Origin of the sequence: Salmonella sp. 741265073_HBA (genome assembly GCF_046569105.1) — a bacterium.
GTDB lineage: Bacteria > Pseudomonadota > Gammaproteobacteria > Enterobacterales > Enterobacteriaceae > Salmonella > Salmonella enterica.
On the sequence record NZ_JBKFRY010000021.1, the window covers coordinates 1 to 45,329 of the forward strand.

The following is a 45,329-nucleotide window of genomic DNA, read 5'->3' on the forward strand; positions in this document are numbered from 1 at the left end:
GTGGCCGTAGGTGGCGCTCATGGAGGAAATCGCCGTGTCCACGCCGTCAACGCCCGCCTCGATAGCCTTCAGCAGGGCCATCTCCGCCATCCCGGTGGTGGCATGACAGTGCAGGTGCAGGCGCACGTCATAGCGTTTTTTGATTTCGCTGACCAGCTCATACGCCGCCATCGGCGTCAGGATGCCGGACATATCCTTGATGGCAATCGAGTCGACGCCGGTCTCTAACAACTGTTCGGTCAGGTCCAGCCAGGTCTGCAGGGTGTGGGCCGGGCTGGTGGTGTAGGAGAGTGTGCCCTGGGCGTGCGCGCCGTGGCTGCGTACCGCCTGTAATGCCGCCTTCATATTGCGCGGGTCGTTCATGGCGTCGAAGACGCGGAACACGTCCATACCGTTTTTGACGGCGCGTTCGACGAAGCGTTCCACCACGTCATCGGCGTAGTGGCGATAACCGAGCAGGTTCTGGCCGCGCAGCAGCATCTGCAGCGGGGTTTTGGGCATGGCTTTTTTGAGTTCGCGCAGGCGAACCCACGGGTCTTCGCCGAGAAAGCGGATACAGGCGTCAAAGGTGGCGCCGCCCCAGCATTCGAGGGAGCCGTAGCCCACGTCGTCGAGCTGAGCGGCAATCGGCAGCATATCATCAAGGCGCAGGCGGGTGGCGAACAGAGACTGGTGGGCGTCGCGCAGGACGACATCGGTAATGGCAACGGTCATGGATTCCTCCGTGAATTAAGGGTTAAGGCGGCGATGGTGGTGGATAGCGGCGGCAATCACCGGCTTTAAGCGGGCGAAGTCGTCCACGACGGGAACGGCGCGCGGTGCGGGCGCGGCGACGGGTTCCGGGAAGAAGCGAGTAATCACGGCGGACATGCCGCGGATGGCGAAAATCAGCAGGAACAGAAACGCCAGCACGAACCCCATACCGAGGAACATCAGGGTGAAGCCTTCACCTAATAGCAGAGCTGCATTAGTCATAAAATAGCCTTCAGGCAGGAGGCACGATAATGGGGCTATTTATGACGATGAAATAATAAGGGTGGATTTCCCTGAGCCGCCCCGGCCAGAGCCCTTGGTTATTATTATCGTCATAACGTATTACCACCATTATCGTGCAATTTACGTAATCAGGTTTATTTAATGAAACTTACGTTCTGGCATATTTCATTAGCGACGATCTCTTTACGCTGATTAAAAATAATTTTGTTCTGTTCAAACAGATTATTTCCATGGGTATCAATAGAAACAATCAGCGGGCCAAACTCTTTAACCCGACAGACCCACAGCGTTTCCGGCATCCCCAGATCGCGCCATTGGGCATCTTCAATTTCTTCCACGCACACGGCGGCTACAACCGCACAACCGGCAGGGAATACGCAGTGCAGCGCTTTGTGTTCAGCACAGCCCTCTTCGGTACCTTTACCCATACCGCCTTTACCAACAATTAATTTGACGCCGGTTTGCGCAATAAACTCTTTTTCGAATTTCTCCATACGCATACTGGTGGTTGGTCCAACGGAGACCATTTCAAACTTATCGTCTTCGCCTTTAATTGGGCGGACAATTGGGCCAGCGTGTAAAATAGCGCCGCCGCGAACATCTACCGGAAGCTCGCGACCACCTTCAATTAAACGGCGATGGGCTACGTCACGGCAGGTAACAATATGACCGTTGAGATAAATAATATCGCCAGCCTTAATATCCGCTAAATCTTCATCTTTAATTGGCGTAGTCAGGATTTTTTTAGTCATCAGAAATTCACTCCGCTGTGAGACGTAATGGTGTAATTCAAATCTTTATCGAAAACGATGTGCCCTTTACGGTGCGACCAGCAGCCGACGTTTACCGCCACGCCGATGGTAGAAGGATGACGCGCGGTGTTTTCAATGTTCACGCCCATAACGGAGGTATTACCGGACATCCCCTGCGGCCCCAGGCCAATTTTGTTAATGCCGTCTTCCAGCATTTTTTCCAGCGAGGCTGCACGCTCATTCTCGTTATGCGAACCGATCGGACGCATCAGCGCTTTTTTCGATAGCAGTGCCGCTGTTTCAACAGAGGTCGCTACGCCCACGCCAACCAGTAGCGGCGGACACGCGTTGAGGCCGTAGCTGGTCATCACATCCAGTACAAAGCGGGTCACACCTTCATAGCCTGCACCCGGCATCAGCACCATCGCTTTCCCCGGCAGAGAACAACCGCCGCCCGCCATATAGGTATAAATGCTGCACTGATCGGAATTGGGAACGATCTCCCAGAAGACCGTCGGCGTACCTTTACCCACGTTTTTACCGGTGTTGTATTCATCAAAAGTTTCTACGCTGTTGTGGCGCAGCGGAGAATCTACAGTTGCTTTGATCACCGCCTCACGCAACAACGCTTCCAGCTCGCCAATCAGCGGAAAGTTCGTCCCGCACTCCACCAGAAACTGAATGACACCGGTGTCCTGGCAGGAAGGACGATCCAGCTCTTTCGCCAGACGCTGGTTCTCAATCATGGTAGTAAAGATGACGTCGGCCAGTTTACTGGTCTCTTTCTTATGCAAATCTTCCAGTTTTGCAGTGACATCATCAGGCAAAACTTTGCCGGTATATCCCACAAACTTGGCCATAACGTCGGTCATATGGGATATCTGTTCACTTTTGCTCATAAATGCTCCTTAGTCAGAACAGCTTCCGTTAATTACGGATGAAAAGGGAAAAGGATTGGCAGCAGGATCAAGCTGACAATGGTTGAAACGATAATCAGGGGGATACCGGCCTTAGCGTAGTCGACAAATTTATAGCCACCCGCGGAGAGCACCATCATGTTGGCAGGCATACCGATAGGGGTTGCGTAGGCGCAGGAACCGCCAATGACCGTCGCCATCAGAACCGCACGTGGGTCGGCCCCCATACCTGCGGCAATGGACAAACTCACCGGCACCAACAGCGCTGTCGTTGCGGTATTGGACATAAAGTTGGTCATCACAACGGATAAGGCGAAAACGGCGATCAGCAACATGAACGGTGAGGAGTTTTGCCCCAGCATGCCGATTACATAGTCCGCAACCAGCTTGCCTGCCCCGGTCATTTCCAGCGCTTTTGCCAGCGCCAGGGTGCCGCCAAAGATAAAAATAGTCTGTGAATCAATGGCTTTATAGGCCTGTTTTTCCGTGAGTACGCCGCTTACGACCAGCACAAGAGCGCCAATACAACCGGTCACGGCCAGGCTGACACCGATCTTCTTCTCAAAGATCATGCCGAGGATCGTTGCGATCAACACCACGAGTGAGAGCCGTTGTTTCCACTGTGGAACATGGCTGTAGTCACGTTGCTCCCCGACGCTCCCCACCTCACCGCCGGTCGCATTATTCGGCAGAAAGCGATAGCCAATAGTCAGGAAGTAGAGAATGCCGCAGATGAGCATCGGGAGACCGATTTTTGCGTATTCAAAAAAGCCAAAGCCGCCGCCAATATTCTGTAGCGCAGACTGTGCGATAAGATTTCCCGGCGCGCCAATTAACGACAGGTTACCGCCCAACGCAGCGGCGAAAACCAGCGGCATCAGTAGACGAGAACGCGAGAAGCCCGATTTTGCCGCCACGCCGATCACCACCGGAATCAAAACCGCAGCGGTACCGGTGTTAGAGAGGACGCCAGACATCAAACCCACCACCACCATAATGGTGAAGATCAGCTGTTTTTCTGTTTTCGCGAAGCGCGTGATGACGCCGCCCACTTTGTTTGCCATACCGGTCTCGAACAACGCACCGCCCACGATAAACATCGCGACAAAGAGGATGACGTTAGTGTCGATAAAGCCAGCAAAGGCCTGTTTGATATTCAGAACGCCGGTGATAACTAAGGCCACGCAGACAATCATGGAAGTGACGGCCAGTGGCACTTTTTCCCATACAAACATGACGATAGCGAACACCAATAAACATAAGGTAAGGGTAATGGGTTCCATATTTATAATTATCCAATCAATGATATATGATATTGTATCCAATGTTGACAGAGAGAAATTATTCCCATACAAAAACTAAGTCAAATCGTTTCTCAGGAAAGATGCAGGAGTGGGATCTACATCAAGATCGTGGTTAGATCGTTACTGGACGTGATTAATAGAATTGAAGAATTGGTTGAAGCGCCTGCGATGCTCACGCAGGCGAAAAGATCAGGCAGAAGGGTCACCAACATAGCGGGTCAGCATATTCTCCATCGAGCGAATAATGTGTTCGCGCATGCGCTGGCGTGCCAATGTTTCATCATGAAGTTCAAGAGCTTGCAGAATACTTTTATGTTCCTGAATGGAAATCACGGCATACTCTTCTTCGGTGACCTTATGGCCCATCGACAGGCCGTTCCACATATTACAGAGCAACATTTTCATTTTTTCGTTGCCAGCAACATTCCAGATTTCCATATGAAATGCCTGATTCAGGTCGGAGTATTCCGCCGAGTTATTTTCCGCGAGAGCCTTTTCAGCGGCATAATGCACCTGGGCTATCCGCGAGATATCGGTGCCGGGACGAGAAGCTTTAGCCACCGCCTCACTTTCTAACAGCGCGCGAATTTCATAGTGTTCACGGATCGTTTGTTCATTGATGCCCAACACCACCGCCCCTTTATTAGGGCGCACTTTTATCAGCCCATCCGCCGCCAGAATCTGAAACGCCTCGCGCACTGGCATACTGGACACGCCGACCATTCCGGCAATGCCTTCTAACGTAATCTCCTGCCCTTCCACTAACTCCCTCGAAAGAATCGCTTTACGCAGCACCGCCGCGACCTGTTCTTTCGCTGAAAGAAGCTTAATCTTCCCTAACTTAGGCTTCTGCACTTTCCCAATCCTTCATATGTTGACGCATTATTTCTGCTAAAGAGAGGAAATAACGCTGCATAACTTGCCCAATCTCATCACGCCGCCCCTGGCGTATGACGTCAGCCAGTTCAGCGAAAAGCTGCGCCGACTCCTGATTATCTTTTTTCAGATGCAAAATAACATAAGAGACATAACCGTCCAGGAACTGCTGATACACCTTTTCCAGATAGCGGTTATTCACATAAGAAATCAGCATCGCATGACACTCCAGTTCGCAGGATTTGTCTTCTGCGACAGCCAGCGCTTGCGCACGTATCAGGAGGGCATCGCCTACTTCGCTGGGTATCAGCGAAAACATTTCGGCGGCCATCGCGGCAATCACGCGAAAAATATGACTCACGCGATCGGCCTCAAGATGCGCGACCTGCATGTGCCTGTTGGGCAGTCGGATTAAAAAACCTTCCTGTTCGAGTGACTGTAGCGCTTCTCGAACCGGCATTCGTGAAAGACCAAGCTGCTCCGCAATACTTTCCTGCGCGAGTTCTTCTCCCGCTTTTATATTGCCGGAAAGAATTTCATAGCGAAGCATTTGCGTAATGTGATCGCGGGTTTGCGTTCTTTGGATCTTTTTCACGACGTTCTCGTTAATAACCGATAAGACGTGAGGAGTTTAGCAGATTTAGTACTTGATTTCGTGGCTTGTTTACAGTCAAAGAAGCCGGAGCAAAAGCCCCGGCATCGGGCAGGAACAGCTTATTTATTAATAAAATCTTCACCCAACTGAATATCTTTTTTCAGCGTATCCAGCATAGCGTCCAGCGAATGTTGCTCAAAAGCGCTCAGTGTGCCGATGGATTTACGCTCTTCTACACCGTTTTTACCCAGCAGCAGCGGCTGAGAGAAGAAACGGGCATACTGACCGTCGCCTTCCACATAGGCGCATTCCACCACGCCTTTTTCGCCCTGCAGAGCGCGAACCAGAGAAAGACCGAAACGTGCGGCAGCCTGACCCATAGAGAGGGTTGCCGATCCGCCGCCGGCTTTCGCCTCGACGACTTCAGTACCGGCGTTCTGAATACGTTTAGTCAGCTCGGCCGCTTCTTGTTCGGTAAAACTTACGCCTGGAATCTGCGACAGCAGCGGCAGAATCGTCACGCCGGAGTGCCCGCCAATCACCGGGACTTCAACTTCCGTTGGCAGCTTACCTTTCAGCTCTGCAACAAAGGTATTAGAGCGGATGATATCCAGCGTGGTGACGCCAAACAGTTTGTTTTTGTCGTATACGCCTGCTTTTTTCAGCACTTCCGCCGCAATCGCAACGGTGGTGTTCACTGGGTTGGTGATAATACCCACGCACGCTTTCGGGCAGGTTTTAGCGATCTGCTGCACCAGGTTTTTCACGATGCCGGCGTTAACGTTAAACAGGTCGGAACGGTCCATACCCGGCTTACGCGCCACACCCGCAGAAATCAGTACTACGTCAGCGCCTTCAAGCGCCGGGGTTGCGTCTTCACCGGAGAAACCTTTGATTTTTACAGCGGTGGGGATGTGGCTCAAATCAACGGCCACACCGGGAGTCACTGGAGCGATGTCGTACAGGGAGAGTTCTGAACCTGAAGGCAGTTGGTTTTTTAAAAGTAATGCCAGCGCCTGACCGATACCACCAGCAGCGCCGAGGACTGCGACTTTCATCCTAAACTCCTTATTATATGATTAGCTAAGTGTCTATTGCTCCGCGGCGGCGACCTTAATTCACAAATTCAATGATTACAATCCTCACTCATCAAGAATGCGGAGTCGCGCAATTTTGGCTTTTATGCATTTAATTTGCGTAATCCGGATCGGCTGCAACCAGAGAGCAACGTTCCTACAGGTGGTGACAATATACCCTACTATCCTCTCAAAACAACATCATTTTGATAACAATTAATTTACTTTTAATCTTATTTGCGAGGCGTGACACAGGCATGTTTCTTGATAACGAAATTTGATAAAATTCCGCTCTTTCATAACATTATTTCAGCCTTAAACAAGGCAGACTGTTTGCATAAAAATTCATCTGTATGCACAATAATGTTGTTTCTACCGCCATATTACGGGTGACTTATGCGAAGCTCGGCTAAACAAGAAGAACTAGTAAGAGCGTTTAAAGCGCTCCTCAAAGAAGAAAAATTCAGCTCACAGGGCGAAATCGTCCTCGCGTTGCAGGATCAGGGCTTTGAAAATATCAATCAGTCCAAGGTCTCGCGCATGTTGACTAAGTTCGGCGCAGTGCGTACACGTAACGCAAAAATGGAAATGGTGTACTGTCTTCCGGCTGAACTGGGCGTCCCAACAACATCCAGTCCGTTGAAAAATCTGGTGCTGGATATCGACTATAACGACGCTGTCGTGGTGATTCATACCAGCCCCGGCGCGGCACAACTCATTGCGCGCCTGCTGGATTCACTGGGGAAAGCAGAAGGTATTCTCGGCACGATTGCCGGCGACGATACTATCTTCACTACGCCTGCCAGCGGATTTTCCGTAAGAGATCTGTACGAAGCCATTCTGGAACTTTTTGAACAAGAGCTTTAGTTCCACTTCCTCCGTCGTCGTACGGCGGAGGCACCTTTTTGTCCTCTCCCCTCGCCGCTTTCCTGTACGGCTATCATTTGGCAAATCATGCCCTTAAACATTCACCACATGAATGACAAATCAAAAAAACGCACAAAATGTCAAATTTTTTAACCAATTGATTTTCTTTTATTTTTCAAACGACAGCGGCGAAAAACAGCAATTTTAATTCCATAACGTTATAAAAAATAAAATTTTTAATGTCTTTAAAAAGCAGAAACAATTAGCGTGGTATTAATTAATCGCGTGATTAGTGTATACTTAATTTTGTGATGAGGGTCACGAAACAAAGACCCCAGTAAAGGAATTCGACGAGGTAAAAATCATGAAAATCAAAACCACTGTTGCAACATTAAGTGTTCTGTCCGTTCTCTCTTTTGGCGCTTTCGCCGCAGAACCTATCAGCGCAGAGCAAGCGCAAAATCGTGAAGCAATCGGATCGGTTTCAGTCAGCGCTATCGGTTCATCGCCTATGGATATGAATGCCATGCTGAGCAAAAAAGCGGATGAACAAGGCGCTACGGCCTACCACATTACCGAAGCGCGTAGCGGCAGCAACTGGCATGCCACTGCCGAACTGTACAAATAAAATTCACCTGCCATCGCATATAACGTGTCGTTACTTCGCGGAGATATCGCATAAGAAAAGCCCATTAATCCGCGAGGTTGACCCTATAAAGGAATAAAAGACCATGAAAACGAAATACATTATCGCATCACTCGGCCTGGCCACTCTGCTCTCTTTCGGCGCAAATGCCGCAGTACACCAGGTCAACACGGAACAGGCGCAGAATCTGCAACCGATGGGCACCATTTCCGTCTCGCAGATTGGCAGTACGCCAATGGATATGCGCCAGGAGATCGTCGCTAAAGCTGAAAAAGCAGGCGCTAATAGCTATCGCATCATCGAATTAAAAGAAGGTGATAACTGGCACGCCACCGCCGAGTTGTATAAGTAAACCCTCGTCGTCTAACCCGACGACTTGCCCCCGCCTGTCGGGGGCTTTTTTATGCTTTTTCAATGCCGGACATTAAATCGTAGCCGTCCCTCCAACTCTTCTTCCGCTTCATCAAAGAGTAAAATCAGCGCCCCGTAGCGCCTGCGCAGTTTATCAGGCAGGTGAACGAACTCAATCTCTAGCGGTAGAGGTAAGATATCGCTCATTACCGCATCCCATAATGTATCAAGATCGCTTACTTTCTCACTGGCAAGACCAAACGTCTGCGTAAACTCGCGATAAAAATCGCTTTGGTTTTTAATATCATTAAAATCAAAAGTATAGACATTCATAGCCAGCCACCATCCCCGACAGACAATTGTCTGTTTTACTACTAAGCATCATTATGCAGAGGTTTCACTTCCAGAAACGCTTTTAGCCCCGGAGCACTCTTGCGCTGTTTTTGTATCTCAAATAAGTATAGTCATAAAAAAACCGACGCTTTTGGCATCGGTTCTTGTGGGTTAGCTATCGGTAAGCGCGTTCTGGTATTTATGTAACATGCCCGTCAGGCGTTTAACCGGTTCCGTCACCTGCGGCGGCGCCTCCCAGATACGTAATTTCTCCTGATAGATATCCAGCTCATCCAGCAACTGACCAAAGTAGCGTCGCCGTTTATCATCGCTTCCGGCGGAAATAACATGGTCTGCGGTACGACGAAGCTGGCGGTGGAACACTGACAGATCCTCATTAACCGGTATCGGCGCGTCGCGCAGACGTTGATGAGCAATGATCATCGTTAGCGCCAGGCGAAACTTCGGCAAATCGCCAGGGAATTTATTCATCAGCAAAAAGAGTTGCTGATATAACGCAGGCAGACGGTTTTCTTTACGACGTACCACGTTGGTCGTCATTGCCGAGACCGCAGCGGAAACAAACTGATTAAGCAGCACGCGACCGGTTCGATCTTTGGATTTATCACGCACCAGCAGGATGACGATAAACGCCAGCATACAGCCGACAATTTGCCCCAACGCGCTGTCGAGGAACTGGCTGAAATGGAACGTCATCGGATTATCCAACACAATAATGTTAATCGTACTGGCCAGCGCCCCCATCGACCCCAGACGCCGTTTCTGGACCTCAATGCCGATAAAGAACCCCAATACCGCCAGGCTCAAACATAACAACAGCATACTTTGCTGCGTATTGGGAATAATCACCAGGAAATAGAGCAATCCCAGCGGCAACGCCGCCAGAGTGCCATAAATAAAATCAATGCAGACCATGCGCGGATTGGGTAAACGCATCGCCAGCGAGGTCACCACAGCAATCATCACCATCGCGCCATTACCCGATGTCCAGCCGGTCCATAGCCAGAATAATGTCCCCAGAATGCAGGAAAGCGTGGTGCGCCAGAAGTTCACCATCGCATGGTGACGTTCAGCGGATTCCACTTTAACTACGGGCTCGCCTTGCAGGATCTCTTCTTCCGTCGCGCTGATTTTGGTGTTACTGATCACGCCGCGTTTAAGCAGCAGATAGCGCGTCGCAGCGCCTACCCAGCTATAAAGCGTGACGGGCGTTTCGCGCTCGCCGGTCCAGACAATGACACGCCGCATCCGTTTTAACTGCCTGTGGACGTCCTGTACCGTTTCAACCGGCGTCTCGAACAGTTCCCGGAATGTATCGGTAATCAGTTCCGGCCGCGTGTTTTGAATAAGATAAGTTTCACAGGATTGCGTAATCAGCGTGAGCGAAAGCGTATTCAACGCTTTCAGGCGGCGGTTAGCGCGTACCCAGCGCGAAGATTCCATATTCAGATTACTTCGCATCCCCTCCAGCGCCGCCGTGCGTCGCACCAGATCGCCCCAGGCGTTGTCGACTTCTTCGCTGTCGCCATGCTTAATACAAAGTTGCATTAGCTGATATTGCGCTACCAGTAAACTGTCCAGTTCGCGATCAACCTCCTGCTTTATCGATCGCGGCGAGAAAAGCAGATCCGCTAAAATAGCGCAGCCAATGCCGATGACGATTTCGCTACAGCGCTCAAGCGCAAATTGCGGCGTGAGCAGCGGCTCCGTCTGAATGGTAATCACAATGATCAGCGCAGTATAACCTGACAGTCCCCACGCATAAGAGTTTTCGATCCGTACTAAAGAGGAGATCCAGGTACAAAAACCGGCCCAGACACAGCACACCAGAATCATCAATAGCGGCGCGCGGATCATAGAGATAATAATGATAAGCGCGGCGATACAGCCAATAAACGTCCCGATAATACGCAACATTCCGCGATAACGGATAGCGCCGGAATAGGGTTCCCCGCCGGCGGCAAATGCCGGGCCTGCCGCCACGATCGCGGCGGTCAGTACCGCCCAACGCGGCGTCTCCAGTTGAAAATGGAAGCCGATAAATAATGCCAGCACAATGGCGCACGCCAGCTTTACCGCAAAGCGAATGTGCTGGTTGGCTATGGAGAAAATGCCCATGACGATTAACCGAATTCGCGCAGCCGGTGCGCCAGTTTACGGAAGAAGGAGTCCTGGCTTGCGTCACGATCCTGCTTACCGGTGATCACGACGGTTGCCGTCGTACCGGCAGGCCACAAATTCCCCTGCTGCTCGTCAAGCCGGATGCGCACCGGGACACGCTGGGCCAGACGCACCCATTCGAGGTTAGAGTCTATCGTCGCCATCCCTTTCGCATCGCTGGTACTGCTGGCATTCGTTACCCCTGCCGCCACGCTATCGACGGTACCTTTTAATACCCGGTTGCTGCCAAGCGGCGTGATTTCGGCACGATATCCCGGACGCACGCCTTCCAGCTTGGTCTCTTCCATATAGGCCTGCACGTAAAAAGAGTTCTTTTTCACCAGGGCGACGGCTGTGGAACCGCGGGTAATAAATTCACCGGCATAAACATTGAGGTTAGTCACCCAGCCGTCGGCAGGCGCGCGAATGACGGTGCGCTCCAGATCGAGTTTAGCCAGATCGCGCGTCGCCTGGGCTTTAGCCAGTTGATGCAGTACAGTCTGCAAGACATTGTTCGCCTGATCGATCTCTTCCCGGGACATCGCCTGTACGCCGAGGCGATTACGGCGACTGGCTTCCTGGCGTTTTTCCTGCGCCAGGACCTGATAATAGGCTACATCAGCTTCCGCTTCCGCCAGCGCTTTTTGATAGCGTGGCTGATCGATGGTAAACAGGACCTGATCCTTTTTCACCAGTTGGTTATCATGCACGTTTACATGGGTAATCAGGCCCGCGACATCCGGGGCAATAGCGACGACATCGGCGCTAAAACGCGCGTCGCGCGTCCAGGGAGATTCGGTGTAATACACCCAGGCGCGGAAAATGGCGATAAAGGCCAGAATAACCAGTACGAGGGTAATGGCCGTACGGGAGAGTTTTCTTGTTAGTGTTTTCACTTCAACCTCAAACGAACAGGCGCGATATTAAATAAAACAGACAACAATACAGCGCAGTATTGAACAGAGCCGGATGCCAGACAAAATCATAGATGCCCGTCGGCACTAGCATCCGACGCACCAGCCAAAAAATAGCCAGTGACAAAAGCAATTCGAAAAATATCGGTGGGAAGGAAAGACCAAACACCACGATAACGGGAAACAGACTCATGTTGACCTTGATTTCTGAGAGAGAGCAGGCGATAGATTGTTAAGCTACATCGCCGCAGAGAAGGGCAAGAGACGCCAGGCGAGAGCGACATAGCTCTTATTCGAATAATAGTATATTAACGTAATTGTTATGCTGTTATCTATATTATGTGATCTAAATCACTTTTAAGCCAGAGTGAATAATGGAACGATTAAAACGAATGTCGGTATTCGCCAAAGTTGTCGAGTTTGGCTCTTTTACCGCCGCAGCCAGACAGCTGCAAATGAGCGTATCGTCCATCAGCCAGACTGTGGCGAAACTGGAAGATGAGCTTCAGGTTAAATTGCTCAACCGCAGCACACGCAGCATTGGGCTCACCGAGGCTGGAAAAATCTATTATCAGGGCTGTCGTCGTATGCTGCATGAAGTGCAGGATGTTCACGAGCAGCTTTACGCTTTTAATAACACGCCTATCGGTACATTGCGTATCGGCTGTTCTTCAACCATGGCGCAAAATGTGCTGGCCGGGCTTACCGCAAAATTATTAAAAGAGTATCCCGGTCTGGCGGTCAATCTGGTGACAGGAATTCCGGCCCCGGATTTAATTGCCGACGGGCTGGACGTGGTGATCCGCGTGGGCGCGCTGCAAGACTCCAGCCTGTTTTCCCGTCGACTTGGCGCGATGCCGATGGTTGTGTGCGCCGCCAAGCCCTACCTCGCTCAGTACGGCGTCCCGGAAAAACCCGCCGATCTCAGTAGCCATTCCTGGCTGGAATATAGCGTGCGCCCGGATAATGAGTTTGAACTTATCGCGCCGGAAGGAATTTCTACCCGACTGATTCCACAGGGGCGGTTCGTCACTAACGATCCGATGACGCTGGTACGCTGGCTGACCGCCGGAACCGGAATCGCCTATGTGCCGCTGATGTGGGTGATCGATGAGATCAATCGTGGCGATCTGGAGATCCTGCTGCCTCGCTATCAGTCCGATCCCCGTCCGGTGTACGCGCTGTATACCGAAAAAGATAAGCTGCCGCTTAAAGTGCAGGTAGTGATTAACGCGTTAACTGACTATTTTGTCGATGTCGCACACCTGTTTCAGGGGATGCACGGGCGAGGGAAAGAAAAATAAAAACACCGGGTAATTGCTGAAGACGATTGTAGGTCAGATGCCACCCGACGCAGACATTGCCTGATGGCGCTGCGCTTATCAGGCCTGGGCGGCACACACCACAGGCCTGATAAGGCGGACAGTTATGCGGTGCCGCCAACCGTCAGGTTATCGACTTTCAGCGTCGGCTGGCCTACGCCTACCGGCAGACTTTGACCCTCTTTACCGCAGACCCCCACCCCGTTATCCAGCTTAAGGTCGTTGCCGACCATAGAGATCTGTTGCATCGTTTCAATGCCTGATCCAATCAACGTCGCGCCCTTCACCGGCGTCGTGACTTTGCCGTTTTCAATCAGATACGCTTCCGAGGTAGAGAACACAAACTTGCCGGAGGTGATATCCACCTGACCACCGCCAAAGTTAGGCGCATAGATGCCGTATTCAACGGATTCGATAATTTCCTGCGGCGTTGACTGCCCCGCCAACATATAGGTATTCGTCATACGCGGCATTGGCAGATGCGCGTAAGATTCGCGACGCCCGTTACCGGTCGGCGCAGCGCCCATCAGGCGCGCGTTCAGCTTGTCCTGCATGTATCCTTTCAGCACGCCATTTTCAATCAATACGTTGTACTGGCCTGGCGTACCTTCATCATCGATAGCAACGGAGCCACGACGGTTCATCATTGTGCCGTCATCCACTACGGTGCAAAGCGCGGAGGCAACCTGCTCACCGATCTGACCGCTAAACACAGACGTCCCACGACGGTTGAAATCACCTTCCAGCCCGTGACCGACCGCTTCGTGCAGCAATACGCCCGGCCACCCGGCGCCCAGAACCACCGGTAACGTCCCCGCTGGCGCAGCGACCGCGGAAAGATTAACCAGCGCCATGCGTACCGCTTCTTTCGCCCACGCGTCGGCGCGCACCTCGCCGTCGAGATCGGCAAGAAAATACTCATAACCAAAGCGACCGCCGCCGCCGCTGGCGCCGCGCTCGCGTTTACCGTCTTCTTCCACCTGCACGCTAACGGACAACCGCACCAGTGGACGGACATCCGCCGCCAGCGTCCCGTCGGTCGCCGCCACGAGGATTAATTCATATACGCCGGTCAGGCTGGCGTTAACTTCCTGCACGCGTTTATCGGCTTCTCGCGCCGCTTTATCAACGCGTCTGAGGATATCCAGCTTCTCTTCGCGGCTCATACTTTGTAGCGGATCAAGGGTGGTGTAGAGCGGCTGATGCGCTACGGCGGCGAGCGTTTTTACCTTGCCTTCGCCGTTCTCGCGTACAATGGTTCGCGCTGCCTGCGCACTCTGCTCCAGCGCCAGGAGGCTTATCTGGTCAGCATAAGCAAAACCGGTTTTTTCGCCGCTAATGGCGCGAACGCCAACGCCCTGGTCGATATTATATGAACCATCTTTAATGATGCGGTCTTCTAAAACCCAGGATTCGTGATAGCTCGACTGAAAATAGAGGTCGCCATAATCAAGACGGCGTTCGGCCAGTTGGCCCAAAATAGCGAACAGATCCTGATGGTTCAGGCCATTCGCCGCTAGCAATTGTTCACTTACCAGGTTCAGACTCATCGTTTTTGCTACTCGTTGATTTCTGCCGGATGGCGGTTCACGCCTTATCCGGACTACGTTGTTAGATTGTACAAACCGGATAAACGCAGCGCCGTCCGGCATGACTATTTACTGAGAGTGGGGCAATTCCTCGCCCCCGTCAAATCATTGCTGGCTTTCTTTTCTCGGTTGGCGCAGAACTTCGTTGATCTGCGGCGCATCGACCGGACCGGTAATGCGATAACGCAAAATGGAGACCTTGCTCCATAGCGGCCCCAACACTTTACTGGCGGCAAATACCGCCGCGCCGACAATCGGGTTAACGGCAAACGCGGCAGCGACGCCCACGGTGGCGGAAATTTCCGGCGCGACAACGGCCTCCATATCAAGACGACGACGCACCAGATCAACAGAACCTTTCATTGCAATATCCGCTTCCAGCCCATCCACCAGCGTATCGTCAGTATGCAGGACGCCATCTTTAATCCACGCGGTACTATGAATAGAGTCGAAATAGAAGCCCTCGCTAAAGGTATCTCTGAAGTCAAACCGCAGCTTACGCAGCAACGCATCAAAACTGAGCAGCCGCAGTAACTGTCCGGCATGACCGCTACTGAGATCAGTAAACTCGCCTTTACCCAGACGCGTACGTAAAATCCCGTTGAGCGTGGCTTCCTCAGGTTGCCAGGGCGGGTTTCGCCAGTGCAGATCGTAATCTACGTTAAAAGACGCGTTCTGGATTGGCGTCGAGATACCGAAGAACCCGGCAGCCGTGTCGAGGTTACTACCATGCAGACTACCTTTCAGCGAGGTTCGTTCATTACCCGGCGCATTCACCCACTCGCCGTTCGCTTTCAAACGGGCGAATCCGGTATCGATCAGGCCATTCGCCAGAGTCAGCGTATTGCCTTTGATGGCGAAATCACCATCAATACGCCCATATTTTTGCCCCCACAGCCAGCACTCTTCGCAGCGAAGCTGTAAGTCCGGCCAGCCGCGGAAGCTAATCGTGTTCGCCGAAGCCAACGGCGATGTCGGCGTTGGTGACGAGGCGTGCGTTTTTGCGACGCCAGGGTTGTAGTACAGGTACTTAATGTTCGTCAGCCACGGCGCATGGTTGCGCATGAGCAGCGTGGCGTTCACCTCACGGCCCTGCGCTTCAATTTTTGTTCCGTTCAGCGAGGGGGCTGAAACGACACTCAAATTGTTCCACTGCTGGCCGCCCAGCGATAGCGCGGGAGTACGCAACGTGACGCGTTGAGGAAACTCGGCCGAACTGCTCACGTTATCCGCCGCGCCTTTCTGGAATAACGCCAGCCATTGCGCGCCATCCAGCGCCGGCAGATTGAGCTCAACGCCTTGTTGAGCAGGTAATGGCGGAATCGTCCGGCTGTCCGTCGTCCAGATAGCCCGATCCAACGTCAGCTTCTGATTTAATAACCAGCGGCTGTTAAAGTGATTTTTACTCCCTGCGCTCCCCGTTAGCGCAAAACTTTTCAGGTTGCCGTCAGCCTGAATGTTCACCGGAATGGCTTCGCCTGCGGGTTTATTTAGCGGAGAAGGTAAGTGACTACTCACATTTCTCAGATCGCCATTCAGCTCGATGTGATAAGTGGTGTCAGCGTGATACGGAAGATCGATGCCGACTTTACCATTCCACGTCACGCTGCCGCTCAGGGCGTCATTCAGTTGCGGCGGTAAGACGCCCATACGCGTTGGCTGCCAGTTACCGTTCAGGTTGACGGCGACCTGATAGGCTTTTGCCCCTTCCGTCGTACTGAAATCCAGGTTAAGCGGCTGATTAAACCAGTTTGCCGTCAGCGGCCCGCTTTTTAGCGCGCCATTCACAAAGCTGAATTTACCGTTCAGATTTTTGAGCGTGCTGTTTAGCGGCTTAATAAACAGACTGTTATTACGCAACGAGACATCGCCCTCGGCGGTAACCTGTTCTCCGTCCAGCGGAATATCAAGATGTAAGCGAGCATTCACATCGCCATCTAACTGGAGCTCCGCCAGCGTCGAGCCAAGCGAGTCTTTTAGCGGCGTCTCGTCAAAATAAGGCCCAACGGCTTTTCCCGGCCCGTTAATATCGGCATCAATGAGCAGTTTCTCTTTGGAATAATCCGGAATCGCCGCCGCGAGTTTGCTGGCCTTCACCCCGCCCAAATCGACGCTATCCGAACGCATCCACAGGCCGTCGTTCAGGAAATCCAGTTCAATGTTGAGATTTTTTAGCGCCGGCCAGTCGGGTTGAAAGGCAAACGTCGCATTGCGTAGCGGCACCAGCACTTCAAACTGACCTTCGTTATGCTTATAGGGAAAGAGGTGCGGGTTACCACCGTAAACCAACGTGGCGTTATCCGCCTCGCCGCCCTGAATCGCGCCGCTAAGGTAATCGACCAGCGCTTTGCCCATCAGGTTTTCCGGAAAATAGCGCCACGCCTGAGATCCATCATCGGTACTGATTCCGGCCAGAATACCCAGCCACGGTTCGTCGCCCGTCGGTTGCAGATAGCGGAACCCGCCGCGCGCATGTACCGCCTTTGCTTTGACGTCAATGTCGCGGCCATCAAGCTGAAAGCCGTTCTCATTCTTCAACCAGCTAAGCGTCGCGACGCCGTTTTCAATTTCCAGCGGCGCGCGAAAAACGGTTTCATAGGGCATTTTAGCTTGCTGCATCGCAACCTTCATCTGCCCGTCTTCTACGCTTCCCGCCAGCGTACCGGAAAAATGTTCCGCGCCGGGCAACAGCTTCCACTGTTTCCAGGCAAGATTTTCCCACGATGCCTGAAAACGCGTTTTTTCGGTCGCCTGTAGCGGAATATCCAGCGCCAGTGTGGCGATCTTTCCGCTCGGCTGCGTAGCCTGCCATATTTCGCCCAGCACAGGCGACAGTTTAGCCGCCAGCGGACGTAATGCTTCCAGCCCCGCCAGTTCAAGATTACTGGCGCGAATGCGTAGTTCATCGCTACGTGTGTGATTCTCGCCGCCGACGTCCTGCTGCGGGAGCCAGGCCACGGTTAAGGCTCCGCTCGGCCAGGGTTTACCATCAAGCGTAATCCGTGTGTCCGGAATATAAAACTGCCAGCCCGGCTGCTCGCGGCTAATCTGCGCCGTCAGGTTATCGACAGACAGCGTGTGCGTCGTGTTATCGCCCAGCCAGCTTGCGCCGCCCTGTTTCAGCCAGACGTCTCCTCCGGCGATTTCGCCTTTACTGAGCGTCATCCAGCCTTCCAGACTGAAACGCGCCGTCTGGAGCGCCACATTATCCTGCATCCATTTGCCCAGCCACGGCTTGACGTCAATATCGTCGGCCTGTAGCCAGACTCTGCCGTTATTCAGCAAACCGTCGTCATCGCGTAAATCCATCCGCACCTGCATCACGCCGTGCTGCCCGGTCAGGCTGGAGAGACTGACCTCTCCTTCGGCGCGGTGCCGCTCTTTGCCGTTTAGCCAGGTAAGCTGTGGGATCGCCAGTTCCGCGCGTTGTCCGGAAAGCGTCAGAAAACTGATTTGGCTATCGCGCAGATCGAAATGATCGAACTGACGCAGGAAAAGATCGCTTAAACGGCTGGTTTCGATGCCTTCGCCGTCGCTGCTTTGAAGAGGCGTGTTGGTGCGGAAATTGAGTTGCCAGAAGGTCAGGTCGCGAAACTGCCAGCGCATATGCAACAGGCTTTGCCAGACGTCCAGCGCCAGCGTAACGCGTTTTATCGACAGTTCGCCGCCATCTTTCAGGGCGGCATGAATATTATGCGCTTCCAGCGTAGGGCCAAAATTTTGCCAGCTTGCGGAGAGTTGGCTGGCGGCCACCGGCACGCCGGTCACAGACTCAATTTTATTCAGGATAGCCGGACGCCAGGCGTCAAGATGAGGCAACGCCAGGCGCAGCCCGCTAACCAGCAGCGCTGCAATGACGATGAGCGCGGCTCCAGTGAGCAATAAAATCCCCGGCAATCGCCTCACGCGTCTCTCCTTGTCTGCCAAAAAATACGACTCACAACCTTGCTTTGCCGGACGGCGGCGTGAACGCCTTATCCGGCCTGCAAATGCTCGTACGGGTCGCGGTCTTTTACATCATTACGACGTCAAACTGCTCCTGGTTATAAAGCGGTTCGACCTGAACTTTAACCTGTTTGCCGACAAAGATTTCGACTTCCGCCAGCGCGTGTGATTCTTCGCCTTTCAGCGCTTCCGCCACCGCAGGAGAAGCATAAACCAGGAAGCGATCGGAGTCATAAGCGTGATGAACACGTACAATTTCACGCATGATCTCATAGCAGACGGTTTCCACCGTTTTTACCGTCCCGCGGCCATGACAGGTTGGACACTCGTTACAAAGCACATGTTCCACGCTTTCACGGGTCCGTTTACGGGTCATTTCCACCAGTCCCAGCGGCGAAAAACCGTTAATACTGGTTTTCACGCGATCCTTACTTAACGCCTGTTCCAGCGAATGCAGCACCCGGCGGCGATGATCTTCATTATTCATGTCGATAAAATCGATAATGATAATGCCGCCCAGATTACGCAGGCGTAGCTGGCGGGCAATGGCCTGAGTCGCTTCAATATTGGTATTAAAAATGGTGTCGTCGAGATTACGGTGTCCGACAAACGCGCCGGTATTGATATCTACCGTCGTCATCGCTTCGGTTTGGTCGATAATCAGATAACCGCCGGACTTGAGTTCAACCTTGCGCTCCAGCGCGCGCTGGATTTCATTTTCCACGTCATAAAGATCGAAGATCGGCTGATGGCCACTGTAATGCTCCAGTTTACTGGTCATTTCCGGGATGTATTCTGCGGTAAACTCCAGCAGCGACTCATAGGTCAGACGTGAGTCGACGCGAATTCGGTCCAACTGCGCATCGGCGAAATCGCGCAGCACGCGCTGCGCCAGCGCCAGTTCGCCATACATCTGGTAGCGCGTTTGCGGACGCTTTTTGCGCTCCATGACTTTCGTCCAGACGCGCTTGAGATAGGCGGCATCAGACGCGAGATCCTCTTCACACACGCCTTCCGCCGCGGTACGGATAATAAACCCGCCCTGTTCGTCGCAGTATTCCGCCACCACCTTTTTCAGGCGCTCGCGTTCACTTTCGCTTTCGATGCGCTGGGAAACGCCAACGTGTGACGCGCCGGGCATAAAAACAAGGTAACGGGAGGGCAACGTGATGTCCGTGGTCAAACGCGCGCCTTTCGTGCCGAGCGGATCTTTCACTACCTGCACCATCAGATCCTGTCCCTGACGCACCAGTTCGGAGATATCGCGCACCGTAAACTGTTTTTGCTCGTCGCCCGCCACGCATTCGGTATGCGGCATAATATCGGAAGCGTGAAGAAATGCGGCTTTATCCAGCCCAATATCTACAAAAGCCGCCTGCATACCTGGAAGTACACGACTTACACGACCTTTGTAGATATTGCCTACGATTCCGCGTCGCGCTTCGCGCTCAATATGGATTTCCTGAAGAATACCGCCATCAATGTACGCCACGCGCGTTTCCGATGGCGTTACGTTTACCAACAATTCAGCCGTCATGTTTATCCCTTTTATCACGCAGTGCGTTAAAATGACTCAACAACTCATACGTTTCAACCAGCGGTAAGCCGACCACGGCGTGATAGCTGCCATTTATCTTCCTGACAAAACAGCCACCCCGCCCCTGAATACCGTATGCACCTGCTTTATCTAAAGGCTCGCCGCTGGCGACATAGCCAGTAATATCCTGCGCAGAAAGCGTGCGGAAAGTCACCTCCGTTACCACCAGACAATCCAGCGTCTGCTGCGAGTCCGCAAGCGCAACAGCAGTCATCACCTGATGCGTATTTCCGGAAAGCAAACGCAGCATTTCTGCGGCATGAGCGGCGTCGCGCGGCTTTTCCAGCACCTCGCCGTTTAACACGACTATCGTATCCGCGCCCAACACCGGCAGATCACGGGGAACCAGCGCCACGCCAGCCTGCGCCTTTTCGCGCGCCAGCCGAACAACATACTGCTGCGCGCTTTCCTGAGCACGCCGTTGCTCTTCAATACCAGGCACGACCTGCTCGAATGAAAATCCAAGTTGAGTCAATAATTCCTGGCGACGCGGGGAACCGGAAGCAAGATACAGAGTTGTCATATCGACCTTTATTGCACAGCAAACTGCTGGCGTACTTTACGCATCAGCAAAAAGAGCCAGGGCCACAGCACGCCATTGACTACACTACTCCAGAACACTTCCGGTCTGAAAGAGACGTTGATCACTAAAAACTCGGCCCAGAAAACAATAATGTCCACGGCCAGTGAAAGCAACATTACCACCAGCGCCTGCTGCCAGAGCGCCAGGTTACGGAAGAGCTGGAATTTCAGAGCCACCAGATAGGCGACAATACTCATCGACAGAGCGCGCACGCCAAGTGTGGAACCGCTGATGAGATCAAGTATGGCACCCATCACAAATCCCGTCCCCACATTTACGCGGTGCGGCAGGGCCAGAATCCAGTACAGTAAGATGAGCAAAACCCAGTTTGGCCGGAAAACAATGATGTCGTCCGGCCAGGGCATGATTTGCAGCAACAGCGCAATAAGAAACGAGAGCCAGATAACCCAGCGCCCCTGGCTACGATAGCTCGCCACCATTACCCTCCCGGCGCACGCGCAGGCGGCGTGGTCGCGCCCGAAGGCGATGGTTGCGTTGATACCGGCGCAGTCTGGCCCGCAGATGGCTGAGTAATCCCCGTCGCCGGATCCGGCACTGGCGCCGGCGGCCCCATCGCATCCGGAGAAGGCAACACCTGCGGCATCATCTGCATCAGGCGCTCATTGGCGACGCGGTGAACCTCTTCCGGCGTCATCGGATTGGCGCCGTTACGATCGGCTCCCCACAACAGCAGCAGATAGCGCAAACGCTGCAAACCTGCGGTTGGACGAGCCTGAATGACGGTATAGGCGCGCTGAGTGTCCAGCTTGACGGAGGAGACCACCGCCACCGGATACCCTTCCGGGAAACGCCCACCAAGTCCGGACGTTACCAGCACATCGCCAACGCGAATATCGGTATTGGCGGGCAGATGTTCAAGCTGAAGATCGTCAGTACAGCCGTTACCGGCGGCAATCACGCGGATGTCATTGCGCAGTACCTGAATCGGCAGCGCATGAGTCGCATCGCAAATCAGCAGTACGCGGCTGGTCAGTTTCGCCACGGCGACAACCTGCCCTACGACGCCTTTGTCGCTAATGACCGGTTGACCTTCATATACGCCATTAACGCTGCCTTTATCGATAACGACCTGATCGCTGTAAGGATCGTTAACCGTTGAAATAACCTGCGTCACCATTTTCTGCTCGTCCTGACGCAGCGGCGACCCCAGCAGCTCGCGCAACCGCGCGTTCTCCTGTTTGTACTGCCCCAGCATCAGCAGGTCGCTGTTTTTTAGCAGTAATTCCTGGCGCAGCGCCCGGTTTTCCAGCTCAAGCTGGTCGCGAGAAGCCAGCGTTTGTGACACGCTGTCGAGCAGTTCACGAGGGCCGTTTGAAATAAAATAGAAAGGACTGACGGCAGTGTCCATGTACGTTCGGATTTGACTGAACGTCCCCAGGCGGCTGTCGGCAATGATAACGCCGAGCGCCACCAGCACCGCCAGAATAAGGCGAATCTGTAGCGACGGGCCACGGCTAAAAATTGGCTTCATAGGCTATGCGTATTCTCGCGTCGGAGAGGCAGGACAATCCAGGGATAATCCTGCCCGTATCCAACTACTCTTCGCTGAACAGGTCGCCGCCGTGCATATCGATCATTTCCAGCGCCTTGCCGCCGCCGCGCGCCACACAGGTCAGCGGATCTTCAGCAACCACGACAGGAATGCCCGTCTCTTCCATTAACAGACGGTCAAGGTTACGCAGCAGCGCGCCGCCGCCGGTGAGCACCATACCGCGCTCGGAGATGTCTGACGCCAGCTCCGGCGGACACTGTTCCAGCGCCACCATTACCGCGCTGACGATACCGGTCAACGGTTCCTGCAACGCTTCCAGAATCTCGTTTGAGTTCAGGGTAAAGCCGCGTGGAACGCCTTCCGCCAGGTTACGGCCACGCACTTCGATCTCGCGGACTTCGTCGCCCGGATAAGCGGAACCGATTTCGTGTTTAATACGTTCTGCGGTGGCTTCACCAATCAGAGAACCGTAGTTACGACGAACGTAATTAATGATGGCTTCGTCGAAGCGGTCACCACCAATACGGACAGAAGAAGAGTAAACCACGCCGTTCAGGGAGATAACGGCAACTTCAGTGGTACCACCACCGATATCCACAACCATTGAACCGGTTGCTTCAGAAACGGGCAGACCTGCGCCGATCGCGGCCGCCATCGGCTCTTCGATCAAAAAGACTTCACGGGCGCCTGCGCCCTGAGCGGATTCACGAATCGCGCGGCGTTCTACCTGCGTCGCGCCGACCGGCACGCATACCAGTACGCGCGGGCTTGGGCGCATAAAGCTGTTGCTGTGCACTTGTTTAATAAAGTGCTGGAGCATTTTTTCGGTCACAAAGAAGTCAGCGATAACGCCGTCTTTCATCGGACGGATCGCAGCGATATTGCCCGGCGTACGGCCCAGCATCTGCTTCGCATCATGACCGACTGCAGCCACGCTTTTCGGCGAACCGGCACGATCCTGACGAATGGCCACAACGGAAGGCTCATTCAATACGATGCCTTGTCCTTTTACATAAATGAGGGTATTCGCGGTACCCAGGTCAATGGACAGGTCATTGGAAAACATGCCACGAAATTTTTTCAACATACTAAGGGATAATCCTGAAAGCTGGGGCGGAAAACAAAATCCGCTTACTTTACCAACCACACGCAGCAGCGACAAGGCGCAAAAATCATCTGCTACGGTGAAAATTAGTGCAGTTCGTTTCCTTTGTTACAAATCTCGGCCTGAGTCCCTCAGGGCTGAAAAAATCAGCAGCAATCCTCGCCTTCGTTTGCAACCTGTCAAAGGTCATTCACCTGCATATTTGCTGCAACAATCTGGCGAGCAGACAAGCACACCCCCATGAGGCGCAGCGCGCGTTATTCTACGTGAAAACAAATTAAACGGCAGGTTAAACCGAGTATCTTTGCGAATATTTTTTCACGTTTGTGTCAAGTAGTTGGGAGGAGGCAAAAAAATCACCCTGCCCGCCAGCCACGCCGCGTTTTGTCAGCGTCTGCCACTCGCCGCGCGAACGGACGCCTGTCGCGTAAACCTGCGTAGGCGTGCCCGCGCAGGCCTCTACCAGACTTTGAACCAGAAGCTGGTTTTCCGTTCGCTTCTCAATGTTTCTGACCAGACTCGGATGCAGCTTGAGTAATTCCACATTGAGCGCTTTAATCCAGCTCGTGCTAACCAGCGTCAAACCCGCCTGTGTCACCGCCACCCGAACGCCAAGCGCATTGACTAAGCGAAGGATGGGTTGTAACCGACTGATGTGTTGACAAACATCTGCCTCCGCAAGTTCAATAATTATGCGATTTCGCTGTGATTTTTCACACTGCATTAACGTATCGCGCAACCAGCGCTGAAAACGCGGACGAATCAGCGACTCAACCGTCAACTGCATTGCCAGATTTTCATCCGGCCAGTAGCCCAGCAACGTAATCAGGCGGCTAATTTGTAATCTGTCATACTCTTCCGATAAACCAAATTGCAACACCATCGGCATATACTCCGCCGAGCTCACCTCTTCTTTACCGTCATAGATGCGACACATCAATTCCCGATGATGTACGCGACCTTCTCGCGTGACCGCCGGTTTTTGATAAAGTCGCGGTCCGCCCCGGTTCAGCATCTGCTCAATCAATGTGCGCCAGCGCACATTGCCGCGCCCTTTTTCCGGCAGAGTGTCGTCGTAGATAGCCCAGCTATTTCCCCCCTGTAGGGCGGCATTCCGCGCCGCGGCTTCAGCATGTTCCATCACCTGCTCGGTGGACTGTCCGCTGCGCCAGGCGCAAATGCCGATATGTACCATATCGTCACGATCGAGCATTTTGTTAGCCGGTAGCGCATCGACAGCTTTTAAAAGTTGTCCGGCAATACTTTCCGCTTCTTTCAGCGTTCGATGCGGTAGCAGCACGGCAAAGTCGCTGCGGTGATAACGCGCCAGCAGCGAGCCTGGGTAACGCATAATAAATGTCGATAGCAGATTGATAAGCATAAACATCTGCTCTTCCGCCTGATTGCCTCCCAGGCTGTCGCGCAGAAGATTGAAGTCTGGCAAGCGGATCATCATCACCACGCCATGCACTCCCACTTTTTCCTGATCTTCCAGCAGCGTCGCCAGCTGGTTATCAAAGAACAGTCGGTTACCGAGTCCGGTTTTGGTGTCCTGCGCGGCGTAGGAGCGAATGAGGGTGTCCAGGCGACTACGCTGTTCGTGAGCAAACTGAATTTCGGAAAGCAATACATCAAGCGCGCTACTGGTGCGCGCCGGCCATTCGTAAACAGAACCGCGGACATTCGCCCCACGTTCGCCGTTCAGAATACGCGTGGAGCGAATTTCCAGAAGCTCCTGCCCGGAAAGCTGCCGCTGCAGCCAGCGTACCGATAAAAACAAAATCAGAACGATAAAACCGATCGCCAGCGTCAGCGGCGCCGTGGTGATCAGTGAGTGAAAATAGTTACCCATCGGGTCCTGATAAACCAGACGTAGCGACATTCCTGGATGTTTTATCAGCGGTACGACCAGCTCGCGATACATGTCGCTGGTGCCGGCTGGCCGATAACCTCTGGCGCGAGAATGGCTGTAGACGCTGCGCTCCCCCTGCAACAGATCGACACGCACAATATCGGAAGCAATCATGAGCTCGTCGATTTGCGGCGTCAGCGAGACAATATCATGGGTCACCAGGTGCGTATCAATGGCTGTTGCCGTCGCCTGCACACGGCTGACATACTTATACTGTACGGCGTTATAAAAGCTTAGCGAGCAACCTATCAGAGTCACGAAGATCGTTAACCCCGTGAGCAGCGTGATAAAAGCTGAGAATTTCGTCGTTAATCGCATCCTTGAGTTAACTCCGACGGTTATAAACAGTATGAAAAAGCGAATCTGAAGGCGGAATTCGCCACGGCGCGCAATGAAGCAGGCATACTACCAAAATGGATCTATCTGGCAATTTATTGCGTTGCATCGGCATCACGTTTTAATTAGCGAGTATAGTCTTCGTAGCTATTTTTCCAATCTACCATGTAAAGTGAGGACAGGTTATGCAGGCGTTGATCTTAGAACAGCAGGACGGTAAAACCCTCGCATCCGTGCAACATCTCGAAGAGAGTCAACTGCCGGCAGGTGATGTGACGGTGGATGTCCACTGGTCCAGCCTGAATTATAAAGATGCTCTGGCTATCACCGGAACAGGGAAAATTATCCGTCATTTTCCGATGATTCCTGGTATTGATTTCGCCGGCATCGTTCACGCAAGCGAAGATCCTCGCTTTCATGCAGGCCAGGAAGTACTACTGACTGGCTGGGGCGTGGGCGAAAACCACTGGGGCGGCCTGGCCGAACGCGCACGCGTTAAAGGCGACTGGCTGGTCGCGCTGCCTGCGGGACTGAGCAGCCGTAACGCCATGATCATCGGCACCGCCGGTTTTACCGCCATGCTGTGCGTCATGGCGCTTGAAGATGCAGGTATTCGCCCGCAAGACGGTGAGGTTGTCGTCACCGGCGCCAGCGGCGGCGTGGGCAGCACTGCCGTTGCATTACTGCATAAGCTGGGCTATCAGGTTGCAGCAGTATCAGGACGTGAAAGCACCCACGGCTATCTTAAGAGCCTGGGAGCTAACCGTATTCTCAGCCGCGATGAGTTTGCTGAATCTCGCCCGTTGGAAAAACAGCTGTGGGCCGGTGCAATTGATACCGTTGGCGATAAAGTGCTGGCGAAAGTGCTGGCACAGATGAACTATGGCGGTTGCGTGGCCGCCTGCGGCCTGGCGGGCGGCTTCGCGCTGCCGACCACCGTTATGCCATTCATTCTGCGTAATGTGCGTTTGCAAGGGGTGGACTCGGTGATGACCCCACCGGCACGTCGCGCAGAAGCCTGGGCGCGTTTGGTTAAGGATCTGCCGGAATCGTTCTATGCTCAGGCCGCCACAGAGATTACGCTGGCGGATGCGCCGAAGTTCGCCGATGCCATCATCAATAATCAGGTTCAGGGCCGTACGCTGGTGAAGATAAAATAACGTCACGTATAAAAAAATTTACACTTAATTAACTATTTATTTTTACACATTGACACACTCCCTGTCATATTCACTACACGCCATGTTGTGGTGGGTAGACCGGGAGTCTGTGATGAAAAAGATACGTCCATTAACAGAAGCCGATGTGACTGCGGAATCGGCTTTTTTTATGCAGCGCCGACAGGTGCTAAAAGCATTAGGCATCAGCGCGGCCGCCTTATCCTTGCCCTCAACGGCGCAGGCCGATCTCTTCAGTTGGTTTAAAGGCAACGATCGTCCGAAAGCGCCTGCCGGTAAACCGCTTGAGTTTAGTCAGCCTGCCGCCTGGCGAAGCGATTTAGCGTTAACGCCGGAAGATAAGGTGACGGGCTACAACAATTTCTATGAGTTTGGCCTTGATAAAGCCGACCCGGCGGCCAATGCCGGAAGTCTGAAAACCGAACCGTGGACGTTGAAAATCAGCGGGGAAGTCGCGAAGCCATTTACGCTGGATTATGACGATTTAACACATCGTTTCCCATTAGAAGAGCGTATCTATCGAATGCGTTGCGTCGAAGCGTGGTCCATGGTCGTGCCGTGGATTGGTTTCCCTTTATATAAGCTACTCGCGCAGGCACAACCCACCAGCCACGCTAAATATGTGGCATTCGAAACGCTATACGCGCCGGATGATATGCCAGGACAGAAAGATCGCTTTATTGGCGGCGGACTGAAATACCCTTATGTCGAAGGGCTACGTCTGGACGAAGCCATGCATCCGCTGACTCTGATGACCGTTGGCGTCTATGGTAAGGCGTTACCCCCGCAAAACGGCGCGCCCATTCGACTCATCGTTCCATGGAAGTATGGTTTTAAAGGTATTAAATCTATTGTCAGCATTAAACTCACCCGCGAACGTCCGCCAACCACCTGGAATTTGTCGGCTCCCAACGAATATGGTTTTTACGCCAATGTGAACCCGCATGTGGATCATCCACGCTGGTCTCAGGCTACCGAACGCTTTATTGGTTCAGGCGGTATCCTTGATGTGCAAAGGCAACCGACGCTGCTGTTTAACGGCTACGCCAATGAAGTCGCTTCGCTGTATCGCGGTCTCAATTTGCGGGAGAATTTTTAAGTGCGTCTGACAGCAAAACAGATAACCTGGCTAAAAGTTTGTCTGCATCTTGCCGGTTTTTTGCCGCTTCTGTGGCTCTTTTGGGCGATAAATCACGGTGGACTCAGCGCAGACCCGGTAAAGGATATCCAACACTTTACCGGCAGAACCGCGCTCAAATTTTTGCTCGCCACCTTGCTGGTTTCACCGCTGGCGCGCTACGCTAAACAGCCATTATTGATACGCACACGCCGCCTGTTAGGATTATGGTGTTTCGTTTGGGCTACGCTGCATTTAACCAGCTATGCCTTACTGGAACTGGGGATACATAACCTGGCGTTGTTAGGAAGCGAGTTGATTTCACGCCCTTATTTGACGCTTGGGATCATTAGCTGGCTGGTGTTATTGGCGCTGACGTTGACCTCAACGCAATTTGCGCAGCGTAAATTGGGCAAACGCTGGCAAACATTGCATAACGTCGTCTATCTTGTCGCGATCCTGGCTCCCATACATTACCTGTGGTCGGTAAAGATTTTATCACCGCAACCGGTCATCTACGCGGCATTAGCGTTAGCCCTTTTAGCGTTGCGTTACCGGAAGTTTCGCCAGTGGTGGCGCTAGTTTGGTGAACTGTGCGGTCGATTGCAAAACGCAAAACAGGTAATGTCCTTTTTATGTTTCGGGTTGATTATCTTCCCTGATAAGACCAGTATTTAGCTGCCAATTGCGACGAAATAGTTATAATGTGCGACTTTACATTGCCCAACGGCGATTTTCGTTCGCAGAAAGGGTGACAATCGAGCAATGAAGGTATATTTTGTTTTTTGCCCGAAAATGGCAGAAGATAGCCACACAATGACTGGCAAATCATGAATTTCACCTTCGGGTGCTACGGCATAACAGGCAAATCAAAGATGCGCGGTATTTTACCCGCGGCAGTCATTCACATGCTTTACAGACGGCGCTAAAACGCCTGTCACAATCACACTAAACAAAGAGTACGGAACCCACTCATGGATATTCGTAAGATTAAAAAACTGATCGAGCTGGTTGAAGAATCAGGTATCTCCGAACTGGAAATTTCTGAAGGCGAAGAATCTGTTCGCATCAGCCGCACAACGGCAAACGCCGGTTTTCCGGTGATGCAGCAGGCTTATGCGGCGCCGATGATGCAGCAACCCGCTCTGTCTAACGCTGTCGCGCCAGCGGCTACTCCAGCAATGGAAGCGCCTGCCGCAGCGGAAATCAGTGGTCACATCGTACGCTCCCCAATGGTTGGTACTTTCTACCGCACCCCAAGCCCGGACGCGAAAGCGTTCATCGAAGTGGGCCAGAAAGTGAACGTGGGCGATACCCTGTGCATCGTTGAAGCCATGAAAATGATGAACCAGATCGAAGCAGACAAAGCAGGTACTGTGAAAGCGATTCTGGTCGAAAGTGGTCAACCGGTAGAATTTGACGAGCCACTGGTCGTCATCGAGTAACGAGGCGAACATGTTGGATAAAATTGTCATCGCCAACCGCGGCGAGATCGCACTACGTATTCTTCGAGCCTGTAAAGAACTCGGCATCAAGACCGTCGCTGTGCACTCAAGCGCGGATCGCGATTTAAAACACGTATTGCTGGCGGATGAGACGGTCTGTATTGGCCCGGCACCGTCCGTAAAAAGTTATCTGAACATCCCGGCTATCATTAGCGCCGCTGAAATCACCGGCGCGGTGGCAATCCACCCGGGTTACGGCTTCCTTTCTGAGAACGCCAATTTTGCCGAGCAGGTTGAACGCTCCGGCTTTATCTTTATCGGCCCGAAAGCGGACACCATCCGCCTGATGGGCGATAAAGTGTCCGCGATTACCGCGATGAAAAAAGCGGGCGTGCCGACCGTACCAGGATCTGACGGCCCGCTGGGCGACGATATGAATGCGAACCGCGCTCATGCCAAACGTATTGGCTATCCGGTGATCATCAAAGCGTCCGGCGGCGGCGGCGGCCGCGGTATGCGCGTGGTTCGTAGCGATGCTGAACTGGCGCAGTCCATCTCCATGACCAAAGCGGAAGCGAAAGCGGCTTTCAGCAACGACATGGTATACATGGAAAAATACCTGGAAAATCCACGCCACATCGAAATTCAGGTGCTGGCGGACGGCCAGGGCAACGCTATCTATCTGGCGGAACGCGACTGTTCCATGCAGCGTCGCCACCAGAAAGTGGTTGAAGAGGCCCCGGCGCCAGGCATTACGCCGGAACTGCGTCGCTATATCGGCGAACGCTGCGCGAAAGCGTGCGTAGACATCGGCTATCGCGGCGCAGGGACGTTCGAATTCCTGTTCGAAAACGGCGAGTTCTATTTCATCGAAATGAACACCCGTATTCAGGTTGAACACCCGGTGACTGAAATGATTACCGGCGTCGATTTGATCAAAGAGCAGTTGCGCATCGCGGCGGGTCAGCCGCTGTCGATCACACAGGACGAAGTTGTCGTTCGAGGCCATGCGGTAGAATGCCGTATCAATGCCGAAGATCCGAACACCTTCCTGCCAAGCCCTGGCAAAATCACGCGCTTCCATGCGCCTGGCGGCTTTGGCGTTCGCTGGGAATCCCATATCTACGCGGGCTACACGGTGCCGCCGTACTATGATTCCATGATCGGCAAACTCATCTGCTACGGTGAAAACCGCGACGTGGCGATTGCCCGTATGAAAAATGCCCTGCAGGAACTGATTATCGATGGTATCAAAACCAATATCGATCTGCAGACCCGCATCATGAATGACGAGCACTTCCAGCACGGTGGAACCAACATCCACTATCTGGAGAAAAAACTCGGTCTTCAGGAAAAGTAATCGCACGTTAATCTCAAAAGGCCGGTGAATCCGGCCTTTTTTATTTCTGGGGATAGCGATGCCCCATCATGTACAATTCCCGCTTTCTTCACCCATAAGGGACAAAAAATGGACGCTCGTTTTGTTCAGGCCCATAAAGAGGCGCGCTGGGCGCTGTGGCTGACCCTTTGCTATCTGGCGGCATGGTTAGTGGCTGCTTACTTACCTGGAGACTCGCCGGGAATTACCGGTCTGCCGCACTGGTTCGAGATGGCCTGCTTATTGACGCCGCTGGTCTTTATTTTGCTGTGCTGGGCGATGGTGAAATTCATTTATCGCGATATTTCGCTGGAGGATGACGATGCAGCTTGAGGTCATTCTACCGCTGGTAGCCTATCTGATCGTGGTCTTCGGGGTCTCGATTTACGCTATGCGCAAGCGTACCGCCGGCACCTTTTTAAACGAATATTTTCTTGGCAGCCGTTCGATGGGCGGGATCGTGCTCGCGATGACGCTTACCGCCACCTATATTAGCGCCAGCTCATTTATCGGCGGTCCCGGCGCGGCTTATAAATACGGTTTGGGCTGGGTCTTGCTGGCGATGATCCAGCTTCCCGCCGTCTGGCTTTCACTGGGTATTCTGGGTAAAAAATTCGCTATCCTGGCGCGTCGCTATAATGCCGTCACGCTTAACGATATGCTATTCGCGCGTTACCAAAGCCGCCTGCTGGTGTGGTTGGCAAGCCTGAGTTTATTGGTCGCGTTTATTGGCGCAATGACCGTACAATTTATCGGCGGCGCGCGACTGCTGGAAACCGCGGCGGGGATTCCCTACGAAACCGGCCTGCTAATATTTGGCGTCAGTATCGCACTCTATACGGCGTTTGGCGGCTTTCGCGCGAGCGTACTTAACGATACGCTACAGGGCCTGGTGATGCTGGTCGGCACGATAGTGCTGCTGGTGGGCGTGGTGCATGCGGCGGGCGGTCTAAGTCAGGCCGTTGACACGCTGCACGCTCTCGACCCCAAACTGGTAACGCCGCAGGGCGCCGATGACATACTTTCTCCTGCCTTTATGACCTCTTTTTGGGTACTGGTCTGTTTTGGCGTGATTGGTCTGCCGCATACGGCGGTGCGCTGCATCTCCTATAAAGACAGTAAAGCGGTACACCGGGGCATTATTATCGGTACGATTGTCGTGGCGATTTTAATGTTCGGGATGCACCTTGCCGGCGCGCTGGGTCGCGCGGTGCTTCCGGATCTGACGGTGCCGGATCTGGTGATCCCAACGCTAATGGTGAAAGTTTTGCCGCCGTTTGCCGCCGGGATCTTCCTCGCTGCGCCAATGGCGGCGATCATGTCGACAATTAACGCCCAACTGCTGCAAAGTTCCGCGACGATCATTAAAGATCTCTATCTCAACCTGCGCCCCGATCAGATGCAAAATGAGATCCGGCTGAAGCGTATGTCGGCAGTGATTACATTACTGCTAGGCGCGCTGTTGCTGCTGGCCGCATGGAAACCGCCAGAGATGATCATTTGGCTCAACCTGCTGGCGTTTGGCGGCCTGGAAGCGGTGTTCTTATGGCCGCTGGTATTGGGCCTTTACTGGGAGCGGGCAAACGCGGCAGGCGCGTTAAGCGCCATGATCGTGGGCGGCGTGCTATATGCCCTGCTTGCCACATTTAATATTCAGTACCTGGGCTTTCATCCGATTGTGCCCGCGTTACTGTTAAGTTTATTGGCTTTTCTGATCGGAAACCGATTCGGCTCTTCCGCTTCGCAAGCCACCGTATTGTCTACTGATAAATAAAGAGTTTTGCCATGCCATGGATCCAATTGAAACTGAATACCACCGGCGCGAATGCTGAAGAGCTGAGTGATGCGCTGATGGAAGCGGGCGCCGTTTCCATTACCTTTCAGGATACGCACGATACGCCGGTTTTTGAGCCGTTGCCGGGCGAAACCCGTCTGTGGGGCGATACCGATGTGATCGGTCTGTTCGACGCCGAAACCGACATGAAAGACGTTGTCGCGATTCTGGAGCAACATCCGCTGCTGGGTGCCGGATTTGCCCATAAAATCGAACAACTGGAAGATAAAGACTGGGAACGCGAATGGATGGATAATTTCCATCCGATGCGTTTTGGCGAGCGTCTGTGGATTTGTCCCAGCTGGCGTGACATTCCGGACGAGAATGCCGTCAACGTGATGCTCGACCCGGGACTGGCGTTCGGTACGGGTACGCACCCCACCACCTCTTTATGTCTGCAATGGCTGGACGGGCTCGATCTCAACGGCAAAACCGTGATCGACTTTGGCTGCGGTTCAGGCATTCTGGCGATTGCCGCGCTGAAGCTGGGAGCAGCAAAGGCGATTGGTATTGATATCGATCCGCAAGCTATTCAGGCCAGTCGCGATAATGCCGAACGCAACGGCGTGTCTGACCGGCTGGAGCTGTACCTGCCGAAAGACCAGCCAGAAGCCATGAAAGCCGACGTGGTCGTCGCTAACATCCTGGCAGGCCCATTACGCGAACTGGCCCCGTTAATCAGCGTACTGCCCGTTGAGGGCGGTCTGCTGGGGCTTTCAGGTATTCTAGCCAGCCAGGCGGAAAGCGTCTGCGATGCTTACGCCGAGCTTTTCACTCTCGACCCGGTCGTCGAAAAAGAAGAGTGGTGCCGCATTACTGGCCGTAAAAAATAATTCTTGTCAGCGTGGTCGCCCGGCCACGCTTTTCTCCACACAGCTGCCTTAACGCCTTTCTGTCACCGAGACATCATTAAATTCATCAAATAAATGCCTGAAATGACTTCTTTGTCACTATCCATCTGGATAATCAGCAGCTACCAACGGACAAAAGGTACTGGCGTTTTAACGGGTCGCAGCCATCGCCCTCGTGCTTAGTAAATGCTGTCCGGGTTGTTCTGCAGCATCCGCTAACGCGCTCTTCAGCACAGCTGGAAAAATTTATGCGTGCCATTCATGAACACAAAAGCGCATCTGTGCGCCCCCTTCCGACTGACAATGGAGAAAAATCACGCGCAGCGGGAAGTGATCTTGTCCTGAAACGAGACGGCGATCCCATTCATTTGGGGTAATTAGCTTATAAAAAAAGCAGATTATTCCGCTTATCTTGTTTCTGGACGAAGAAATAGAGAGAAGTTACGGGAATTTGTAAGCGCGTACAAAACCGCCGACAATAAATAACTCTATGATTTTACTGAATTATAAATTTATTTTGCTGTTTTTAAGCACGATTCATTGATCTACAACAGTGGATTGTTCAAAGTTTGGCCTTTCATCTCGTGCAAAAAATGCGTAATATACGCCGCCTTGCAGTCACAGTATGGTCATTTCTTAACTCATGCGCATCGGACAATATCAGCTCAGAAATCGCCTGATCGCAGCGCCCATGGCTGGCATTACTGACAGACCTTTCCGGACGCTGTGCTATGAGATGGGAGCAGGATTGACAGTATCCGAGATGATGTCTTCTAACCCGCAAGTGTGGGAAAGCGATAAATCTCGTTTACGGATGGTGCACGTTGATGAGCCAGGTATTCGCACGGTGCAAATTGCCGGTAGCGACCCTGTTGAGATGGCCGATGCCGCACGTATTAACGTGGAAAGCGGCGCCCAGATTATTGATATCAATATGGGGTGCCCGGCGAAGAAAGTGAATCGTAAGCTGGCAGGTTCAGCCCTCTTGCAGTACCCGGATTTAGTGAAGTCTATACTCATCGGGGTCGTAAACGCAGTGGACGTTCCTGTGACTCTCAAGATTCGCACCGGCTGGGCGCCGGAACACCGTAACTGCGTAGAGATTGCCCAACTGGCTGAAGATTGTGGTATTCAGGCTCTGACCATCCATGGCCGCACCCGCGCCTGTTTGTTCAACGGAGAAGCTGAATACGACAGTATTCGGGCAGTTAAGCAGAAAGTTTCCATTCCGATTATCGCGAATGGCGACATTACTAACCCGCATAAAGCCAGAGCTGTTCTCGACTATACAGGGGCGGATGCCCTGATGATAGGCCGCGCAGCTCAGGGAAGACCCTGGATCTTTCGGGAAATCCAGCATTATCTGGACACTGGGGAGCTGCTTCCGCCGCTGCCGCTGGCAGAGGTAAAGCGCTTGCTTTGCACGCATGTTCGGGAACTGCATGACTTTTACGGTCAGGCAAAAGGGTACCGAATCGCGCGTAAACACGTCTCCTGGTATCTCCAGGAGCACGCTCCAGACGACCAGTTTCGGCGCACATTCAACGCTATTGAGGACGCCAGCGAACAGCTGGAGGCGTTGGAGGCATACTTCGAAAATTTTGCGTAAACAGAAATAAAGAGCTGACAGAACTATGTTCGAACAACGCGTAAATTCTGACGTACTGACCGTTTCTACCGTTAACTCTCAGGATCAGGTAACCCAAAAACCCCTGCGTGACTCGGTTAAACAGGCACTGAAGAACTATTTTGCTCAACTGAATGGTCAGGACGTTAATGACCTGTATGAGCTGGTACTGGCTGAAGTAGAACAGCCCCTGTTGGACATGGTGATGCAATACACCCGTGGTAACCAGACCCGTGCTGCTCTGATGATGGGCATCAACCGTGGTACGCTGCGTAAAAAATTAAAAAAATACGGCATGAACTAATTTCGATTAGCTAACTGCTTGTTTAAAAAGGCGCTACTCGGCATGGGGAAGCGCCTTTTTTATACGCATCACATGGAATTTGGTCATGAAAGCGGAATGTGAACCTCAGTACTTTGGCGATGAATCGAAGAAGATTATTCACGGTGACGCGCTAACAGAACTTAAAAAACTGCCTTCTGAAAGCATTGACTTAATTTTTGCCGATCCGCCTTACAATATCGGAAAAGATTTCGACGGTATGGTGGAATCCTGGGACGAAGCGTCTTTTCTGGCCTGGCTGTATGAATGCATTGATGAATGCCACCGCGTACTGAAGAAACACGGCACCATGTACATCATGAATAGCACAGAAAATATGCCGTATATCGATCTCAAATGCCGAACGCTTTTTACCATCAAAAGCCGTATCGTCTGGTCCTATGATAGTTCCGGGGTGCAGGCGAAAAAATACTTTGGTTCTATGTATGAACCGATCCTGATGATGGTAAAAAACCCGAAAAGCTATACCTTTAACCGTGATGCGATTCTGGTCGAAACCACTACGGGCGCTAAGCGCGCGCTAATCGATTATCGAAAAAACCCGCCCCAACCATACAATCAGAAAAAAGTGCCGGGCAACGTCTGGTCATTTCCTCGCGTACGTTATCTGATGGATGAATATGAAAACCATCCTACGCAAAAGCCCAGCGCGCTGTTAAAACGGATCATACTGGCCTCTTCTAACCCGAGCGATACCGTATTGGACCCTTTCGCAGGCAGTTTCACCACAGGCGCTGTCGCAGCGGCGTCAGGTCGTAAGTTTATCGGTATTGAACTCAATAATGAGTACGTAAAAATGGGGCTCAGAAGATTGAGCGTCACTTCGCATTATTCAGAAAATGAACTTGCAAAAGTCAAAAAGCGAAAAACACAAAACCTGTCCAAAAAGCAGCGAAATGTCGGGATAAACGCGCTATCTTCAGAGAAGTAAAAGCATTGTAAGTCCGCTTTTCAGCGTCAAAATTTCATGTATATTCCCAGCACGCATGGGCATGAATACACAGGATTTGACGATGATACGTAAGTATTGGTGGCTGGTTGTTTTTGCCGTCTCCGTTTTTCTTTTTGATGCGCTTTTGATGCAATGGATCGAATTGATGGCAACTGAACAGGATAAGTGCCGAAACATGGATTCGGTTAACCCTCTCAAATTGATCAATTGTACCGATCTGGAGTAGCGAACCGGGCGATTTAACCTATGATTATTTATCACCCGGATTTCTTTTATCCCTTATAAAAACAGGGAATTAAAACACGTTGAGGATAAAAGAAGGGGTGATACTGTCTCGTCCTGTTCTTTTCCTGCATAACCAATGAGCTAATGATACATGCCGGTTAGTGAGTACAACCACATCCTTGTGGCGGTTTCATTTGCTGTCGCTATTTTTGCGTCCTATACCGCATTAAATATGGCCGGACGCGTAGCCGGAAGCGCCCGATCAAACGCCAGAATATGGCTAATGGGCGGCGGCTTCGCGCTGGGCGTCGGTATTTGGGCGATGCATTTTGTCGGGATGCTGGCGATGGATCACGCGATGAACATGCGCTTCGATCCGTTCCTCACCGGCCTCTCCATGCTGATCGCGATCGGCTCCTCCCTGTTTGCGCTATGGCTGGTTAGCGCTGAAAAACTGCGCCTGCGCCGTTTACTACCGGGCGCGCTGGTGATGGGACTGGGCATCAGCGCAATGCATTATACCGGGATGGCGGCGCTGCAATTTGCTTCCATTATCGTCTGGAATAGCGCGTGGGTTGCCCTCTCTATCATTATCGCGCTACTGGCGTCCTGCGGCGCGCTGTGGCTCACGTTCCGCCTGCGTCATGAGGGAACAGATGTCGCCCTGAGGCGAGCAGGCGCCGCGGTATTAATGGGGATAGCTATCGCCGGCATGCATTACGCCGGCATGAAGGCCGCACACTTTCCCCAAAACTGGCCGATGGAGCATCGTGGCGTCGATAGCAACTGGCTGGCTGTTCTTGTCAGCGTGGTCGCGCTGACTATCCTGGGCATTACTCTGCTGGTTTCTTTATTTGACGCCCGGCTTCAGGCCCGTACCGCACTACTTGCCTCTTCGCTGGCGCAGGCGAACCAGGAACTGGCGCAGTTGGCGCTGCATGATACGCTCACCCGTTTACCAAACCGGGTACTTCTTGAGGATCGTCTGGAACAGGCCATCAGCAAAGCGAATCGGGAAGGCTCGTCTTTCGCGCTACTGTTTATGGATCTGGATGGCTTTAAAGCCGTTAATGACGCTTATGGTCATGATATCGGCGATCAGCTACTGGTAGCGGTCACGCATCGTCTGAACCAACCGCTGAGCGGGCAGTTTACCCTGGCGCGGATTGGCGGCGACGAATTTGTGCTGCTTGCAGAAGTCAGCGCGCCTGACGAAGCGGCTTCCCTTGCCAGCGCGCTGGTACATTCGATAGATGCGCCCTTTACGATAGATCCGTACGAACTGGTCGTCACCCTTAGCGTGGGAATAGCGCTCTATCCGCTGGACGGAAAAAACGAACGGGAACTGATGTTCAACGCCGATGCCGCAATGTACCACACGAAACATACGGGGCGTAACGGATACCATTTCTTTCAGCCATCTATGAATATGCTGGCGCAAACCCAACTTCAGCTAATGAATGACCTGTGGCTGGCGCTGGAAAGACAAGAACTCAAGCTAGTGTACCAGCCTAAGTTTCAGGCTCCTGCCGGCCCCATTGTAGGATTTGAGGCCCTGTTGCGCTGGTATCATCCAAAACAAGGCGTACTGAATCCTGACCAGTTTTTACCGCTGGCGGAAAAAACGGGTCTTATCGTCACTATCGGTAGCTGGGTGATAGACGAGGCGTGTCGACAGCTCCGCGAGTGGCACTTACAGGGATACGCCTTATGGTCAGTGGCGGTAAATCTGTCCGCCTTACAATTTGAGCAGCCCGGGCTTGTGGACACCATTACGCGGAGCCTGGCCCGACACAGTATCCGTCCCGATTTATTGATTCTGGAAATCACCGAAACCACGGCGATGAACAAGCCAGAGCAAAGCGTCGCTATACTCACCAGATTAACGGAAATGGGGGTTAAGGCCTCTATTGACGACTTTGGCACCGGCTATTCCAGCCTTCTCTATCTGAAACGTCTTCCGGCGTGCGAACTAAAAATTGATCGCGCTTTCGTACATGAACTCAGCGAGGCAAGCGACGGCGCGACCATTGTTGCGGCTATTGTCGCGCTGGCGAAAGCGTTAAATCTGCAAATTGTGGCAGAAGGGGTAGAAAATGAAACGCAGCAACAATTTTTGACCCAGTTAGGATGCCATACGCTTCAGGGGTTCCTGCTTGGCAAGCCGCGTACGGCAGAGGAAATTGCTCGCGATATTCGGGACCCTGCCAATATATTCACAAGGTAAATATATAATATCAACTCAAAATAATCTCAGGCTTCTTCAGCCTGTTGTTCATTTGGCATTAATTGCCTCACACTGCCATCCGGGCTTAGCATTTTTAATACATTATCGACTAATGCAGGCGCCTGCTTATAAAGATCATAACTTGTGGGATTCATTAACCAGTTCTTTACTATTCCGCTAAAACTACCATGCAGAATAATTAATATGACATCCAGATCAAGACTGCCTGAGATCAGCTTTTTATCCATACATCGCTGTAATACTTCAAGCAGCGACTGATGATGGAAACCAATCTTCTCCCGAATGGCCTGTTCCGATATCATACCATTATGGAATTCACATTTATGATATAAAATCTGCATTAATGCCTGCTGACGAGGCACTGCCGCAATATATTGTAAGGCTGCAATAAATTTCTCTCGTAGATCCTGTAAAGGATTATCATTCCAGCATCCCGTAAGCCTATCCTGAATAAGTTCGCGTAAAGGTGGTTGCTGTAACCAAACCTCATTAAACAACTGCGTTTTATTCTCAAAGTGCCAGTAGATGGCGCCCCGCGTGACATCAGCGGCATCAGCGATATCATTCAGCGTCGTGTTGGCAACGCCGCGCAAAGCGAACTGCGCAATAGCGGTTTCAATCAAGTGTTGCCGCGTTTTAAGCGCATCCGCCTTCGTTTTCTTCGCCATAATTAAGATATCCTGGACCATAAAAACGATAAATACGCTGATAAAATACTCAGCATAAAAAACAACTTTACCATGTCCTTTTTAGTCAGACGAGAGACAGCTATTTTTATTTCGCACAACACCGCTAAATCAATAATAAAAACAAATAAATTAATAAAACACATTCATATAAAATATATATTTCTAATCATGTTATTCAACATCATGATTTTACTAATCGGGACATTATGAAACGACAGGGAATAGTTCTTTTTTTTGCTTTTATGTGCCGTGAACCCCATCCCAAAATAAGTATTGCTTACATCACAAGCTAATAATTTGTAGGATACCCCACTGCTATTCTATTTTTCGCGCGTTAACGCCTTACCGTTATCCGGTGAATAACGAGCTTTCGGTTTTTTAAGGAACAGTAATGACGAAACATGCCAGGTTTTCACTCCTGCCCTCATTCATCATATTCTCTGCTGCGCTGCTGGCCGGTTGTAATGACCAGGGAGATACCCAGGCTCATGCCGGCGAGCCGCAAGTCACCGTCCATGTGGTCGAAACAGCGCCGCTAGCCGTAACGACCGAACTTCCCGGACGTACGTCCGCATTTCGCATTGCGGAGGTTCGCCCCCAGGTGAGCGGGATCGTGCTTAAAAGAAACTTCACCGAAGGTAGCGATGTAGAGGCCGGGCAGTCGCTTTATCAGATCGATCCTGCCACTTATCAGGCCGATTATGACAGCGCTAAAGGCGAACTTGCTAAAAGCGAAGCGGCTGCGGCTATCGCGCACCTGACGGTCAAACGCTATGTTCCACTGGTCGGCACAAAATATATCAGCCAACAGGAATATGATCAGGCGATTGCCGACGCCCGCCAGGCCGATGCCGCCGTTGTGGCGGCAAAAGCCGCTGTTGAAAGCGCGCGTATTAACCTTGCGTATACCAAAGTCACCTCGCCCATCAGCGGGCGTATAGGAAAATCTAATGTGACTGAAGGCGCGCTGGTGACTAATGGTCAGTCAACTGAACTGGCTACCGTGCAACAACTCGACCCGATTTATGTCGACGTGACGCAATCAAGCAACGACTTTATGCGACTCAAGCAATCCGTCGAACAAGGTAACCTGCATAAAGACAGCGCCAGTAGCACGGTTCAACTGGTAATGGAAAATGGTCAGGTCTACCCGATTAAAGGCACGCTGCAATTTTCCGACGTTACCGTAGATGAAAGCACCGGCTCTATCACGCTCAGGGCGGTTTTCCCTAACCCGCAACACAGTCTGCTTCCCGGTATGTTTGTGCGCGCCCGCATTGATGAAGGCGTCCAGCCCAATGCCATCCTTGTCCCCCAGCAGGGCGTAACCCGCACGCCGCGCGGCGACGCAATGGTGATGGTGGTTAACGATAAAAGCCAGGTCGAAGCCCGCAATGTCGTGGCGGCGCAGGCTATTGGCGATAAATGGCTCATCAGCGAAGGGTTAAAACCGGGCGATAAGGTCATCGTCAGCGGCTTACAAAAAGCGCGACCGGGCGTCCAGGTGAAAGCCACTACCGATGCTCCTGCAGCGAAAACGGCGCAATAAGGTAACCGTACATGGCAAACTTTTTTATTAGACGTCCTATTTTCGCCTGGGTTCTGGCCATTATCCTGATGATGGCTGGCGCACTGGCAATAATGCAACTTCCCGTTGCGCAGTATCCAACCATTGCGCCGCCAGCGGTTTCTATTTCTGCAACCTATCCTGGCGCGGATGCGCAGACGGTACAGGATACGGTTACTCAGGTTATCGAACAAAATATGAACGGTATCGATAACCTGATGTATATGTCCTCTACCAGCGACTCTGCTGGTAGCGTGACCATCACCCTGACCTTCCAGTCCGGAACCGATCCGGATATCGCGCAGGTTCAGGTGCAAAATAAATTGCAGCTCGCCACGCCTTTACTGCCGCAAGAAGTCCAGCAGCAGGGGATTAGCGTTGAAAAGTCCAGCAGCAGCTTTTTGATGGTCGCCGGGTTCGTCTCGGATAATCCGAACACTACCCAGGACGACATCTCTGACTATGTCGCCTCTAACATTAAGGATTCTATCAGCCGTCTGAATGGTGTGGGCGACGTTCAGCTATTTGGCGCACAGTACGCCATGCGTATCTGGCTGGATGCGAATCTGCTAAATAAATACCAGCTCACGCCAGTTGATGTCATCAACCAGTTAAAAGTACAGAACGACCAGATTGCGGCAGGCCAACTGGGCGGTACGCCAGCATTACCGGGCCAGCAGCTTAACGCCTCAATCATCGCCCAAACGCGTCTGAAAGATCCGCAAGAGTTCGGCAAAGTTACGTTGCGCGTCAATACCGACGGCTCTGTCGTCCATCTCAAAGATGTCGCGCGTATTGAGCTTGGCGGTGAAAACTATAACGTTGTAGCGCGCATTAACGGTAAACCGGCCTCCGGTCTCGGTATTAAACTGGCGACCGGCGCTAACGCGCTGGATACCGCAACCGCAATCAAAGCGAAACTGGCAGAACTGCAGCCTTTCTTCCCTCAGGGAATGAAGGTGGTTTATCCTTATGACACAACGCCCTTCGTAAAAATATCTATCCACGAAGTGGTAAAAACGCTGTTTGAAGCGATTATTCTGGTGTTCCTGGTAATGTATCTGTTTTTACAGAATATCCGGGCAACCCTGATTCCTACCATCGCTGTTCCTGTCGTGTTGCTAGGCACTTTTGCGGTACTCGCCGCCTTTGGCTATTCCATCAATACCCTGACGATGTTTGGTATGGTACTAGCGATAGGGCTGTTGGTTGACGATGCGATAGTGGTCGTAGAAAACGTTGAACGTGTAATGATGGAGGATAACCTTTCTCCCCGAGAGGCGACGGAAAAATCCATGTCGCAGATTCAGGGAGCGCTGGTTGGTATCGCGATGGTACTGTCTGCGGTATTTATCCCGATGGCCTTTTTTGGCGGCTCGACCGGGGCAATTTATCGCCAGTTCTCTATTACTATTGTTTCAGCAATGGCGCTATCCGTTCTGGTTGCGTTGATTCTGACGCCAGCGCTATGCGCTACGCTGCTTAAACCCGTATCTGCTGAACATCACGAGAAAAAAAGCGGCTTCTTTGGCTGGTTCAATACCAGGTTTGATCACAGCGTTAACCACTATACTAACAGCGTAAGCGGTATCGTGCGTAATACGGGTCGCTATCTCATTATCTATCTACTTATTGTAGTCGGAATGGCGGTTCTGTTTTTACGCCTCCCAACCTCCTTCCTGCCGGAAGAAGATCAGGGGGTTTTCCTGACTATGATTCAGCTCCCCTCTGGCGCTACGCAAGAACGTACGCAGAAAGTGCTGGATCAAGTTACTCATTACTACCTGAATAATGAAAAAGCGAACGTCGAAAGCGTGTTTACCGTAAACGGCTTTAGCTTTAGCGGTCAGGGACAAAACTCAGGGATGGCATTTGTCAGCCTTAAACCCTGGGAAGAGCGTAACGGTGAAGAAAACAGCGTCGAAGCCGTTATCGCCAGAGCGACACGCGCCTTTAGCCAGATTCGCGACGGGTTGGTGTTCCCATTCAACATGCCGGCAATTGTCGAGTTAGGTACCGCGACAGGTTTCGACTTTGAACTGATTGATCAGGGAGGACTCGGTCACGATGCGTTAACAAAAGCGCGTAATCAACTGCTGGGTATGGTCGCGAAGCATCCTGATCTATTAGTGCGCGTACGCCCGAACGGGCTGGAAGACACGCCACAGTTCAAGCTGGATGTCGATCAAGAAAAAGCGCAGGCGCTCGGTGTTTCGCTGTCTGATATCAACGAAACCATCTCCGCGGCGTTGGGCGGCTATTACGTTAACGACTTTATCGATCGCGGACGAGTGAAAAAAGTATACGTTCAGGCTGACGCTCAGTTCCGTATGCTGCCGGGAGATATCAACAATCTTTATGTACGCAGCGCCAATGGCGAGATGGTGCCCTTCTCTACCTTTAGCTCAGCACGGTGGATTTATGGTTCGCCACGCCTGGAACGCTATAACGGAATGCCGTCAATGGAACTGCTCGGTGAAGCAGCGCCCGGACGAAGCACCGGTGAAGCAATGTCGTTAATGGAAAACCTGGCTTCACAGCTGCCAAACGGTATTGGCTATGACTGGACAGGTATGTCGTATCAGGAACGGTTGTCAGGTAACCAGGCGCCGGCGCTGTACGCAATCTCACTCATTGTCGTTTTCCTCTGCCTTGCCGCTCTGTATGAAAGCTGGTCAATTCCGTTCTCGGTAATGCTGGTCGTACCGCTCGGTGTGGTTGGCGCTCTGCTTGCAGCGTCATTGCGCGGTCTGAACAATGACGTTTACTTCCAGGTTGGCTTGTTAACCACTATTGGCCTTTCTGCTAAAAACGCCATCCTGATTGTCGAGTTCGCCAAAGATCTCATGGAGAAAGAAGGACGTGGATTGATTGAAGCGACGCTGGAAGCATCCCGTATGCGTTTACGTCCTATTCTAATGACCTCGCTGGCCTTTATTCTCGGGGTAATGCCGTTAGTTATCAGTCGTGGCGCAGGTAGTGGGGCACAGAACGCAGTAGGCACAGGGGTTATGGGGGGAATGTTAACCGCAACCTTATTAGCTATCTTCTTCGTGCCAGTATTCTTCGTTGTTGTAAAACGCCGATTTAATCGCCATCATGATTAACCGGTACACAGAGGCGTCTTCGGACGCCTTTTTAAACGGTACGTCTTTATCTCCGCTATTCCCCTCTCCGCTTACCTCTGCATTCTCCATAGTTTTTACAATTCACATGAATTGAGATGATTCCTCATGTCGGCCATTTTTTCTGTGGTGGTAAAATAACTCTCGTTTTCGCAGCGGTTAGAGCCAGCATTTACGTTGCTGTACTTCGCGAAACGCTGATTAATGAGGTAACACCATGAAAAGACTAATTCCAGTTGCATTGCTTACCACCTTATTGGCAGGTTGTGCACATGATTCTCCCTGCGTACCGGTTTATGACGATCAAGGGAGACTGGTTCATACCAATACATGTATGAAAGGTACAACGCAGGATAACTGGGAGACAGCAGGCGCTATTGCTGGCGGCGCTGCGGCGGTAGCAGGGTTGACGATGGGTATCATTGCGCTTTCTAAATGATTCATGCAGGCGCGGCAATGCCGCGCTTTCAGTAATAATATAAAGGTCGTAAGGATACTCAGCGACGTAATCTATTCAGCCTATCCCCCGAAAGTTAACACGATAAAACGCTCTCTTTTCTTACTCGCCCATCCCGATGGTATTTATTCTATTCCTTGTCCGATGCAGACAAAATTGTAGCTTGATAGCATCGTAAGCCGCATTAAAAACAGGCTTTATACAGTAAGACTTAGAGCGTGGTCATTAGGCGTAATTATTACAGACAGTCTGGATATAAACCGGAGCATACACGTAATACATGAGGATTTTGAGCACTGTCCCAGGGCCAAACTGGCAAATAAAATAGCCTAATGGGCCAGATTCTTAGTCCTCAGCGAATATCTCTATTGCTTATTAGAGGCGTAAGTAAAAGCCGTTTGTACATCTACTTCAGCACGGTTCACATTCGATGGTTCAGGCGGATATATGGCGGGAAATCACGTTTACTAAAACGGTTTTTATCCACCCTACGAAGATGTTATATACCCAAAATAATTCAAGTTGCTTAAAGGCGGCAAGGGAGTGAGTCCCCAGGAGCATAGATAACTATGTGACTGGGGTG

At 52.1% G+C, this 45,329-nt stretch carries 42 protein-coding genes; 21 read left to right on the top strand and 21 right to left on the bottom strand.

The features are described from left to right. The 8 genes from ACLD3P_RS20450 to mdh all read right to left on the bottom strand — a co-directional run. A partial coding sequence (locus tag ACLD3P_RS20450; protein ID WP_411006727.1) for a pyruvate carboxylase subunit B occupies positions 1-714 on the bottom strand: 714 nt, incomplete at its 3' end. A gap of 15 nt (positions 715-729) precedes the next feature. Next, the gene (locus tag ACLD3P_RS20455; RefSeq protein ID WP_131046576.1) at positions 730-975 is read right to left on the bottom strand and encodes an oxaloacetate decarboxylase subunit gamma; all 246 of its coding nucleotides are present in this window, start codon (positions 973-975) and stop codon (positions 730-732) included. A gap of 155 nt (positions 976-1,130) precedes the next feature. Continuing rightward, positions 1,131-1,748, bottom strand: a complete 618-nt coding sequence (gene ttdB / locus ACLD3P_RS20460; protein ID WP_131046577.1) for a L(+)-tartrate dehydratase subunit beta — start codon at positions 1,746-1,748, stop codon at positions 1,131-1,133. Further along, positions 1,748-2,647, bottom strand: a complete 900-nt coding sequence (ttdA, locus tag ACLD3P_RS20465; protein WP_000045349.1) for a L(+)-tartrate dehydratase subunit alpha — start codon at positions 2,645-2,647, stop codon at positions 1,748-1,750. Before ttdA ends, ttdB begins: the two co-directional genes overlap by 1 nt. Before the next feature lie 32 nt (positions 2,648-2,679). Beyond that, on the bottom strand, positions 2,680-3,948 hold the full coding sequence (locus tag ACLD3P_RS20470) for an SLC13 family permease (protein WP_000433390.1): 1,269 nt from the start codon (positions 3,946-3,948) through the stop codon (positions 2,680-2,682). Between the two features lie 210 nt (positions 3,949-4,158). Then, positions 4,159-4,824: a GntR family transcriptional regulator gene (locus ACLD3P_RS20475; RefSeq protein ID WP_001171581.1), complete on the bottom strand. Its 666-nt coding sequence runs from the start codon at positions 4,822-4,824 to the stop codon at positions 4,159-4,161. Further along, complete coding sequence (locus ACLD3P_RS20480; protein WP_000723776.1) at positions 4,811-5,440, bottom strand: GntR family transcriptional regulator; 630 nt, start codon at positions 5,438-5,440, stop codon at positions 4,811-4,813. The genes ACLD3P_RS20475 and ACLD3P_RS20480 overlap by 14 nt, the downstream gene beginning before the upstream one ends. Before the next feature lie 119 nt (positions 5,441-5,559). Beyond that, positions 5,560-6,498 carry a malate dehydrogenase gene (mdh, locus tag ACLD3P_RS20485; protein ID WP_000861586.1) on the bottom strand — a complete coding sequence of 313 codons (939 nt, stop codon included), beginning with the start codon at positions 6,496-6,498 and terminating at the stop codon, positions 5,560-5,562. A gap of 414 nt (positions 6,499-6,912) precedes the next feature. Between mdh and argR the strand changes: the two genes are divergently transcribed. The 3 genes from argR to yhcN-B all read left to right on the top strand — a co-directional run bounded on the left by argR (position 6,913) and on the right by yhcN-B (position 8,381). Beyond that, positions 6,913-7,383 (top strand): transcriptional regulator ArgR, encoded by a 471-nt coding sequence (gene argR, locus ACLD3P_RS20490; protein WP_001257852.1) that lies wholly within the window; start codon positions 6,913-6,915, stop codon positions 7,381-7,383. A gap of 364 nt (positions 7,384-7,747) precedes the next feature. Then, complete coding sequence (gene yhcN, locus ACLD3P_RS20495) at positions 7,748-8,011, top strand: peroxide/acid stress response protein YhcN (protein ID WP_000695695.1); 264 nt, start codon at positions 7,748-7,750, stop codon at positions 8,009-8,011. A 103-nt stretch (positions 8,012-8,114) separates the two neighbouring features. Next, on the top strand, positions 8,115-8,381 hold the full coding sequence (gene yhcN-B, locus ACLD3P_RS20500) for a DUF1471 family stress response protein YhcN-B (protein WP_023201753.1): 267 nt from the start codon (positions 8,115-8,117) through the stop codon (positions 8,379-8,381). Positions 8,382-8,440: 59 nt separating this feature from the next. On the opposite strand, the gene ACLD3P_RS20505 is transcribed toward yhcN-B, so the two are convergent. From ACLD3P_RS20505 to aaeX, 4 genes are all read right to left on the bottom strand, one after another. Continuing rightward, complete coding sequence (locus tag ACLD3P_RS20505) at positions 8,441-8,713, bottom strand: hypothetical protein (protein ID WP_001103887.1); 273 nt, start codon at positions 8,711-8,713, stop codon at positions 8,441-8,443. Positions 8,714-8,884: 171 nt separating this feature from the next. Next, positions 8,885-10,852 carry a p-hydroxybenzoic acid efflux pump subunit AaeB gene (gene aaeB / locus ACLD3P_RS20510; RefSeq protein WP_000510913.1) on the bottom strand — a complete coding sequence of 656 codons (1,968 nt, stop codon included), beginning with the start codon at positions 10,850-10,852 and terminating at the stop codon, positions 8,885-8,887. Between the two features lie 5 nt (positions 10,853-10,857). Further along, positions 10,858-11,790, bottom strand: coding sequence for a p-hydroxybenzoic acid efflux pump subunit AaeA (gene aaeA, locus ACLD3P_RS20515; protein ID WP_000855138.1), 933 nt, complete (start codon positions 11,788-11,790; stop codon positions 10,858-10,860). A 7-nt stretch (positions 11,791-11,797) separates the two neighbouring features. Next, complete coding sequence (gene aaeX, locus ACLD3P_RS20520; RefSeq protein WP_000051840.1) at positions 11,798-12,001, bottom strand: p-hydroxybenzoic acid efflux pump operon protein AaeX; 204 nt, start codon at positions 11,999-12,001, stop codon at positions 11,798-11,800. Positions 12,002-12,182: 181 nt separating this feature from the next. Here aaeX and aaeR point away from each other — a divergent pair, with 181 nt between their 5' ends. Further along, positions 12,183-13,112: an HTH-type transcriptional activator AaeR gene (gene aaeR / locus ACLD3P_RS20525; RefSeq protein ID WP_000440300.1), complete on the top strand. Its 930-nt coding sequence runs from the start codon at positions 12,183-12,185 to the stop codon at positions 13,110-13,112. 122 nt (positions 13,113-13,234) lie between these two features. Here the strand turns inward: aaeR and tldD are convergent, their stop codons facing one another. The 8 genes from tldD to csrD all read right to left on the bottom strand — a co-directional run bounded on the left by tldD (position 13,235) and on the right by csrD (position 25,692). Then, the gene (gene tldD, locus ACLD3P_RS20530) at positions 13,235-14,680 is read right to left on the bottom strand and encodes a metalloprotease TldD (protein ID WP_000055936.1); all 1,446 of its coding nucleotides are present in this window, start codon (positions 14,678-14,680) and stop codon (positions 13,235-13,237) included. A 144-nt stretch (positions 14,681-14,824) separates the two neighbouring features. Further along, entirely contained in the window at positions 14,825-18,625 is a 3,801-nt protein-coding gene (yhdP, locus tag ACLD3P_RS20535; RefSeq protein WP_411006626.1) for a YhdP family protein, read from the bottom strand. 106 nt (positions 18,626-18,731) lie between these two features. Next, positions 18,732-20,201 (bottom strand): ribonuclease G, encoded by a 1,470-nt coding sequence (gene rng / locus ACLD3P_RS20540; protein ID WP_000123188.1) that lies wholly within the window; start codon positions 20,199-20,201, stop codon positions 18,732-18,734. Continuing rightward, positions 20,191-20,784 carry a Maf family protein gene (locus ACLD3P_RS20545; RefSeq protein WP_000210306.1) on the bottom strand — a complete coding sequence of 198 codons (594 nt, stop codon included), beginning with the start codon at positions 20,782-20,784 and terminating at the stop codon, positions 20,191-20,193. The genes rng and ACLD3P_RS20545 overlap by 11 nt, the downstream gene beginning before the upstream one ends. Positions 20,785-20,792: 8 nt before the next feature. Then, entirely contained in the window at positions 20,793-21,281 is a 489-nt protein-coding gene (gene mreD / locus ACLD3P_RS20550) for a rod shape-determining protein MreD (RefSeq protein WP_000179403.1), read from the bottom strand. Between the two features lie 2 nt (positions 21,282-21,283). Next, positions 21,284-22,336 (bottom strand): rod shape-determining protein MreC, encoded by a 1,053-nt coding sequence (gene mreC, locus ACLD3P_RS20555; protein WP_000802538.1) that lies wholly within the window; start codon positions 22,334-22,336, stop codon positions 21,284-21,286. 64 nt (positions 22,337-22,400) lie between these two features. Continuing rightward, positions 22,401-23,444: a rod shape-determining protein MreB gene (gene mreB / locus ACLD3P_RS20560; RefSeq protein ID WP_000913396.1), complete on the bottom strand. Its 1,044-nt coding sequence runs from the start codon at positions 23,442-23,444 to the stop codon at positions 22,401-22,403. A 307-nt stretch (positions 23,445-23,751) separates the two neighbouring features. After that, on the bottom strand, positions 23,752-25,692 hold the full coding sequence (gene csrD / locus ACLD3P_RS20565) for an RNase E specificity factor CsrD (RefSeq protein WP_001241381.1): 1,941 nt from the start codon (positions 25,690-25,692) through the stop codon (positions 23,752-23,754). Positions 25,693-25,895: 203 nt separating this feature from the next. Here csrD and ACLD3P_RS20570 point away from each other — a divergent pair, with 203 nt between their 5' ends. The 14 genes from ACLD3P_RS20570 to ACLD3P_RS20635 all read left to right on the top strand — a co-directional run bounded on the left by ACLD3P_RS20570 (position 25,896) and on the right by ACLD3P_RS20635 (position 38,887). After that, positions 25,896-26,870, top strand: a complete 975-nt coding sequence (locus ACLD3P_RS20570; RefSeq protein WP_076727272.1) for an MDR family oxidoreductase — start codon at positions 25,896-25,898, stop codon at positions 26,868-26,870. A gap of 112 nt (positions 26,871-26,982) precedes the next feature. Then, positions 26,983-27,987, top strand: a complete 1,005-nt coding sequence (gene msrP / locus ACLD3P_RS20575) for a protein-methionine-sulfoxide reductase catalytic subunit MsrP (protein ID WP_000723876.1) — start codon at positions 26,983-26,985, stop codon at positions 27,985-27,987. Then, positions 27,988-28,587: a protein-methionine-sulfoxide reductase heme-binding subunit MsrQ gene (gene msrQ / locus ACLD3P_RS20580; protein ID WP_001240053.1), complete on the top strand. Its 600-nt coding sequence runs from the start codon at positions 27,988-27,990 to the stop codon at positions 28,585-28,587. Between the two features lie 392 nt (positions 28,588-28,979). Further along, positions 28,980-29,450: an acetyl-CoA carboxylase biotin carboxyl carrier protein gene (accB, locus tag ACLD3P_RS20585; protein WP_000354626.1), complete on the top strand. Its 471-nt coding sequence runs from the start codon at positions 28,980-28,982 to the stop codon at positions 29,448-29,450. A 10-nt stretch (positions 29,451-29,460) separates the two neighbouring features. Continuing rightward, positions 29,461-30,810: an acetyl-CoA carboxylase biotin carboxylase subunit gene (gene accC / locus ACLD3P_RS20590; protein WP_000884627.1), complete on the top strand. Its 1,350-nt coding sequence runs from the start codon at positions 29,461-29,463 to the stop codon at positions 30,808-30,810. 108 nt (positions 30,811-30,918) lie between these two features. Then, the gene (locus ACLD3P_RS20595; protein WP_000340018.1) at positions 30,919-31,161 is read left to right on the top strand and encodes a YhdT family protein; all 243 of its coding nucleotides are present in this window, start codon (positions 30,919-30,921) and stop codon (positions 31,159-31,161) included. Then, positions 31,151-32,602, top strand: coding sequence for a sodium/pantothenate symporter (panF, locus tag ACLD3P_RS20600; protein WP_001175686.1), 1,452 nt, complete (start codon positions 31,151-31,153; stop codon positions 32,600-32,602). The genes ACLD3P_RS20595 and panF overlap by 11 nt, the downstream gene beginning before the upstream one ends. A gap of 11 nt (positions 32,603-32,613) precedes the next feature. Further along, on the top strand, positions 32,614-33,495 hold the full coding sequence (gene prmA, locus ACLD3P_RS20605) for a 50S ribosomal protein L11 methyltransferase (protein WP_001145849.1): 882 nt from the start codon (positions 32,614-32,616) through the stop codon (positions 33,493-33,495). A gap of 125 nt (positions 33,496-33,620) precedes the next feature. Beyond that, the gene (locus tag ACLD3P_RS20610) at positions 33,621-33,890 is read left to right on the top strand and encodes a carbonic anhydrase family protein (RefSeq protein ID WP_253777090.1); all 270 of its coding nucleotides are present in this window, start codon (positions 33,621-33,623) and stop codon (positions 33,888-33,890) included. A gap of 266 nt (positions 33,891-34,156) precedes the next feature. After that, positions 34,157-35,122, top strand: a complete 966-nt coding sequence (dusB, locus tag ACLD3P_RS20615) for a tRNA dihydrouridine synthase DusB (protein ID WP_001219664.1) — start codon at positions 34,157-34,159, stop codon at positions 35,120-35,122. Between the two features lie 25 nt (positions 35,123-35,147). Further along, positions 35,148-35,444 carry a DNA-binding transcriptional regulator Fis gene (gene fis, locus ACLD3P_RS20620; RefSeq protein ID WP_000462905.1) on the top strand — a complete coding sequence of 99 codons (297 nt, stop codon included), beginning with the start codon at positions 35,148-35,150 and terminating at the stop codon, positions 35,442-35,444. Between the two features lie 85 nt (positions 35,445-35,529). Beyond that, positions 35,530-36,414 (top strand): adenine-specific DNA-methyltransferase, encoded by an 885-nt coding sequence (gene yhdJ, locus ACLD3P_RS20625; protein ID WP_000642611.1) that lies wholly within the window; start codon positions 35,530-35,532, stop codon positions 36,412-36,414. Between the two features lie 82 nt (positions 36,415-36,496). Next, positions 36,497-36,661, top strand: coding sequence for a DUF2556 family protein (locus ACLD3P_RS20630; protein ID WP_000620015.1), 165 nt, complete (start codon positions 36,497-36,499; stop codon positions 36,659-36,661). A gap of 150 nt (positions 36,662-36,811) precedes the next feature. Further along, complete coding sequence (locus tag ACLD3P_RS20635) at positions 36,812-38,887, top strand: putative bifunctional diguanylate cyclase/phosphodiesterase (protein ID WP_131046578.1); 2,076 nt, start codon at positions 36,812-36,814, stop codon at positions 38,885-38,887. A 26-nt stretch (positions 38,888-38,913) separates the two neighbouring features. On the opposite strand, the gene envR is transcribed toward ACLD3P_RS20635, so the two are convergent. Beyond that, positions 38,914-39,576, bottom strand: a complete 663-nt coding sequence (gene envR / locus ACLD3P_RS20640) for an acrEF/envCD operon transcriptional regulator (RefSeq protein WP_001085721.1) — start codon at positions 39,574-39,576, stop codon at positions 38,914-38,916. Positions 39,577-39,988: 412 nt separating this feature from the next. Here envR and ACLD3P_RS20645 point away from each other — a divergent pair, with 412 nt between their 5' ends. The 3 genes from ACLD3P_RS20645 (at position 39,989) to ACLD3P_RS20655 (ending at position 44,728) form a co-directional block, all read left to right on the top strand. Then, entirely contained in the window at positions 39,989-41,146 is a 1,158-nt protein-coding gene (locus ACLD3P_RS20645; protein ID WP_000160383.1) for an efflux RND transporter periplasmic adaptor subunit, read from the top strand. A gap of 11 nt (positions 41,147-41,157) precedes the next feature. Continuing rightward, complete coding sequence (locus tag ACLD3P_RS20650; protein WP_001273290.1) at positions 41,158-44,271, top strand: efflux RND transporter permease subunit; 3,114 nt, start codon at positions 41,158-41,160, stop codon at positions 44,269-44,271. 235 nt (positions 44,272-44,506) lie between these two features. Beyond that, positions 44,507-44,728: a membrane protein gene (locus ACLD3P_RS20655; protein WP_000825645.1), complete on the top strand. Its 222-nt coding sequence runs from the start codon at positions 44,507-44,509 to the stop codon at positions 44,726-44,728. Positions 44,729-45,329 lie beyond the last annotated feature (601 nt).

Bases quoted from the DNA above. Each gene is read 5' to 3' on its own strand.
- msrP (WP_000723876.1), top strand. From the start codon at position 26,983: ATGAAAAAGATACGTCCATTAACAGAAGCCGATGTGACTGCGGAATCG.
- ttdB (WP_131046577.1), bottom strand. From the start codon at position 1,748: ATGACTAAAAAAATCCTGACTACGCCAATTAAAGATGAAGATTTAGCG.
- fis (WP_000462905.1), top strand. From the start codon at position 35,148: ATGTTCGAACAACGCGTAAATTCTGACGTACTGACCGTTTCTACCGTT.
- prmA (WP_001145849.1), top strand. From the start codon at position 32,614: ATGCCATGGATCCAATTGAAACTGAATACCACCGGCGCGAATGCTGAA.
- ACLD3P_RS20455 (WP_131046576.1), bottom strand. From the start codon at position 975: ATGACTAATGCAGCTCTGCTATTAGGTGAAGGCTTCACCCTGATGTTC.
- ACLD3P_RS20635 (WP_131046578.1), top strand. From the start codon at position 36,812: ATGCCGGTTAGTGAGTACAACCACATCCTTGTGGCGGTTTCATTTGCT.
- ttdA (WP_000045349.1), bottom strand. From the start codon at position 2,647: ATGAGCAAAAGTGAACAGATATCCCATATGACCGACGTTATGGCCAAG.
- argR (WP_001257852.1), top strand. From the start codon at position 6,913: ATGCGAAGCTCGGCTAAACAAGAAGAACTAGTAAGAGCGTTTAAAGCG.
- aaeB (WP_000510913.1), bottom strand. From the start codon at position 10,852: ATGGGCATTTTCTCCATAGCCAACCAGCACATTCGCTTTGCGGTAAAG.
- mreC (WP_000802538.1), bottom strand. From the start codon at position 22,336: ATGAAGCCAATTTTTAGCCGTGGCCCGTCGCTACAGATTCGCCTTATT.
- aaeR (WP_000440300.1), top strand. From the start codon at position 12,183: ATGGAACGATTAAAACGAATGTCGGTATTCGCCAAAGTTGTCGAGTTT.
- accB (WP_000354626.1), top strand. From the start codon at position 28,980: ATGGATATTCGTAAGATTAAAAAACTGATCGAGCTGGTTGAAGAATCA.
- ACLD3P_RS20545 (WP_000210306.1), bottom strand. From the start codon at position 20,784: ATGACAACTCTGTATCTTGCTTCCGGTTCCCCGCGTCGCCAGGAATTA.
- aaeX (WP_000051840.1), bottom strand. From the start codon at position 12,001: ATGAGTCTGTTTCCCGTTATCGTGGTGTTTGGTCTTTCCTTCCCACCG.
- yhcN-B (WP_023201753.1), top strand. From the start codon at position 8,115: ATGAAAACGAAATACATTATCGCATCACTCGGCCTGGCCACTCTGCTC.
- ACLD3P_RS20570 (WP_076727272.1), top strand. From the start codon at position 25,896: ATGCAGGCGTTGATCTTAGAACAGCAGGACGGTAAAACCCTCGCATCC.
- dusB (WP_001219664.1), top strand. From the start codon at position 34,157: ATGCGCATCGGACAATATCAGCTCAGAAATCGCCTGATCGCAGCGCCC.
- yhcN (WP_000695695.1), top strand. From the start codon at position 7,748: ATGAAAATCAAAACCACTGTTGCAACATTAAGTGTTCTGTCCGTTCTC.
- panF (WP_001175686.1), top strand. From the start codon at position 31,151: ATGCAGCTTGAGGTCATTCTACCGCTGGTAGCCTATCTGATCGTGGTC.
- ACLD3P_RS20630 (WP_000620015.1), top strand. From the start codon at position 36,497: ATGATACGTAAGTATTGGTGGCTGGTTGTTTTTGCCGTCTCCGTTTTT.
- ACLD3P_RS20595 (WP_000340018.1), top strand. From the start codon at position 30,919: ATGGACGCTCGTTTTGTTCAGGCCCATAAAGAGGCGCGCTGGGCGCTG.
- ACLD3P_RS20655 (WP_000825645.1), top strand. From the start codon at position 44,507: ATGAAAAGACTAATTCCAGTTGCATTGCTTACCACCTTATTGGCAGGT.
- rng (WP_000123188.1), bottom strand. From the start codon at position 20,201: ATGACGGCTGAATTGTTGGTAAACGTAACGCCATCGGAAACGCGCGTG.
- csrD (WP_001241381.1), bottom strand. From the start codon at position 25,692: ATGCGATTAACGACGAAATTCTCAGCTTTTATCACGCTGCTCACGGGG.
- envR (WP_001085721.1), bottom strand. From the start codon at position 39,576: ATGGCGAAGAAAACGAAGGCGGATGCGCTTAAAACGCGGCAACACTTG.
- yhdJ (WP_000642611.1), top strand. From the start codon at position 35,530: ATGAAAGCGGAATGTGAACCTCAGTACTTTGGCGATGAATCGAAGAAG.
- mreB (WP_000913396.1), bottom strand. From the start codon at position 23,444: ATGTTGAAAAAATTTCGTGGCATGTTTTCCAATGACCTGTCCATTGAC.
- mdh (WP_000861586.1), bottom strand. From the start codon at position 6,498: ATGAAAGTCGCAGTCCTCGGCGCTGCTGGTGGTATCGGTCAGGCGCTG.
- ACLD3P_RS20505 (WP_001103887.1), bottom strand. From the start codon at position 8,713: ATGAATGTCTATACTTTTGATTTTAATGATATTAAAAACCAAAGCGAT.
- tldD (WP_000055936.1), bottom strand. From the start codon at position 14,680: ATGAGTCTGAACCTGGTAAGTGAACAATTGCTAGCGGCGAATGGCCTG.
- ACLD3P_RS20645 (WP_000160383.1), top strand. From the start codon at position 39,989: ATGACGAAACATGCCAGGTTTTCACTCCTGCCCTCATTCATCATATTC.
- ACLD3P_RS20470 (WP_000433390.1), bottom strand. From the start codon at position 3,948: ATGGAACCCATTACCCTTACCTTATGTTTATTGGTGTTCGCTATCGTC.
- accC (WP_000884627.1), top strand. From the start codon at position 29,461: ATGTTGGATAAAATTGTCATCGCCAACCGCGGCGAGATCGCACTACGT.
- ACLD3P_RS20650 (WP_001273290.1), top strand. From the start codon at position 41,158: ATGGCAAACTTTTTTATTAGACGTCCTATTTTCGCCTGGGTTCTGGCC.